The 54,955-nt window shown below is 70.9% G+C and carries 55 protein-coding genes and 1 riboswitch (2 of these 56 only partly in view); of the genes, 12 read left to right on the top strand and 43 right to left on the bottom strand.

Annotated elements, in window-relative coordinates; all coding sequences use genetic code 11:
• On the top strand, window positions 1-1,734 hold the 3' portion of the coding sequence (locus ACFYZZ_RS32045) for an AAA family ATPase (RefSeq protein ID WP_389183363.1). 129 nt of this gene lie to the left of the window's left edge; only the last 1,734 of its 1,863 coding nucleotides appear in the window; the start codon falls outside the window, past its left edge; it ends in the stop codon at window positions 1,732-1,734.
• A 105-nt stretch (window positions 1,735-1,839) separates the two neighbouring features.
• Here ACFYZZ_RS32045 and ACFYZZ_RS32040 read toward each other — a convergent pair whose 3' ends face one another.
• The 9 genes from ACFYZZ_RS32040 to ACFYZZ_RS32000 all read right to left on the bottom strand — a co-directional run bounded on the left by ACFYZZ_RS32040 (window position 1,840) and on the right by ACFYZZ_RS32000 (window position 9,220).
• Entirely contained in the window at window positions 1,840-2,925 is a 1,086-nt protein-coding gene (locus ACFYZZ_RS32040; protein ID WP_389183360.1) for a hemolysin family protein, read from the bottom strand.
• Window positions 2,922-4,256: a hemolysin family protein gene (locus ACFYZZ_RS32035; RefSeq protein WP_389183357.1), complete on the bottom strand. Its 1,335-nt coding sequence runs from the start codon at window positions 4,254-4,256 to the stop codon at window positions 2,922-2,924. The genes ACFYZZ_RS32040 and ACFYZZ_RS32035 overlap by 4 nt, the downstream gene beginning before the upstream one ends.
• Before the next feature lie 178 nt (window positions 4,257-4,434).
• Window positions 4,435-4,887: a PH domain-containing protein gene (locus ACFYZZ_RS32030; protein ID WP_389183354.1), complete on the bottom strand. Its 453-nt coding sequence runs from the start codon at window positions 4,885-4,887 to the stop codon at window positions 4,435-4,437.
• A gap of 15 nt (window positions 4,888-4,902) precedes the next feature.
• Window positions 4,903-5,751 (bottom strand): ATP phosphoribosyltransferase, encoded by an 849-nt coding sequence (hisG, locus tag ACFYZZ_RS32025; protein ID WP_389183351.1) that lies wholly within the window; start codon window positions 5,749-5,751, stop codon window positions 4,903-4,905.
• A gap of 58 nt (window positions 5,752-5,809) precedes the next feature.
• A complete protein-coding gene (locus ACFYZZ_RS32020; RefSeq protein WP_028423093.1) occupies window positions 5,810-6,082 on the bottom strand; it encodes a phosphoribosyl-ATP diphosphatase in 273 nt (90 codons plus the stop codon).
• Between the two features lie 34 nt (window positions 6,083-6,116).
• Window positions 6,117-6,602: a 6,7-dimethyl-8-ribityllumazine synthase gene (gene ribH, locus ACFYZZ_RS32015; protein WP_386574936.1), complete on the bottom strand. Its 486-nt coding sequence runs from the start codon at window positions 6,600-6,602 to the stop codon at window positions 6,117-6,119.
• A 40-nt stretch (window positions 6,603-6,642) separates the two neighbouring features.
• On the bottom strand, window positions 6,643-7,980 hold the full coding sequence (locus ACFYZZ_RS32010; RefSeq protein WP_389183348.1) for a bifunctional 3,4-dihydroxy-2-butanone-4-phosphate synthase/GTP cyclohydrolase II: 1,338 nt from the start codon (window positions 7,978-7,980) through the stop codon (window positions 6,643-6,645).
• Complete coding sequence (locus tag ACFYZZ_RS32005; protein WP_389183345.1) at window positions 7,977-8,618, bottom strand: nicotinamide riboside transporter PnuC; 642 nt, start codon at window positions 8,616-8,618, stop codon at window positions 7,977-7,979. The genes ACFYZZ_RS32010 and ACFYZZ_RS32005 overlap by 4 nt, the downstream gene beginning before the upstream one ends.
• A complete protein-coding gene (locus ACFYZZ_RS32000; RefSeq protein WP_389183343.1) occupies window positions 8,615-9,220 on the bottom strand; it encodes a riboflavin synthase in 606 nt (201 codons plus the stop codon). The genes ACFYZZ_RS32005 and ACFYZZ_RS32000 overlap by 4 nt, the downstream gene beginning before the upstream one ends.
• A 164-nt stretch (window positions 9,221-9,384) precedes the next feature.
• Window positions 9,385-9,515, bottom strand: a riboswitch (FMN riboswitch).
• 258 nt (window positions 9,516-9,773) lie between these two features.
• Between ACFYZZ_RS32000 and ACFYZZ_RS31995 the strand changes: the two genes are divergently transcribed.
• Both ACFYZZ_RS31995 and ACFYZZ_RS31990 read left to right on the top strand, forming a co-directional pair.
• On the top strand, window positions 9,774-10,667 hold the full coding sequence (locus ACFYZZ_RS31995) for an RNA polymerase sigma-70 factor (protein ID WP_389183340.1): 894 nt from the start codon (window positions 9,774-9,776) through the stop codon (window positions 10,665-10,667).
• A gap of 105 nt (window positions 10,668-10,772) precedes the next feature.
• Complete coding sequence (locus tag ACFYZZ_RS31990; RefSeq protein ID WP_389183337.1) at window positions 10,773-11,528, top strand: SDR family oxidoreductase; 756 nt, start codon at window positions 10,773-10,775, stop codon at window positions 11,526-11,528.
• Here ACFYZZ_RS31990 and ACFYZZ_RS31985 read toward each other — a convergent pair.
• A complete protein-coding gene (locus ACFYZZ_RS31985; protein WP_389183334.1) occupies window positions 11,525-11,905 on the bottom strand; it encodes a winged helix-turn-helix transcriptional regulator in 381 nt (126 codons plus the stop codon). The genes ACFYZZ_RS31990 and ACFYZZ_RS31985 overlap by 4 nt on opposite strands.
• A 24-nt stretch (window positions 11,906-11,929) precedes the next feature.
• Here ACFYZZ_RS31985 and ACFYZZ_RS31980 point away from each other — a divergent pair, with 24 nt between their 5' ends.
• A complete protein-coding gene (locus tag ACFYZZ_RS31980; RefSeq protein WP_389183332.1) occupies window positions 11,930-12,352 on the top strand; it encodes a YybH family protein in 423 nt (140 codons plus the stop codon).
• Window positions 12,353-12,380: 28 nt separating this feature from the next.
• Here the strand turns inward: ACFYZZ_RS31980 and ACFYZZ_RS31975 are convergent, their stop codons facing one another.
• Window positions 12,381-13,589: an ROK family transcriptional regulator gene (locus tag ACFYZZ_RS31975; protein WP_389183330.1), complete on the bottom strand. Its 1,209-nt coding sequence runs from the start codon at window positions 13,587-13,589 to the stop codon at window positions 12,381-12,383.
• 120 nt (window positions 13,590-13,709) lie between these two features.
• Here ACFYZZ_RS31975 and ACFYZZ_RS31970 point away from each other — a divergent pair, with 120 nt between their 5' ends.
• The gene (locus ACFYZZ_RS31970; RefSeq protein ID WP_389183327.1) at window positions 13,710-14,990 is read left to right on the top strand and encodes an MFS transporter; all 1,281 of its coding nucleotides are present in this window, start codon (window positions 13,710-13,712) and stop codon (window positions 14,988-14,990) included.
• A 558-nt stretch (window positions 14,991-15,548) separates the two neighbouring features.
• On the opposite strand, the gene ACFYZZ_RS31965 is transcribed toward ACFYZZ_RS31970, so the two are convergent.
• From ACFYZZ_RS31965 to ACFYZZ_RS31820, 30 genes are all read right to left on the bottom strand, one after another.
• Window positions 15,549-16,715, bottom strand: coding sequence for an XdhC family protein (locus ACFYZZ_RS31965; RefSeq protein ID WP_389183324.1), 1,167 nt, complete (start codon window positions 16,713-16,715; stop codon window positions 15,549-15,551).
• On the bottom strand, window positions 16,703-18,154 hold the full coding sequence (locus ACFYZZ_RS31960; protein ID WP_389183321.1) for an IS701 family transposase: 1,452 nt from the start codon (window positions 18,152-18,154) through the stop codon (window positions 16,703-16,705). Before ACFYZZ_RS31960 ends, ACFYZZ_RS31965 begins: the two co-directional genes overlap by 13 nt.
• A gap of 387 nt (window positions 18,155-18,541) precedes the next feature.
• Window positions 18,542-19,255: a TMEM175 family protein gene (locus ACFYZZ_RS31955; RefSeq protein WP_389183319.1), complete on the bottom strand. Its 714-nt coding sequence runs from the start codon at window positions 19,253-19,255 to the stop codon at window positions 18,542-18,544.
• Between the two features lie 133 nt (window positions 19,256-19,388).
• Entirely contained in the window at window positions 19,389-19,730 is a 342-nt protein-coding gene (locus tag ACFYZZ_RS31950; RefSeq protein WP_389183316.1) for a nuclear transport factor 2 family protein, read from the bottom strand.
• Window positions 19,731-19,776: 46 nt separating this feature from the next.
• Complete coding sequence (locus ACFYZZ_RS31945; protein ID WP_389183313.1) at window positions 19,777-21,294, bottom strand: ATP-binding protein; 1,518 nt, start codon at window positions 21,292-21,294, stop codon at window positions 19,777-19,779.
• Window positions 21,291-22,610, bottom strand: coding sequence for an MFS transporter (locus tag ACFYZZ_RS31940; protein ID WP_389183310.1), 1,320 nt, complete (start codon window positions 22,608-22,610; stop codon window positions 21,291-21,293). The genes ACFYZZ_RS31945 and ACFYZZ_RS31940 overlap by 4 nt, the downstream gene beginning before the upstream one ends.
• A gap of 399 nt (window positions 22,611-23,009) precedes the next feature.
• On the bottom strand, window positions 23,010-23,861 hold the full coding sequence (locus ACFYZZ_RS31935) for an FAD binding domain-containing protein (RefSeq protein WP_389183307.1): 852 nt from the start codon (window positions 23,859-23,861) through the stop codon (window positions 23,010-23,012).
• Window positions 23,858-26,296: a xanthine dehydrogenase family protein molybdopterin-binding subunit gene (locus ACFYZZ_RS31930; RefSeq protein ID WP_389183304.1), complete on the bottom strand. Its 2,439-nt coding sequence runs from the start codon at window positions 26,294-26,296 to the stop codon at window positions 23,858-23,860. The genes ACFYZZ_RS31935 and ACFYZZ_RS31930 overlap by 4 nt, the downstream gene beginning before the upstream one ends.
• Before the next feature lie 7 nt (window positions 26,297-26,303).
• Window positions 26,304-26,813 (bottom strand): (2Fe-2S)-binding protein, encoded by a 510-nt coding sequence (locus ACFYZZ_RS31925; protein ID WP_389183301.1) that lies wholly within the window; start codon window positions 26,811-26,813, stop codon window positions 26,304-26,306.
• Window positions 26,814-26,846: 33 nt separating this feature from the next.
• Window positions 26,847-27,470, bottom strand: coding sequence for an NADPH-dependent F420 reductase (locus tag ACFYZZ_RS31920; RefSeq protein WP_389183298.1), 624 nt, complete (start codon window positions 27,468-27,470; stop codon window positions 26,847-26,849).
• A gap of 277 nt (window positions 27,471-27,747) precedes the next feature.
• Window positions 27,748-29,232: an aldehyde dehydrogenase family protein gene (locus tag ACFYZZ_RS31915; RefSeq protein WP_389183295.1), complete on the bottom strand. Its 1,485-nt coding sequence runs from the start codon at window positions 29,230-29,232 to the stop codon at window positions 27,748-27,750.
• Between the two features lie 35 nt (window positions 29,233-29,267).
• Window positions 29,268-30,008 carry a type 1 glutamine amidotransferase domain-containing protein gene (locus ACFYZZ_RS31910; RefSeq protein WP_389183292.1) on the bottom strand — a complete coding sequence of 247 codons (741 nt, stop codon included), beginning with the start codon at window positions 30,006-30,008 and terminating at the stop codon, window positions 29,268-29,270.
• Window positions 30,009-30,120: 112 nt separating this feature from the next.
• Window positions 30,121-31,173, bottom strand: coding sequence for a glycosyltransferase family 4 protein (locus ACFYZZ_RS31905; protein ID WP_389183289.1), 1,053 nt, complete (start codon window positions 31,171-31,173; stop codon window positions 30,121-30,123).
• Between the two features lie 13 nt (window positions 31,174-31,186).
• Complete coding sequence (locus ACFYZZ_RS31900) at window positions 31,187-32,500, bottom strand: sugar phosphate nucleotidyltransferase (RefSeq protein WP_389183287.1); 1,314 nt, start codon at window positions 32,498-32,500, stop codon at window positions 31,187-31,189.
• Between the two features lie 79 nt (window positions 32,501-32,579).
• Window positions 32,580-33,341 carry a MinD/ParA family protein gene (locus ACFYZZ_RS31895; protein ID WP_389183284.1) on the bottom strand — a complete coding sequence of 254 codons (762 nt, stop codon included), beginning with the start codon at window positions 33,339-33,341 and terminating at the stop codon, window positions 32,580-32,582.
• Window positions 33,341-34,594, bottom strand: a complete 1,254-nt coding sequence (locus ACFYZZ_RS31890) for a PP2C family protein-serine/threonine phosphatase (RefSeq protein WP_389183281.1) — start codon at window positions 34,592-34,594, stop codon at window positions 33,341-33,343. Before ACFYZZ_RS31890 ends, ACFYZZ_RS31895 begins: the two co-directional genes overlap by 1 nt.
• A gap of 11 nt (window positions 34,595-34,605) precedes the next feature.
• Complete coding sequence (locus ACFYZZ_RS31885; protein WP_389183279.1) at window positions 34,606-35,109, bottom strand: ATP-binding protein; 504 nt, start codon at window positions 35,107-35,109, stop codon at window positions 34,606-34,608.
• Window positions 35,102-35,413 carry an STAS domain-containing protein gene (locus tag ACFYZZ_RS31880; RefSeq protein WP_389183277.1) on the bottom strand — a complete coding sequence of 104 codons (312 nt, stop codon included), beginning with the start codon at window positions 35,411-35,413 and terminating at the stop codon, window positions 35,102-35,104. The genes ACFYZZ_RS31885 and ACFYZZ_RS31880 overlap by 8 nt, the downstream gene beginning before the upstream one ends.
• Before the next feature lies 1 nt (window position 35,414).
• A complete protein-coding gene (glgX, locus tag ACFYZZ_RS31875; protein WP_389183274.1) occupies window positions 35,415-37,547 on the bottom strand; it encodes a glycogen debranching protein GlgX in 2,133 nt (710 codons plus the stop codon).
• Entirely contained in the window at window positions 37,544-37,888 is a 345-nt protein-coding gene (locus ACFYZZ_RS31870; RefSeq protein WP_389183271.1) for an STAS domain-containing protein, read from the bottom strand. The genes glgX and ACFYZZ_RS31870 overlap by 4 nt, the downstream gene beginning before the upstream one ends.
• The gene (locus tag ACFYZZ_RS31865; RefSeq protein WP_389183268.1) at window positions 37,885-39,720 is read right to left on the bottom strand and encodes an AGE family epimerase/isomerase; all 1,836 of its coding nucleotides are present in this window, start codon (window positions 39,718-39,720) and stop codon (window positions 37,885-37,887) included. Before ACFYZZ_RS31865 ends, ACFYZZ_RS31870 begins: the two co-directional genes overlap by 4 nt.
• Window positions 39,713-40,168: a VOC family protein gene (locus ACFYZZ_RS31860; protein ID WP_389183265.1), complete on the bottom strand. Its 456-nt coding sequence runs from the start codon at window positions 40,166-40,168 to the stop codon at window positions 39,713-39,715. The genes ACFYZZ_RS31865 and ACFYZZ_RS31860 overlap by 8 nt, the downstream gene beginning before the upstream one ends.
• Window positions 40,168-40,362, bottom strand: coding sequence for a hypothetical protein (locus tag ACFYZZ_RS31855; protein ID WP_389183263.1), 195 nt, complete (start codon window positions 40,360-40,362; stop codon window positions 40,168-40,170). Before ACFYZZ_RS31855 ends, ACFYZZ_RS31860 begins: the two co-directional genes overlap by 1 nt.
• Complete coding sequence (locus ACFYZZ_RS31850) at window positions 40,362-40,976, bottom strand: DJ-1/PfpI family protein (protein ID WP_389183260.1); 615 nt, start codon at window positions 40,974-40,976, stop codon at window positions 40,362-40,364. Before ACFYZZ_RS31850 ends, ACFYZZ_RS31855 begins: the two co-directional genes overlap by 1 nt.
• Window positions 40,969-42,570: a GMC family oxidoreductase gene (locus ACFYZZ_RS31845; protein ID WP_389183257.1), complete on the bottom strand. Its 1,602-nt coding sequence runs from the start codon at window positions 42,568-42,570 to the stop codon at window positions 40,969-40,971. The genes ACFYZZ_RS31850 and ACFYZZ_RS31845 overlap by 8 nt, the downstream gene beginning before the upstream one ends.
• Window positions 42,571-42,582: 12 nt before the next feature.
• Window positions 42,583-42,966: a nuclear transport factor 2 family protein gene (locus tag ACFYZZ_RS31840; RefSeq protein WP_389183254.1), complete on the bottom strand. Its 384-nt coding sequence runs from the start codon at window positions 42,964-42,966 to the stop codon at window positions 42,583-42,585.
• 36 nt (window positions 42,967-43,002) lie between these two features.
• Window positions 43,003-43,458 (bottom strand): nuclear transport factor 2 family protein, encoded by a 456-nt coding sequence (locus ACFYZZ_RS31835; RefSeq protein ID WP_389183251.1) that lies wholly within the window; start codon window positions 43,456-43,458, stop codon window positions 43,003-43,005.
• A gap of 19 nt (window positions 43,459-43,477) precedes the next feature.
• Window positions 43,478-43,906, bottom strand: a complete 429-nt coding sequence (locus ACFYZZ_RS31830) for a nuclear transport factor 2 family protein (RefSeq protein WP_389183249.1) — start codon at window positions 43,904-43,906, stop codon at window positions 43,478-43,480.
• Window positions 43,907-43,945: 39 nt separating this feature from the next.
• A complete protein-coding gene (locus ACFYZZ_RS31825; RefSeq protein WP_389183246.1) occupies window positions 43,946-45,592 on the bottom strand; it encodes a thiamine pyrophosphate-binding protein in 1,647 nt (548 codons plus the stop codon).
• A 15-nt stretch (window positions 45,593-45,607) separates the two neighbouring features.
• Window positions 45,608-46,432, bottom strand: coding sequence for a type 1 glutamine amidotransferase domain-containing protein (locus ACFYZZ_RS31820; RefSeq protein ID WP_389183243.1), 825 nt, complete (start codon window positions 46,430-46,432; stop codon window positions 45,608-45,610).
• 308 nt (window positions 46,433-46,740) lie between these two features.
• On the opposite strand from ACFYZZ_RS31820, the gene ACFYZZ_RS31815 reads away from it, so the two are divergent.
• From ACFYZZ_RS31815 to ACFYZZ_RS31785, 7 genes are all read left to right on the top strand, one after another.
• Window positions 46,741-47,007: a UBP-type zinc finger domain-containing protein gene (locus ACFYZZ_RS31815; RefSeq protein ID WP_389183240.1), complete on the top strand. Its 267-nt coding sequence runs from the start codon at window positions 46,741-46,743 to the stop codon at window positions 47,005-47,007.
• On the top strand, window positions 47,004-48,800 hold the full coding sequence (locus ACFYZZ_RS31810) for an FAD-dependent oxidoreductase (RefSeq protein WP_389183238.1): 1,797 nt from the start codon (window positions 47,004-47,006) through the stop codon (window positions 48,798-48,800). Before ACFYZZ_RS31815 ends, ACFYZZ_RS31810 begins: the two co-directional genes overlap by 4 nt.
• 92 nt (window positions 48,801-48,892) lie before the next feature.
• Window positions 48,893-49,516 (top strand): hypothetical protein, encoded by a 624-nt coding sequence (locus ACFYZZ_RS31805; RefSeq protein ID WP_389183234.1) that lies wholly within the window; start codon window positions 48,893-48,895, stop codon window positions 49,514-49,516.
• Window positions 49,517-49,625: 109 nt separating this feature from the next.
• Window positions 49,626-49,961 carry a putative quinol monooxygenase gene (locus ACFYZZ_RS31800; RefSeq protein WP_389183231.1) on the top strand — a complete coding sequence of 112 codons (336 nt, stop codon included), beginning with the start codon at window positions 49,626-49,628 and terminating at the stop codon, window positions 49,959-49,961.
• Window positions 49,958-50,491: a group II truncated hemoglobin gene (locus ACFYZZ_RS31795; RefSeq protein WP_389183228.1), complete on the top strand. Its 534-nt coding sequence runs from the start codon at window positions 49,958-49,960 to the stop codon at window positions 50,489-50,491. Before ACFYZZ_RS31800 ends, ACFYZZ_RS31795 begins: the two co-directional genes overlap by 4 nt.
• 356 nt (window positions 50,492-50,847) lie before the next feature.
• The gene (locus ACFYZZ_RS31790) at window positions 50,848-51,534 is read left to right on the top strand and encodes a DUF5995 family protein (protein WP_389183225.1); all 687 of its coding nucleotides are present in this window, start codon (window positions 50,848-50,850) and stop codon (window positions 51,532-51,534) included.
• A 96-nt stretch (window positions 51,535-51,630) separates the two neighbouring features.
• Window positions 51,631-52,560 carry an LLM class F420-dependent oxidoreductase gene (locus tag ACFYZZ_RS31785; RefSeq protein ID WP_389183222.1) on the top strand — a complete coding sequence of 310 codons (930 nt, stop codon included), beginning with the start codon at window positions 51,631-51,633 and terminating at the stop codon, window positions 52,558-52,560.
• A 41-nt stretch (window positions 52,561-52,601) separates the two neighbouring features.
• Here the strand turns inward: ACFYZZ_RS31785 and ACFYZZ_RS31780 are convergent, their stop codons facing one another.
• On the bottom strand, window positions 52,602-54,299 hold the full coding sequence (locus ACFYZZ_RS31780) for a flavin monoamine oxidase family protein (protein ID WP_389183219.1): 1,698 nt from the start codon (window positions 54,297-54,299) through the stop codon (window positions 52,602-52,604).
• Window positions 54,300-54,352: 53 nt separating this feature from the next.
• A protein-coding gene (locus ACFYZZ_RS31775) for a carbon-nitrogen hydrolase family protein (protein ID WP_389183216.1) crosses the window boundary here: on the bottom strand, window positions 54,353-54,955 show its 3' portion. 186 nt of this gene lie beyond the right edge of the window; the window shows 603 of its 789 coding nt (coding positions 187-789); the start codon falls outside the window, past its right edge — the gene reads right to left on this strand; its stop codon occupies window positions 54,353-54,355.

The raw sequence follows: 54,955 nt of genomic DNA, 5'->3' as shown, positions 1-54,955 counted from the left end.
GGAATGGCGGACGCCTGGCTCGGGCTGCACGCGCTGCGGGTCGACACGACGACAGCGCTGCTCAGAATGTTCCGGCACCGGGACCGCTTCGGGGAGCAGCGCGCCCGGCACCGCCGGACCCTCAACTCCTGGTACTGGCTGGGCTGGTGGGTGCAGCCGGTGCTGGAGAGCCCCCGCGATCTGCTGCTGGCGCACGCCTCGCACTGGCTGGACGGCCGGCACGTCCCGGAGCTGGACCGGGCGCTGGCCGGGCTGCCCCCGGTGGACACCGACCCGCAGGTCCGCTTTCTGCACGCCTGCCGCGCCTATCTCGTCAAGGACTGGGACCAGCTGGTCCGGCACACCGACCCGCTGCTCGACGATCCCCTGCTCGGCATCGAGGCGGGTCTGTTCGGCGGCATGGCCCGGGTCCGGCTGGAGACGTACGGCCAGGCCGAGCCGCTGCTCTCGGCGGCCCTGATGCGCTGCCGCAGCGAGCAGCCGCAGCGCAAGGAGCTGCGGTACTGGCTGGCGCGGGCGCACGAGGGGACCGGGCGCAGCGCCGCGGCCATGCCGTTGTACCGCGCGGTGCACCGGGTGGACCCGGCCTTCATGGACACCTCGGCCCGGCTCGCCGCGATCGCCGAGGGCGACGGGTACGACGATCCGGCCGACCTCGCGGCGATCACCCTGACCGGTGCCGGTGCGGACGCCATGGACGGCCCGGACACGCTCGACCCGCTCTTCGGCACCGAGGGGCGCGATCTGCGCCTGCCGGACCCGGACCTGCCGACCGGGCCGGTGCCGTCGGTCCCCGATCCGGGGGTGCGGGTGAAGAGCGGGATGCCGTCCTCGCCCCTTCCGGCGGGGCCGACCGACGCCGCATTACTCGAGGAGGCGCTCGCCGAGCTGGAGCGCATGGTGGGTCTTGAACCGGTCAAGCGCCAGGTCAAAGCCTTGTCCGCCCAGTTGAACATGGCGCGGCTGCGGGCCGGCCAGGGCCTGCCGGTGCAGCCGCCGAAACGGCACTTCGTGTTCTCGGGTCCCTCGGGGACCGGCAAGACCACGGTCGCCCGGATCCTCGGCCGGGTGTTCTACGCACTCGGTCTGCTCGGCGGGGACCACCTGGTGGAGGCGCAGCGGGCCGATCTCGTCGGGGAGTACCTGGGGCAGACGGCCGTGAAGGCCAACGAACTGATCGACTCCGCGATCGGCGGGGTGCTCTTCGTGGACGAGGCGTACTCGCTGTCCAACTCCGGGTACGGCAAGGGGGACGCGTACGGGGACGAGGCGCTGCAGGTGCTGCTGAAGCGGGCCGAGGACAACCGGGACCACCTGGTGGTGATCCTCGCAGGCTATCCCGAGGGCATGGACCGGCTGCTCGCCGCGAACCCCGGGCTCTCCTCCCGTTTCACCTCCCGGGTGGACTTCCCCTCCTACCGGCCGCTGGAGCTCACCGAGATCGGCAAGGTGCTCGCGGCGGAGAACGGCGATCTGTGGGACGAGGAGGCGCTGGAGGAGCTGCGGTCCATTGCCGGGCATGTGGTCGATCAGGGGTGGATCGACGAGCTGGGCAACGGCCGGTTTCTGCGGACGCTGTACGAGAAGAGCTGCGCGTACCGGGATCTGCGGTTGTCGACGTACCCGGGGGCGCTGTCCCGGGAGGACCTGGCGACGCTGCGACTGCCGGACCTGATGCAGGCGTATGGGGAAGTGCTGTCGGGACGGGGGCCGCACGATCCGTCGGCCATGTAGGTGCGGTGGGCTGCGGCTGGGCTCCCTAGGGGCGCGGGGCTGTGTCGATATGCGGCTCCGCCGCGTGGGCACGACCAGCCCCCGCGCCCTCAGTCGGGAACGGCGCTACGTAGCCAGTGCCTCTTCCGGCTCGCCGCTGGTCCTCGGCTCGGACAGCTTCGGTTCCGGGGTCTCGCGGTGGGCCGGGTCGCGGACCTCGCCCACCAGGAGTTCCAGGGCGTCCTCCAGGGCCACCAGGCCCAGGACCCGGCCGGAGGCGTCCGCGACCTGAGCCAGGTGGGTGGCCGCGCGGCGCATGACCGTCAGGGCGTCGTCCAGGGGGAGTTCCGCACGCAGGGTGGCCATGGGGCGCCACACGTGCTGAGGAACGGCCCGGCCGGAGTCCTCAAGATCCAGGACGTCCTTGACGTGGATGTAGCCCATGAACGCACCCGTCCCGGCCGCCACCGGGAAGCGGGAGTAGCCCGTGCGGGCCGTCAGGTCGACGATCTCCCCCGGCGTGACCGACGGAGTCACCGTCACCAGGGACTCATGCTGCAGCAGGACGTCCGTCACCGGGCGGGAGCCCAGCTCCAGGGCGTCCTCCAGCCGCTCCCGCTCCTCGGGGCCGAGGAGGCCCGCCTGGCCGGAGTCCTCCAGCAGGCGGTTCAGCTGCTCGCTGGTGACGACGGCCTCGACCTCGTCCTTGGGCTCGACGCGGAAGAGCCGCAGGATGGCCTGGGCGCAGGCGCCGAGGGCCACCGTGATCGGCCGGCACACGCGGGCGAAGGCGACCAGACCGGGGCTCAGCCACAGCGCGGCCTTCTCCGGGGCCGCCATCGCGAGGTTCTTCGGCACCATCTCGCCGATCACGAGGTGGAAGAAGACCACGGCGGCGAGGGCGATCACATAGCCCAGCGGGTGGATCACGCCGTGCGGCAGGTGGATCGCCTCGAACAGCGGCTCCAGCAGCTGCGCCACCGTCGGCTCGGCCACCGCGCCGAGCGTCAGGGAACAGACGGTGATGCCGAACTGCGCGGCCGCCATCATCTGCGGCAGCCGCTGCAGGCCGTACAGCACCTGCCGGGCCCGGGCCGTGCCCAGCGGTTCGATCTGGCTGCGGCGCACGGAGACGAGCGCGAACTCGGCGCCGACGAAGAAGCCGTTGGCGAGCACCAGCAGCGCGGCGAAGACCAGTTGGAGGACGCTCATCGGACGGCCTCCATGACATTCACTGCGGGGACCGTCCTGACCAGGCGGACCCGTTCGGCGCGGTAGTGGCCGACCTGGCGCACGGACAGCCGCCAGCCGGGCAGTTCGGCCCGGTCGCCGGGGGCCGGGATCCGGCCGAGCAGGTCGGCGACCAGGCCGGCGACGGTCTCGTACGGCCCCTCGGGCACGTCGAGGCCTATGCGCTGCAGGATGTCGACACGGCAGCTGCCGTCGACGTCCCAGGCGGGCCTGCCGTCCTCCGGCGGGGCGGGGGCCAGATCGGGCGTGTCCTTGGCGTCGTGCTCGTCGCGGACCTCGCCGACGAGTTCCTCGACGATGTCCTCCAGGGTGACCACACCCGCCGTGCCGCCGTACTCGTCCACCACGACCGCGATGGGCTGCTCGCTGCGCAGCCGGGCGAGGAGGGGCTGGACCGGCAGCGTCTCGGGGACGAGGAGCGCCTTGCGGGCGATACGGCCGACCGGCGTGCGCAGCCGGTCGCGCACGGGGACCGCCAGCGCGTCCTTGAGGTGAGCCATGCCCACGATCTCGTCGATCTTCTCGCGGTAGACCGGGAAGCGGGACAGACCGGTGGCGCGGGTCAGGTTGACGACGTCCTCGGCGGTGGCCGTGTCCTGGAGGGCGCTGACCTTCACGCGCGGGGTCATGACGTGCTGCGCGGTCAGGTCACCCAGGGACAGGGTGCGCACGAACAGGTCGGCCGTGTCCTGCTCCAGGGCACCGGCCTGGGCCGAGTGCCGGGCCAGGGACACCAGTTCGCCCGGGGTGCGGGCGGAGGCCAGTTCCTCGGCGGGTTCGACGCCGAGGGCGCGCACCAGCCGGTTGGCGACCGTGTTGAGCACGGCGATCACCGGGCGGAACAGGCGGGAGAAGTGGTGCTGGGGGCCCGCGACGAAGCGCGCGACCTGCAGCGGCCGGGACACCGCCCAGTTCTTGGGCACGAGTTCGCCGATCACCATCTGGACCGCGGAGGCCAGCAGCATGCCGACGACCACGGCGACACCGGAGACGGCGCCCTCGGGGATGCCGATCGCCGTGAACGGGCCGCGCAGCAGCTCGGCCAGGGCCGGTTCGGCGAGCATGCCGACGACGAGGGAGGTGATGGTGATGCCGAGCTGGGTGCCGGAGAGCTGGAAGGACAGTTCCTTCAGCGACTCCACGACCGTACGGGCGCGCTTGTCGCCCTCGGCGGCGGCCTTCTCGGCGTCCGGGCGCTCGACCGTCACCAGGCCGAATTCGGCCGCCACGAAGAAGCCGTTGGCGAGAATCAGCAGGAAAGCCGCTCCGAGGAGCAGCAGGGGGATGGTCATGATGCCGCCGCCTCGGTATGTCGGGAGGGGGCGGCGCAGGTACTACAGGACGATCCGTCCATCGCTGGAGGGAGTCACTCCTCGGGTAGCAGGGGGCCTCTGAAGACCAGGGGGCAACATCAGTGGCGGAGGCGCAACGAAAACGCCTCCGCCAACAGATTAATCAAGACATGGCCGTCTACGGCAGATCCCGCATCGAGCGGGCCTCGGCCAGGGCCCGGAGAGCCTTCGCGTCGGCGATGGCGTGCTGCTTGGCGATGCCCGGCTGGATGCCGAGTGCGGGCAGGCTGGTGCCGTCGCTGAGGTTGAGGAACACCCAGGGGTCGCCCGGACGGAGGTTCACCTGGACGATCTCCGCCCAGTCCAGGTGCCGCTTGCTGGCGATGTTGACGACGGTGACGCCGGTCTCGTCGGCGACTACCTTCACCCGGGCGAACTGGGCCAGCGCCCAGAAGATCAGTGCCCCGGTGATAATGAAGCTGAGCCGCTCTCCCGGCCCGAGGTGCTCCAGCAGCATCGCGATCCCGGAGACCACCAGGAAGATCACGACGCCGGCGGTGAGCAGGACCGCCCGGGTGCGGCCCGGCCGGAAGGTGACGGGGAGGGTGGGCAGGGGGGTCTGGTCGGACATCTCGGTGCGTACCTCTCAGAGGCGGCAGGCGTGGATGGCCGTGGTCAGGATGGCCCGCGCACCGATCTCGTACAGGTCGTCCATGATCCGCTGCGCCTCCTTGGCGGGGACCATGGCGCGGACGGCGACCCAGCCCTCGTTGTGCAGCGGGGAGACGGTCGGCGACTCCAGGCCCGGCGTCAGGGCGACGGCCTTCTCGAGCTGCTCGACGCGGCAGTCGTAGTCCATCATCACGTACGTCCGCGCGACCAGGACGCCCTGGAGGCGGCGCAGGAACTGCTGGACCTTCGGCTCCTCGCCATCGGCGCCGGTGCGGCGGATGACGACGGCCTCGGACTTCATGATCGGCTCGCCGAAGACCGCCAGGCCCGCGTTGCGCAGCGAGGTGCCGGTCTCGACGACGTCGGCGATGACCTCGGCGACGCCCAGCTCGATCGCGGTCTCGACGGCGCCGTCGAGGTGGACGACGGAGGCGTCGATGCCGTGCTCGGTGAGGTGCCCCTCGACGATGCCCTCGTAGGAGGTGGCGACCGTCTTGCCCTTCAGGTCCTCGACCCCGCTCGCGGTGCCCGGCTTGGCGGCGAAGCGGAAGGTGGAGCGGGCGAAGCCGAGCGGCAGGATCTCCTCGGCGTCGGCGCCGGAGTCGACGAGCAGGTCGCGTCCGGTGATGCCGATGTCGAGGCGGCCGGAGGAGACGTAGATCGCGATGTCGCGGGGGCGGAGGTAGAAGAACTCGACCTCGTTCTCCGGGTCCACGATCCGCAGCTCTTTGGAATCCCGGCGCTGCTGGTAGCCGGCCTCATGCAGCATCTCCGCCGCAGGGCCGGACAGAGAACCCTTGTTGGGGACGGCGATGCGCAGCATGAGGTCGGCTTCCTTTGCGTGAAGGGGAGTGTGCTGGGGGCTCTTTACGGCGTGCGGTTTACAGGTGGGCGTAGACGTCGTCGAGGGAGATCCCGCGGGCGACCATCATCACCTGGACGTGGTACAGCAGCTGCGAGATCTCCTCGGCGGCCGCCTCCTTGCCCTCGTACTCGGCGGCCATCCAGACCTCGGCGGCCTCCTCGACGACCTTCTTGCCGATGGCATGGACGCCCTTGCCGACCAGCTCGGCGGTGCGGGAGGAGGCGGGATCGCCGTGGGCGGCCTTGTGCTGGAGCTCGGTGAACAGCTCCTCGAACGTCTTCTTGGACATGGTGAGCCCCACCCTACGCGGTTCGGGGGACTCCCTAGTGCCAGGGTTCAGATACTGAGCGGAGCGTGGCCGCCGTGGCCACCGCGGCCGTCACGGCCTCGTGCCCCTTGTCCTCGTTGGAGCCCTCGATGCCGGCCCGGTCCAGGGCCTGCTCCTCGGTGTCGCAGGTGAGCACGCCGAAGCCGACGGGGACGCCGGTCTCGACGGCCACCTGGGTGAGGCCCTGGGTGACGCCCTGGCACACGTAGTCGAAGTGGGGGGTGCCGCCGCGGATGACGACACCGAGGGCGACCACCGCGTCGTAGCCGCGGCCCGCGAGGACCTTGGCGGCGACCGGCAGCTCGAACGTGCCGGGGACCCGGATCAGGGTCGGCTCGTCGATGCCCAGCTCGCGCAGGGCGCGCAGGGCGCCGTCCACCAGGCCGTCCATCACCTTCTCGTGCCACTGCGCCGCGATGACGGCGACCCTGAGGTCGCTCGCGTTGCGTACGGACAGTTCCGGTGCACCCTTGCCGCTCACGTCTCTCCTTAGTGCTTTCGCTTACTGGTAGTGCTTTCGCTTACTGGTTGGCACAGGTGGCCGCGGATGAGGCCACAGTGGCTGTCGCGGATGAGGCCACAGTGGCTGTCGCGGCAGGCGTGTCCAGCCAGGGCAGGTCGTGCCCCATCCGGTCCCGCTTGGTGCGCAGGTACCGGAGGTTGTGCTCGCCCGCCTGGACGGGCATCGGCTCGCGGCCGGTGACCCTCAGGCCGTGGCGCAGCAGCGCGTCGGTCTTGTCGGGGTTGTTGGTCATCAGGCGGACGCTGCGGACGCCGAGGTCGGCGAGGATCTGCGCCCCGGCGCCGTAGTCGCGGGCGTCGGCGGGCAGGCCGAGTTCGAGGTTGGCGTCCAGGGTGTCGTGGCCCTGCTCCTGAAGCTCGTAGGCGCGCAGCTTGGACAGCAGGCCGATGCCGCGTCCCTCGTGTCCGCGCAGGTAGACGACGACTCCGCGGCCCTCCTCCTGGATGCGGTCCAGGGCGGTGCCCAGCTGGGGGCCGCAGTCGCAGCGCAGGGAGCCGAAGACGTCGCCGGTGAGGCATTCGGAGTGGACGCGGACCAGGACGTCCTCGCCCTCGCCGATCTCGCCGTGCACGAGGGCGACATGCTCGACGCCGTCGAGGGTGGACCGGTATCCGTAGGCGGTGAAGGTGCCGTGCGCGGTGGGCAGGCGGGTCTCGGCCTCGCGGCGGACGGTGGGCTCGCTGCCTCGGCGGTAGGCGATCAGGTCCTCGATGGAGATGATCGTCAGGCCGTGCTTGCGGGCGAACGGGATCAGCTCGGGCAGCCGCAGCATCCGGCCGTCCTCGCCGGCGATCTCCACGATGGCGCCGGCCGGGCGCAGGCCCGCGAGCCTGGCCAGGTCGACGGCGGCCTCGGTGTGGCCGTTGCGGACCAGGACGCCGCCCTCCCGGGCGCGCAGCGGGAAGATGTGGCCGGGGCGGACGAAGTCGGTGGGCTCGGCAGTGCCGTCGGCCAGCAGCCGGAGCGTGGTGGCACGGTCGGCGGCCGAGATGCCGGTGGTGACACCGTGCGCGGCGGATGCGTCGACGGAGACGGTGAACGCCGTCTTCATCGACTCGGTGTTGTCCGCGACCATCTGCGGCAGCTGCAGCCGGTCGAGTTCGCCGGCCTCCATGGGCGCGCAGATCAGGCCCCGGCACTCGCTCATCATGAAGGCGACGATCTCGGGGGTCACCTTCTCGGCGGCGACGACGAGGTCGCCCTCGTTCTCCCGGTCCTCGTCGTCGACGACCACGATCGGGCGGCCGGCGGCGATGTCGGCGATGGCCTGCTCGACCGGGTCGAGCGTGAAGTCCTCGATGTCGTCCGCGCTGTAGAGGACGGGTGCCGTAGTCATGCCGGTGCTCCTTCCAGGACCGGCTGCGCGGCCCGGCGGGAGCGCAGCCACCAGTCGCGCATGCCCCACAGGACGAGCGCGCCGTAGATGACGTAGACGAAACCGGAGAAGGCGTAGCCGTTGGCGAAGTTGAGGGGCACGCCGACGAGGTCGACGAGCAGCCAGGCGAACCAGAACTCGACCATGCCCTTGGCCTGGGCGTACATGGCGACGATGGTGCCGACGAAGATGTAGGCGTCCGGCCAGGGGTCCCAGGACAGCTTCGGGTAGGCCGTGAACAGCAGGGCGACCGCGACGGTGCCTGCGACGGCCGCGGCGAGCATCGCCGCGCGCTCGCGCCAGGTGGCGAACCGGGGGGCGATGTGCCCGTCCCCGGCCGTGCCCTTGCTGCGCTGCCACTGCCACCAGCCGTACAGGGCGACGGCCATGACGACGGCCTGCTTGCCGGCGCTGCCGGTCAGGTGGCCGTAGAAGGCGGCGAAGAGGACGAGGCCGGACAGGAACTGCACCGGCCAGGTCCACAGGGAGCGGCGCCAGCCGAGGGCGAGGGTGATGAGGCCGAGGATGTTGCCGACCATGTCGGACCAGATGATGTGCTGGCCGAACATGGTGAACGCCTCGGAGTTCAGCCAGCTCACCGGCCGGCCCCCTGACCGGCCGCGAGCAGCCGCTCCACGTACTTGGCGACGACGTCCACCTCGAGGTTGACCGGGTCGCCGGGCTGCTTGTGGCCGAGCGTGGTCAGGTCGAGGGTGGTCGGGATGAGGCTGACGGTGAAGTAGTCCGGGCCCGCCTCGACGACGGTGAGGCTGATGCCGTCGACGGTGATGGAGCCCTTCTCGACGACGTAGCGGGCGAGTTCCGCGGGCAGCGAGATCCTGACGATCTCCCAGTTCTCGGAGGGCGTGCGGGCCAGCACCTGCCCGGTGCCGTCCACGTGGCCCTGCACGATGTGCCCGCCGAGGCGCGCGCCCACGGCGGTGGGGCGTTCGAGGTTGACCCGGGAGCCGACGGTGAGCACGCCCAGGCTGGAACGCTTCAGGGTCTCGGCCATGACGTCGGCCGTGAACTCGTCACCCTCGTGCTCCACGACGGTGAGACAGACGCCGTTCACGGCGATGGAGTCGCCGTGCTGCGCGCCCTCGGTCACGACGGGGCCGCGGAGCCGGAAACGGGAGGCGTCGCCGAGATTCTCGACGGCGGTGACCTCACCCAGCTCTTCGACGATTCCGGTGAACACTTCCCGGGTCCTCCTGCCTCGCTCGGGCACGGACTCCGGGGCCTGTCGATGACGACAGAATGTACGGGTGAGCAAGACCGTGAGCTGAGCCGACGCCGAAAAGGGACCCGTCCGCACGCGGACGAGCCCAGATACGGCGGCGCGCACACGAACATGCCCGCCCGCCGCGCACTGCCTCCCATCCGGACTTTAACCGTCGGTCCAGGAATTTCACCTGGTCAACCGGCCGCTGGAAGCGACCGGGTCGCGGACTGTAACCGCCGGTTCGGACTTTCACCGACCCCGGAGTGCGCTGCTTCTGGTACACGGCCAGTGTGCCATGCCGGGTCGCCTTACAGACAGGCGGAGGGTGTGGGCTCCCTCACAGCGTGTGTCGCTGGACTTGCGCACTGGAACCGGCCTGGTCAACTGCCCCGCGGAGAGCGAGGGTTGACCTTGGTCCGGACCCATTGACCGCACTGGTCTAGTCCTTTTAGGGTGCGGGCGGGCCCGGTGGCGGTGACGACGGCCCTTGCCCGCCGCCGGGTCGCCATGCCTCTGACAAAGTGGGTCCATGACGACGCCACCCCTGCTCGCCGACGAGTTCGAGACCCACCGCTCCCGGCTGTTCGGCCTGGCCTACCGCCTGCTCGGCTCCGCGCAGGAGGCGGAGGACGCGGTGCAGGACGCGTATCTGCGGCTCAGCGGCGCCGACCGGGCGGGCATCGAGCACCTGGGGGCCTGGCTCGCCCGGACCGTCACCAACCTGTGCCTGAACCGGCTGACCTCGGCCCGGGCGCGCCGCGAGGAGTACGTCGGTCAGTGGCTGCCGGAGCCGGTGGTCACGTCCGACGGGACGCTCGGGCCGCTGGAGTCGGCGGAGGCGCGCGAGCAGGTCTCGATGGCGATGCTGGTGCTGCTGGAGCGGCTGACGCCCACCGAGCGCGCGGTGTACGTGCTGCGCGAGGCGTTCGGGTACGGCCACCGGGAGATCGCGGACGTCCTGGACCTGAGCGAGGCCAACTGCCGTCAGCTGTACCGGCGGGCGGTGGGCCGGGTGGCCGCGCCGGAGCCCCGGTTCGACCCCGCTCCCGAGCGGCGGGAGGAGCTGGTCACGTCGTTCCTCACGGCGGCCCGGGAGGGTGACCTCACCGGCCTGGAGAAGCTGCTCGCGGCGGACGTGACCTGGTGGAGCGACGGCGGCGGCAAGGTCACGTCGGCCCTGCGTCCGATCGAGGGCCGGGAGAAGGTCGCCCGCTTCGTGGCGGGCGTCTCGCAGCGCTTCGCCGTGGGTCTGGAGTACACGGCGGTGGAGGTCAACGGCGCGATCGGGGTGGCGTCGTGGGTGGGCGACACACTGTTCGGGGTCGTCGCGTTCGAGCTGGTGGACGGGTTGGTCGCGGGCGTGTGGGCGGTGATGAACCCGGACAAGCTGGAGCATGTACGGCGACAGCTGACCCGCCCGTAGCCGGGGCCCGCCGGGGCTTGTCACATTTCACGCGGCTGCGCGGTCTCAGCTGGCGAAGGGCGCTCCGACCGGGGGCGTCCTGGAGTCCGGAGGGACGGAAACAGCATGACCACGATCCTGGTGACCGGCGGAACCGGCACGCTCGGACGGCTCGTCACCGAGCGGCTGCGGGCGGACGGGCACGAGGTGCGGGTGCTCAGCCGGCACACCCAGCCCTACGCCGTCGACCTGCGCGAGGGCGGGCCCGGCCTGGACGCGGCCCTGGACGGCGTGGAGACGGTCGTGCACTGCGCGAGTTCTCCGCGCGGCGACGAGCAGGCGGCGGACCATCTGATCGCGGCGGCGCGGCGGGCCGGGGTGGGCCATCTGGTGTACATCTCCATCGTCGGCGTCGACCGGGTGCCGTTCGGCTACTACCGGTCCAAGCTCGCGGTGGAGCGGCGGATCGAGGAGTCGGGGCTCCGCTGGACCGTGCTGCGGGCGACGCAGTTCCACGACCTGGTGGTGACGATGCTCCAGAAACTGGCCAAGCCGCCCGTCGTGCTGGTTCCGGCCGGGGTGTCGGACCAGCCGGTGGAGGTGGCCGAAGTGGCCGACCGCCTGGCCGAGTTGGCGCTCGCGGAACCGGCGGGGCGGGTGCCGGACATGGGCGGGCCGCAGGTGCGGACGTTCGACTCGCTGGCCCGCGCCTATCTCCGGGCGACGGGACGGCGCCGGCGTGTGCTCGGCATGCCCCTGTTCGGGAAGACGTACCGCGCCTTCCGCGCGGGCGGCCATCTGGCTCCGGAGCAGGCGGTGGGCAAGGGGACGTTCGAGGAGTACCTGGGGCGACGGTTCGGGCAGGGCGGCGGGCGGGGCTAGGGATGCCGGGTCAGCCGGGTGCCTGTGCGGTACAGCTCCACGAGTAGTGGGCGCAGGGCCTGGCCTGACGAGGTGAGGGTGTAGCGGGTACGGGCGGGGAAGCCGGGCAGCCGCTCCTGGGCGACGAGACCGCGCTCGCGCAGGGCGTGCAGGCGCTCGGTGAGCACCTTGGGGCTGATCTCCGGAAGCCTGTCGCGCAACGTGCCGAAGGAGTGCGGCCCGTGCATGAGTTCGCGCAGCACCAGCGTGGTCCAGCGGCCCGCGACCGCGGCCAGGGCGACCTCCACCGGACAGTCCGGCTCCGGCCGGCTGGTACGCCCGGCCGCGGTCGGCACCAACTCGCCGTCCCACACGTGGCTTTCCGTTTGGTGAGCCACGTCGTGACCGGATTGGCTGCCGTCATGAGCATCCATCCGAACTCTGCCTTCGACCATGCCCCCACTGTCGCCCTGACCGCCGACGCCGCACAACATCCGCATGTCTTCGCCGCCGCGTTCAACTCCCTGCGTCCCGAGGCGCTCGCCCAGGTCTACAGCGAGGACGCGGTGTTCGTGCCGCGTCCTGGTGACCGGGTCACCGGAGCGGAACTCGTCGCCGCCAACGCCGAGTTCCAGTCGCTCGGCCTGCCGATCCGGGTCAGCCCGCGGCATACCTACGTCAGCGGTGACACAGCCCTGCTCATCGTCGACTGGGTGATCGACGGCCGCCGGCCCGACGGCGAGCACGTGCACCTGGAGGGGACGGCCACCGATGTCGCCCGCCGTGGGCCGGACGGGCTGTGGCGGTATGTCATCGACAACCCCTTCGGCACCGCACCGGCCTGAGCCGGACTCCTGATGCGGACTGGATCCGTCAGCGCTCCGGGGGCGCGAACAACTCGTCCTGGGCTCGGTCCCGGGCCGTGAGCAGCGCTCCGCGCAGTACGGCGCCCCCGCCGAGCCCGCTCGCCCGCACCTCGGTGAGCAGGGGCGACATACGGCGCAGCCGTTCTTCCACCAGGCCGACGAGGACCTCGCCCCCGGCCTGCCCGACCTCTCCGCCCAGGACCACGCAGCCCGGGTCGAGGATGGAGGCGACGGAGGCGGCCCCGATGGCGACCCGGTGGGCGAGGGCGTCGAGGAAGCGGCCGGCGGGGCCGGAACCCCCGCCGGGCGGGCCGGTCACCTCCGCGACCGCCTCGCGCACCACCACCGCGACGCCGGGCCCGTCCATCGGCTCCGCCCTCGGCAGGCCGTAGTCCCGGGCCAGTGCGCCGACCGCCGCCGCTCCGGCCAGCGAGTGGAAGCCGCCGTCGCAGTCCGTCGCCGAGGGCAGTACGGTCGTCCCCGGGACCGGCAGGAAGCCGATCTCGCCCGTGCCGCCGGAGGCGCCGCGGCGCAGGGTGCCGTCCAGGACGACCGCGGCGCCGACGCCATGGCCCAGCCAGAGCAGGACGAAGGTGTCCCGGTCGCGGGCGGCGCCCTCGCGCTGCTCGGCCACGGCCGCCAGATTGGTCTCGTTCTCCACGGTGACCCGGGCCTCGGGCAGCCGTTCCTGCAGGGCCGCGGCCAGGCGCCGGTGCCAGGCGGGCAGGCCGCCGGAGTCGCGCAGGTCGCCGGTGGCGGGGTCGACGAGGCCGGGCGCCCCGATGCCGACGGTGTGCAGCCGGTCGGCGCCGGCCTCCTTCGCGGCGCGCTCCACCGCCGCGACCACCTGCTCCACGGCGGGCCCGGTGCCGGTGTCCCCGCCGATCGGCACGGCCGCCTCGGCCAGCACCCGCCCGACGAGGTCGGAGACCAGCACGAAGGCACCCCCGGTGCGGACGTCGAGCGCGGCCAGGTGGGCGCGGTCGGCGACGATGCCGTAGAGCCGGGCGTTGGGGCCCCGGCGCTGCTCGCCGGACTCGCCGACCACCGTGATCAGGCCGGAGGCGGTGAGCCGTTCGACGAGGTCGGCGACCGTCGGCCGGGACAGTCCGGTCAGCTGCTTCAACTGCCCTGCCGTCAGCGGGCCTTCCTGCTGCAACAGGCGCAGGGCGAGCCGGTCGTTGATGGCCCGGGCGGTGCTGGGCGATGCGGGCATGACCGGAATCCTCCCAGACGCGGGCGGCCGTAATACTCACTATCTATCAGGCAGGGTCCCTGATAGTTTACGGCGGCGCCGCGACGGAGCGGTGGGGAACTCCCGGGGAGGGGCTGGAACATGAGTGACGTGGGGTACACGCGTGACGAGGTCAGGCGCGCCCGGTATGCCGTGGCAGCCGTGTTCGCCGTGCACGGTGCCGTGACCGGCTCGTTCGCGACCCGCGTGCCGTGGATCCAGGACCACGCACACGTGAGTGCGGGCCAGCTCGGCATCGCCCTGGCGTTCCCGGCCCTCGGCGCGTCCGTGGCGATGCCGCTCGCGGGCCGGATCAGCCACCGCTTCGGCGCCCGCACGGCGCTGCGCGGGCTGATCTCGCTCTGGACGCTGTCCCTGGTCCTGCCGTCCCTCTCCCCCAGCCTGCCCACCCTGTGCGCGGCGCTCTTCACGTACGGCGCCTCGGCCGGCATGGCGGACGTCGCGATGAACGCGCTCGGCGTGGAGGTGGAGAACCGTCTCGGCAGGTCGATCATGTCCGGGTTGCACGGCCTGTGGAGCGCCGGCGCCCTGATCGGCTCAGCGGCGGGCACGCTCGCCGCCCACCTCGGCTCGGACGCCCGGCTGCACCACGCCCTGGCCGCCGCGGTGCTGACCGTGCTGGGTCTCGTCGCCTGCACCTGGGTCCTGGACCTGCAGGCCGCCGAGGACGAGGAACCGCCGCCCCGGTTCGCGCTGCCGCCCAGGTCGGCGCTGCTCATCGGCGCGGTCGGCTTCTGCGCGGTGTTCGCCGAGGGTGCGAGCCTGGACTGGTCGGCGGTCTATCTGCGCGACCGGCTGGACAGTTCCGCCGGTCTGGCCGCCGCCTGCACCACCGGTTTCACGCTCACCATGGCGCTGGCGCGGATCGCGGGCGACAAGGTGGTCGACCGCTACGGGGCGGTGCGCACCGTACGGGTGAGCGGCGTCCTCGCCACGCTCGGCGGGCTGCTCATCGTCGTCGCGGACCATCCGGCCCTCGCCATGGGCGGCTTCGCGCTGATGGGTCTGGGCATCGCGGTCGTGGTCCCACTGTGCTTCGCGGCGGCGGGCCGCAGCGGCCCCAACCCGAGCCAGGCCATCGCGGGCGTCGCCACCATCACCTACACCTCCGGCCTGGTCGCACCGGGCGCCATCGGCACGCTGGCCCAGGCCACGAGCCTGGTGGTCTCGTTCGGCCTGGTGACCGTGCTGGCGTGCGGGCTCGCGGGGTTCGCGGGCGTCCTCCGGGCGGGCGACCGCGGCCGCCCGCAGGGTGCGACGGCCGCCGGTGCCGCACCCTCGGGGCGTGTACCGGCGGCGGAGGAGCCGTACTGTTCCCTGCCCGAAGCTCAGCGCCCGGGACCGGACCGCCGAAGCGACTGAGGTGCCGTGTCCACCGGTGCGGATCGGCACCCTGGCGCTGATGCCCGGCCCGGGCGGCTCGGCCGCGGGACAAGCCCGACCAGCCGGGGGATTGGTGGCCGGGGCGGTTCATGGGGCGGGCATGCGGCGAGCATGGTCACGGGTGCGTGCGTGTCGACCACCGAGTGCTCGTCGGTGCCCATCCGGCAGGTGCTCGCCGTCGAGCGGCGGCTGGACGACCCGTCGTCCGTGCCGACCGGGCTCCCTGCGCCTTTCTGCGAGGTCTCGACAAGCTGCACGGGGCCGAGCTGTGCAAACTCCTCACCGCAGCACGACCCCAGGACATCGACCAGGCCCGCTGCAAGAACCCGCACCTCGGGTACGGCCGGGGCGGAGCGTGTCCTGATCCGGCGGCGCGCCACGGCCCTGAGGCCCCGTCGAGTACCGCCGGGCGCCCCGATGCCGACGGCGGGCGGCGGTCCTGGGCGACGTCGAGCGGTCACGCCCACGATGTGCCCCGGGCCGGAGGCGGTGACGGCGCGGTCCGCCCGCGCGGCGTGGGAGTCCCGGACCTCGCCCTCAGACCGGTCTCGCGCTCGCCGTCACCGGCTCCGGGGCCGGTGGGCGGTGGATGGCCACGGCTGTCCGGGAGAGGGGGACGCCCGTTCCGCCGTGGCGGGACGCCACGATTTCCGCCGCGATGGACAGGGCCGTCTCCTCAGGGGTGCGGGCGGCCAGGTCGAGGCCGATCGGGGAGCGCAGGCGGGCGATGGCCTCGTCGGGGACGCCCGCTTCGCGCAGGCGCGCCAGGCGGTCCCGGTGGGTGCGGCGGGAGCCCATGGCGCCGATGTAGCCGACCGGGAGCCGCAGGGCCAGTTCCAGGAGGGGTACGTCGAACTTCGGGTCGTGGGTCAGGACGCACAGGGCCGTGCGCGCGTCGAGACGGCCGGCCCGGGCCTCGCCCTCGAGGTAGCGGTGCGGCCAGTCCGTGACGACCTCGTGCGCGCCCGGGAAGCGTTCCGTCGTGGTGAACACGGGGCGGGCGTCGCACACCGTGACGTGGCAGCCCAGGAACCGGCCGGCCCGCACCAGTGCGGCGGCGAAGTCGATCGCCCCGAAGACCAGCAGCCGGGGCGGCGCGGCCGCCGACTCGACGAACAGCGTGACCGGCTCGCCGCACACCCCGCCCTCGGTGCCGATATGCACGGCGGCCGTGCGCCCCTGCGCGAGCAGCGCCGCCGCCTCGGCCGCCGCGGTGGCGTCGAGGGCGGGACTGCCGCACAGGGTGCCGTCGTACGTCCCGTCGGGGCGGACCGCCAGGGCGCCGCGGCCGATCAGCTCGCCGGGCCCGTCGGCTACCCGGGCGAGCGCGGCGGGACGCCCGTCGGCCACGGCGTCCAGGGCGGCGGCGAGAGCGGGGCGCACCGGGTGCCCGCGCCGCACCGGCATGACCAGGACATCGAGCACGCCACCGCAGGTGAGCCCCACGGCGAAGGCGTCGTCGTCGCTGTAGCCGAATCGGCGCCGGACCGGCACGCCCGTCTCCATGGCCTCCAGGCACAGTTCGTACACCGCTCCCTCGACACAGCCGCCCGAGACGCTGCCCAGGGCTGCGCCCGCCTCGTCCACGGCCAAGGCCGCGCCGGGGAGCCGGGGGGCGCTGCCCGTCACCGAGACCACGGTGGCGAGCGCGAAGTCCCGCTCCCCCAGGCACCATTCACGCAACTCGGGCGCTATGTCCAGCATGGCTTGACCTGACCTCCGGGTGGCATCGGCTTCGGCTGTGGAGAGGGCGGAGGTGACAGGGAGTGAACTCGCGCTGCCGGGGACGCGTGCGGGAAGGCCGTCTGCCCCATCAGGGTCAGGGGGCCCGCCCGCTCCACCCGGCTCGGCGGCTGCTCCCGTGCCACCGGGTGGCCTTCCTCCACCGCGTCCTGAGCGACGGCGCCCGCCACACGTGTGCCGGCCCGGGCCGGACGGCGGGATCCGCCTGAGGTGTCCGCCCGGGCCGGTGTCTCCGCGAACTTCTGACCCCTTAACGCCAGCAGCGTGGCCGCATGGGCCACGCTGGCGAGAGTCATGTGGTGGTGCCAGCCCCGGAAGGACCGGCCCTCGAAGTCCCGGATGCCCACCGCCTCACACACGTCGTCGAAGTCGAGCGCGACACGGTCCCTGAGCGTCGCCAGCAGAAACAACTGCGCGAGCGGCAGGTCCTGGATGTTGGTGGCCCAGAACTCCGACGGCATCAGACTGCCCACTTCCGCCCACGCACCGAAGAGGGTCAGCGGCACGGGCGCGGTCGTCGCCCCCTCCTCGCCCGGCGGCGCGTGCACGACCGCCGCGACGAGTGGAGTGACGGCGCCGTCGGCCCTGCCATGTCGCATCCACTCGACCAGCCGGCGCTGCGAGCGCAGGGAGTCGATCAGCTCGCGCGCGGACGTCGTGTGCACGCTCTGCTTGTGACGTCCTGTCGTGGCGAGGGTGACGGGCAGCGAGCCGTCGACCTTCAGCACGCAGGGGATGCCGTACAGCGTGAACGTGTCGATCGTCTCCGCGAGATCGGCGTTGGAGACCTCCATGAGGACGGGGCGCCGCTGGAGCTGCCAGGTGTCCGCCATCCGCAGCACCATGTGCACGGCGTCCTGCGCCGGGGTGCGCGAGCGCGCGGTGTCCGGGATGCCGGCGCTTCGCCGGCGCAGCTCGGTCGTCCACGGCCCGGGCAGGGTCAGGGTCCACTCGACGGGGAACCCCGCCTCACCGGAGACCAGCCAGACCCCTGCCGCCTGCTGGCAGTTGGCCATGCGGCCCAGCTGCGGAACGAACTGCCGGCCCACGCCGACCGAGCGGTCCCCGGCCTTCTCGATGACCACCGGCTGCACCACCCAGGCGAGCGGGCGCTGCACGCTGCGCTCGATGTGCTGCGCCAGCGAGCGGCGCACGGGCGTCCAGTCCCATGGGGACTTGCTGATGAACTGTTGCAGGCTCTGTTCCACGGAGCCGGCGTCCGCCCCGGCGATGTTCCGGATGGTCTTCTTCCCGGAGGTTGACATGAGACCGTTCAAATAAACCCGGGCCCACTTTCTCTGATCCCGCCTGGGCAGTGACTCGAAGCACAGGGAAATCACCTCGTCCAGGAGCGCGGAGACTTCTCTTTCAGAGTTTATTCGGAGCGTATCGCTCGACATCTACGCCTCCCCCGCCGACCGCTTGACGTGTGACCCTACTTGACCGAAAGCCGCAGCCGTAGGGCGCCGGACAGACTTCCTGAGGTCACACACCTGTCCGGTTTGTCGCCCCAAAGAAAGTAAAAAAGACTCGCCCACAGGCCGGGACGGCGGATGACGCGGGAACCCCTTTCCGATCTTGTCGAACACGGCTGGCCTGGCCTGATGGCGATGCCGGGGCCACACCCCCATGGCCGGAATCGCAAGGGCGATGGGTGCGCACGTCCAGGTCTATCCGTTGCATGCGATCTGCTATGACCGAGGCGTATCACCCGAACGTGTCCGAAGACATTCGGCGCGATGACCGAAAACCGGCGCGGCACACGGCGGCCGGAAACCTGGCGGAAATCAGGAGGAGGCCGTGGACGCGGCGGTCCGGCCCGGAGCCTCACCCTCGGCACCGGCGGTCCCGTTCGCCCCTTCTCCCCCGACGGAACCGGTGTCCCCGTCCTCCCCGTCGTTGGTCACCGGAATGGGGATCTGGTTCGCCGCGTAGTACAGGGCGATGACACCGTGCGCCACCAGGGCGAGCGGAGCCGAGAAGAAGGAGATCAGCAGGGCGACGGGGTAGGCGATGCTGCCCAGCCCGAAACGCAGCCGGGTGGCCCGGGCCCCGTCACGGTCGACGCGGTCGTGGAAGAGGTGCCCGACGTGCGTGATGTACCACCAGAAGCTCAGGAAGGCCACGGCGTACACCACGGTCCAGGCGCTGTAGAGGATGGCCGCGACCTCGGCCGACTCGGAGTCCTCCAGATGCTCGGCGAGCACCGCGGTGGTCCACGGGATCACCGAGACCACCATCAACACCACGAGATTCAGGAAGAGCAGCGGCCGGTTCACCTTTTTCAGATGACCGAAAATGGTGTGGTGGTTCACCCACATGACGCCGATCACAAGAAAGCTCACGACGTACGCCGCATAATGCGGCCACTGTTTCGCGAGCCCTTCCCAAAGATGCGATCCCTTGTCGTCCGGAACCTTGATCTCCAGGACGAGAATAGTGATGACGATCGCGAAAACACCGTCACTGAACGCCTCGACCCGACCGGTTTCCTGTTCCACGCTCTTCCCCCCGGGTTTCCAACGGATTCACCTGCATACGCGGAGAGGCCCGGCCGGCCTCTCCGCGCACGATACCGGAGAACCGGCGGTTCGCCCGCCGGACCCGGCCAGCCGTCAGGCCCGGTTAATCGAGTCAGCTACCGAATCCGGCCGTCTGCCGCCAGATTCGGCCATCCTTTACGACGAGGGTGCCGAAGGCGTGCTCCGGCTCACCGTTCAGGTTCATGATCGCGCGGTAGAAGATCGTGTCGCCGGTCTCGACGTACTCCTGGAGTTCCACCAGGGTCGGCTTGAGGGTGAGATATCCGGTGAAGGTCTCCCGCACCGCGTCGATGCCCTCCGACACGCCTTCGAAGCGCAGCAGGACGGCGTCATCGGTGTAGTTCTTCATGACCGCGTCGATGTCCAGCGCGGCCAGCGCCTCCATCTGCCGCTGGAAGACCGGGTGCAGTGTGGAGATGTCGTACTTGGCCATGTGCAACTCCCTCTTCGGTGGGTGGTGTTCGGTTGGGGGGCGTTGGTCAGGCTCCCGGGACCGCGCAGACGGCGCCGTCCACGGTGCCGCCCAGCGGAAGCCGGACGGTCATGCGGGTGTCGCCCGGCACAGAACGGGCGCTGAGCGAGCCGCGATGGCGCTGGGTGACGATCCGGTAGCTGAGGTGGAGGCCGAGTCCCGTGCCCTTGCCGACGTCCTTGGTGGTGTAGAAGGGCTCGAAGATGCGGGGGAGGGTCTCCTCGGGGATGCCGTGGCCGGTGTCCGCCACCTCGACGACCAGACAGCCTCCCTCGACCCGGGCGTGCAGGCTGAGCGTGCCCTCGCCGCCCATGGCGTCCACGGCGTTGTCGACGAGGTTCGTCCACACCTGGTTCAGCTCGCTCGGGTAGCCCGTCAGGCGCGGCAGGCCGGGGGCGTAGTCGCGGACGACCTTCACCCGGGCGAGCTTGGCGCGCAGCATGGTCAGCGTGTTGTCGATGCCCTCGGTGACGGAGAACTGCTGCTCGGGGGCCCGGTCGAGGTTGGCGTAGTCGCGGGTGGCCGCGACGAGCTGGGAGATGCGGGGTCCGGCCGCGCGCAGCTCGGCGGTGAGCGCGCGGGTCTCCAGGACGGCCGCCAGATGGTCCAGTGCGGCCGGCAGGGCATCCTCGCCGACCTGGACCAGTTGGGCGCGCAGCCAGTCGAGGTCGAGACCCAGGTCGGAGACGCCGGAGGCGAGCACCTCGGGACGGTTCGCACCCGCGTCCACGGCCCAGTCCTCGATGTCGTCGAGGTCGTCGGCCTGGTCGATGGCGTCGCCGTCGGCGGGCGGTGCTGCCTTTTCCAGTGCCGCGACGAGCCGGTCGAACGCGGCGCGTTCCTCGGCTCCCGCCGCGGCGCCCCACGCCTGCGCGGTGGCGGTGAGCAGGTCGACGGCCGTGCCGAGGTCCTCGGCGGCGCGGGCCACGGCCGCCGCGGGGTTGTTGAGCTCGTGCGCGAGGCCCGCGGCCAGCGTGCCGAGCGCCTCCACGGTGGCTCGGTTGCGGGCCTGCACCTCGGAGGACTTGATGCGCCAGGCGAGCACCGGCAGCAGTACGGCGGCGACGCCCTGACAGCGGGCGAGCATCTCCAGGAACACCGCCTTGGGGTAGGCCAGGACGGTGGTCGTGCCGCTTGCGGCGACCGTGGCCACGTACCCGCCCTCGGTGAGCAGGGGCAGTTCGCCGGTGAAACGGTGGGCGGCGGAGGGCTTGTTGTCGTGCTGCTCACCCGTCACCTCGTGGGCGTAGTGCCGGGTGAGCACCTCCTCGCGGCCGTCGACGACCTTGGTGACGACAAGGCCGCCGTCCAGCAGGACGTAGAAGTGCGTCGCCTCGTCCCCGTCGCGGAAGAGGACCTCGCCGTCCTCGCAGACGGCCGGGTGCGACACGGAGGTGAGCCAGTCCAGCTGGTCCTCGGTGAGCCGGGCGAAGATCTCCAGGGAGCGGAGCGTCTCGCGCAGGTCCGTGAGGTCCGGGGAAATCGGGCCGGCCGGCTGCCTGGTGCCGGGTTCGGCGTCCGTCACGGGGCGCTCCTTTCCGTCGCTTCCCGGGTGGGTACCGCGGCCGTGGTCGAGGGGGTGCCGATCGTGGCGGTGCCGGCCACCGGGGTGCCGGATGCCGGGCGGCGGGACAGCAGGGCCGTCGCCCCCAGCGCGAGCGCGCACACCGCGGCCACGGCGACCATGAAGCCGACGGAGGTGGAGCGCAGGCCGAAGCGGTTGCTGAACAGGCCCGCGAGGACGGCGGGCACGCTCATCGCGAGGTAACCGAACACGAAGACGGCGGCGGTGAGTTCGCCACGGCCCTGCGGATCGGCCAGCCCCATGAGCGCCCGGAAGGCGCCCAGGAAGGCGGCGCCCCAGCCACTGCCGAGGACGGCCGTGGCGAGGAGGAACAGCACCGCCGATTCTGTGCCCAGGGAGAGCAGCACCAGGCCGAGGCCCGCGATCATCACGATCAGTCCGAGCATCGCGGCGCGCAGCGGCCGCATCCCGCCGAGCAGCAGCTGGGTGACGGTGGCCACGCCCGCGAGCAGACCCACGGTGGCCCCGCCCACCAGGTAGTTGGTGCTGCCCAGCAGGACCAGGACGAGTTTGGGGCCGAGCGCGAGGTAGAAGCCGCCGACGGACCACACGGCGACGATGGTGAGCGCGAGGATGAGGAACCGGCGCCGCACGGCGGCCGGCACCCGTACCCGGTGCGGGGTGAACCGGACCGGGCCGCCCGCACCGGGGGCGGTCTCCGGCAGCCGCGGCAGACAGACCAGCGCGGCCGTGAAGGCGCCGGCCAGGACCAGGTAGGTGAGCGCGGTCGGAGCGGGCGCGAACTCCACCAGCAGGCCGGCGCCGACCGCGCCCAGGCCGATGCCGACCGGCGGGCCCGCACTGTTGACCAGGGCGCCGAGGCCGGGCCGGGCCGCCGGGGCGAGTTCGAGCAGCGCTGCGCCGGTCGCGCCGGTGGCGAGGCCGACCGCCAGGCCCTGGACGGCACGGGCGGCCAGCAGCCAGGCGAGGCCCTGAGCGGAGGCGAACAGCGCCATGGAGAGGATGACCAGCACCAGGGACGCCATGAGGACGGGCCGTCGGCCGAGGGTGTCGGACAGTGCCCCGAACAGCAGCAGCGCGGCCAGTACGGTGACGGCGTACACGCCGTAGACCACCGTGATCATGCCCGCCGACAGGTTCCATTTTTCCTGGTAGAGCACGTAGAGCGCGGAGGGTGCGGACGACGAGAACATCAGCAGCACCAGCACGGTGCCGACCAGCAGGAAACCCCCGCCGCCGACGTTCCTCGCCGGATCCCGGCCGGCCGTGCGGGCGGTTCGAAGCGGTGGGATCACCGGAGTAACTCCTCGGTACGCGGTGTTGCCCGAGGGCCCGCCACCGGCGGACCGCCCGGACGGGCGACACGAACGGCGAACCCCGAGCGGGGATGGGAACGGCACGCGGGGTACCGGTGTGCCGGGTGGGCCGAGGTGACCCCGGCACCGGTGTCGCCCACGAAGCCCCGTACGACCCCGGCACCAGCCACCACATCCTGCGCTGCCCAGGCGCCGGCCGAGCGGGGGCCGGTGGGTCTCGTCAGGGTGTCGGCCGGCCCGGTGGGCCGGGTGATGGAGGGACTGTGGGTGGTGCCGGGTGTGCGGTTCGGCACGGGTGTGCTCCCCCGTTCGTCTCGGCGACGGTGTAGCGCCGCATGAGGGCGAAGAACGCCGCGTACACAGTCGACGCCGTTGCGGTCAGATGGCCGTCGCTCTGCTCAGCGCTCGGGCGGTGAGGACGCCGGCCAGGTGGCGCAGGTACTCGGCCGAGGTGCCGCGGCCGGGCGTGAAGAACTCCTCGGGCTGGGCGCGGAAGGCCGCCAGGACCTCCTCGGTGTCCGGTGCCCGGCCCGCCAGCAGCCGCTCGACGCCGGTCAGCCGCGTGACGCGCGCCGTCGCGCCGGTGACCGCGATCCGCAGGCCGGTCAGACCGTCGTCCGGGCGCGTGGTGTCGCGCGTGACGCGCACCGCCACCGCGCAGACCGGGTAGCGGGAGGCGCGGTCGGCCGTCTTCTCGAAGGCGCTGCGCTCGCCGGGAGCGGGCGCGGGCAGCTCGATCGCGGTGATCACGCTGCCCTCCGGCAGGCCGTCGCGCGCGTAGTCGTCGGCCCGCACGGTGCCCTGGCCGCGGTGCCGGCCGACGTGCAGCGTCGCGCCGGCGGCGAGCACGGCGGGCGGCAGGTCCGTGGGGCGCTCGGTGGCGGCCAGATTGCCGCCGACGGTGCCGAGGTTGCGTACCTGAGGGTCGCCGTTGGCCCGGGCGGCCTCCGCGAGGGCCGGGGCGTGAGCGCGCACCGCCGGGTCCGCGACGAGTTCCGCGAGCGTGGTGAGGGCACCGATGCGCAGGCCGCCCCCGTCGGTACGGCGGATGCCGCGCAGGGCGGTGACACCGCGCAGGTCGACGAGCCGACTCGCGGTGCCCTCGCCGGTCTTGAGGTCGACCAGCAGGGACTGCCCGCCCGCGAGGACACGGCTGCCGGGTGCCGCGAGCAGCGCGGTGGCCTCGCCCAGTGTCGAGGGCCGGACGTACTCGAAGTCGGTGAGAATCACTGCTGCGCCTCCGCATCCCTGTTCAGCGCCCGCCACACCTTCTCCGGCGTGAGCGGCATGTCGATGTGGCTGACGCCGAGGTCCGACAGGGCGTCGACGACGGCGTTGGTGACCGCAGCCGCCGGCGGGACCGTGGCGATCTCGCCCGCGCCCTTGGCGCCCAGCGGGTTGTGCGGGCTCGGCGTGACCGTCTTGTCGAGCGCGAAGAACGGCGCGTCGGTCGCACGCGGCAGGGGGTAGGTGCGCAGGTCCTTGGTGATCAGACGGCCGTCCTCGCCGTACTCGGCAGCCTCCATCAGGGCCTGGCCCAGGCCGTGCACGATGCTGCCCTCGATCTGGCCCCGCACGATCGTGGGGTTGCCGATGTTGCCGGCGTCGTCCACGGCCGTGTAGCTCACGACCTCGGTGTCACCGGTGAGTTCGTCGATCTCCACGACTGCGACATGCGTGCCGAACGGGTAGTTGAAGTCCGGCGGGTCGAAGTGGGTCGTCTCGTCGAGGGCGGGTTCGATCCCGGGCGGCAGGTTCCAGCCGTACCACAGGGCCATGGCCATGTCGGCGAACGTCTTGCCGTTCTCCTCGTCGCCCTCGACGAACACCTTGCCGTTCGCGTAGACGACCTTGTCCTCGGAGACCTGGAACATGGCCGCCGCCGCCCGGCGCATCTTGTCCTTGACCTTCTGCGCGGTCAGCGCGATCGCGGGACCGGCCATGCTGTAGGAGCGGCTGCCGTACGTCCCCTGCCCGTAGGGGGCCTTGAGGGTGTCCGCCTCCAGCACCTGTACCGTGGCCGGGTCGATGCCGAGCTGGTCGGCGGCAACCTGCGCGAAGACGGTCTGGTGGCTCTGCCCGGTGGAGGCGGAGCCCACCGTGACGGTGACCTCGCCTGTCGGGTGGACCCGGATGTTGGCGCTCTCCCAGGTGCCGCCGAGCATGCCCTCCTGAGACATGCGGGTCGACGGGCCGACGCCGCAGACGGCGACGTAGGTGGCGATGCCCACGCCGAGCCGCTTGCCCCGCCGGGCGGCCTCCGACCGGCGCGCCTGAATGCCGTCGTATCCGGCGAGCCGGAGGGCCTTGTCGAAGTTCTCCGGGTAGTTGCCGGAGTCGTACGTCCAGCCGAGGCCGTTGTCGTACGGGAACGCGTCGGCCGGTACGAGGTTCTGCCGGCGTACGGCGGCCGGGTCCATGCCGATCTCGCGGGCGTAGCGGTCGACCAGCCGCTCCATGAGGAACGCGGCCTCGGCGCGCCCGCTGCCGCGCTGGGCGCCCAGCGGGACGGTGTTGGTGAACGCCGCGTAGACCTCGCAGAACGCCGCGGGGATCGCGTACATGCCGGTGATGCTGCGGCCCATCAGGGCGGTGGCGACACCGGGTCCGATGGTCGACGGGTAGGCGCCGAGGTTGGCGTAGCTGGTGCAGCGCACGGCGGTGATACGGCCGTCCCGGGTGCCGGCGATCACCGCGTGCTGGCGGTGGTCGCGGCCCTGCACGGTGGAGTTCATCAGCCCTGTGCGGGTGTCGACCCACTTCACGGGCCGGCCCAGCCGCTGGGACATCAGCAGCACGAGCGCCATGTCGGGGTAGAGGTAGCCCTTGGTGCCAAAGCTGCCGCCGACCGTCGGTGCGACCACGCGCAACTTGTTGAAGGGGATGCCGAGGACCAGCGCGGCCAGCAGGAAGCGGTGGTTGTGCGGGCCCTGCGTGGAGGCGTAGAGGGTGTACTCGCCGGTGGTGACGTCGTAGTGGCCGACGGCGCCGCGCGGCTCCATCGGGCTGTTGATGGTGCGCTGGTTGACCAGGTCGAGCTCGACGACGACCTCCGCCTCGGCGATGGCCTGGTCGGTGCTCTCCTTGTCGCCGCACGTCCAGTACGCGTTGAGGTTCTTCGGCACGGCCTCGTGCAGCTGCGGGGCGCCGTCCTCAAGGGCCTCGTCGGCGCGCAGCACGACCGGCAGCGGCTCGTAGTCGACGACGAGGGCCTTGACGGCCTGGGCCGCCTGCTTGGCGGTCTCGGCCACGACGACGGCGATCGCGTCGCCGACGTGCCGCACGACGTCCCCGGACAGCACCGGGCGGGCGCCCGGCAGGCCGTACGGGTGGGGCGGGAAGTGGCTCTCCACGCCGCCCGGGATCCAGATGCACGGCAGCGGCATGACGTCGGCGAAGTCGGCGGCGGTGGCGACGGCCAGGACGCCGGGCATGGCCTCGGCGGCCGAGGAGTCGATGCCGCGGATCCGGGCATGCGCGTGCTCGCTGCCGAGGATCGCCATGTGGGCGGTGCCGGGCAGCCGTACGTCCGCGATGAAGGTGGCCTCGCCGCGCAGCAGGTGCTCGTCCTCGCGGATGTCGAGCGGGGTGCCGAGCAGGCCGCTGCCGCCGGTGGCGCCCGGGGCGGTGGCGGACGTGGTGGAACGTTCCTCCGCTGTGGTCATGGCGTACTCACTCCTTCACCGCGTGGCCGACGGGTTCGCCTTGCGCTGCGTCGGTCCGGGCGGCGGCGCAGGCCCGCTGCACACCGCGGACCACCCCGTGGTAGCCGGTGCAGCGGCACAGGTTGCCGGTGAGCCACTCCCGGATCTCCGCCTCCGTGGGCTCGGTCTCGGCACCGTCGACCAGTTCGCCCAGAGCCATGACCATGCCCGGGGTGCAGAAGCCGCACTGGGTGCCGTGCTCGGCCCGGAGCGCCTCCTGCAGGCCGGTCAGCTCACGGCCCGCCCCCACGCCCTCGATCGTGGTGACCTCGGAGCCGGCCGCCTGGGCGGTGAGCACCAGGCAGCTCTTGACGGACCTTCCGTCGAGTTGGACGACGCACGTGCCGCACTGGCCCGTGTCGCAGCCGACCTTGGTGCCGGTCAGGCCCAGACCGTCCCTGAGCCGCTCCACGAGAAGCTCGCCGGGCTCGGCATCGACTTCCTGCGGCGCCCCGTTCACAGTGAGGGATACCTTCATGACCACGCCCTTTTCCGACCTTCGAGGGGTCTTTCAGAATCCGAGGACAGCACGAGACTGACGTTCGGTGAGCGGTTTGTTGAACAGCGGTCCGCCGGGCTGCTGAAGTAGTCCGCCGGTGCGCAGGGAACCGGTGGCGACCGGCGCGAACCCCAATTCGTAAATCAGGTCGGCGACCGTCTTGTTGGCGCCCGGATCATCGCCCGCGACATAGTGCGCCAGCCGCTCGGCGGGCTCCACGTCGGTGCGCCCGGCGGTGCCGAGCGTCTTGAAATACATGGTGTTGAGCGACTTCACCAGACGTGCCGACGGGTACCACTCGGCGACCAGCTCGCTGGACCCGCGTTCGCCGAGGTCCAGCGGCACGCCGCCTTCGGCGAACGCGTTCATGGCGTCGACCAGCACTTTTCCGCTCACGGAGGTCGGCGGGAGCAGCGTACGGGCGCTGCCGAAGGGGACCATCAGGACCACCAGGTCCGCCTCCCGGGCGACCTTCTCGGCGGACCCGGCAGACGCGGCTGGGCCGAGTTCGGCCACCAGCGCGGCCAGCCGCTCGCCACCGCTCGCGTTCGCGATCCGCACCTCGTGGCCGGCCACGGCCAGCAGCCGTGCCAGCGTGGTGCCGATACGGCCGGCACCGATGACGCCCGTCTTCATCCGTACAGCACCTCGTTCATTTTACCTGTTATCGGAGAATTCACTGACGGCCGAAGCCGGCCGAAGACGCCTGAGAACTACGGGCACTTGCCGCACATTCCCTTGGCCAACACATCGTGGCCGAAGATTTGCGGTACGAGCGAGGGGGCCGGAGGATTCCGGCCGCACTTGGTCATGTCTGAAATTACTTGGTGAAGTCCGGGTCCGCAGACATGCGTCGGTCCCCCGCCGCGCGTCAGGCGGCGGGGGCCTCGATGTGCCGGGGGGACGTCTCCCGTCAGTCCATGCCGATCCAGACCGACTTGGTCTGGGTGTAGCTCTCCAGGGACTCCGGGCCGCACTCGCGGCCGAAGCCGGAGGCCAGGTATCCGCCGTACGGGACGGCGGGGTCGTACAGGTTGTAACAGTTGACCCAGACCGTGCCCGCTTTGATCCGGGCGGCCACCCGGTGCGCCCGGCGCAGGTCGTTGGTGTGGACGCCGGCCGCCAGGCCGTAGGCGCTGTCGTTGGCGATCCGCACGGCCTCCTCCTCGGTGTCGAAGGGGATGACGCTGAGCACCGGCCCGAAGATCTCCTCCTGGGCGATGCGCATGCCGTTGTCGACACCGGTGAAGATCGTCGGCAGGAAGTACAGGCCCGCGCCGCTCGCCCCCTCGGGGGTGAACGGCCCGCCGCCGACCCGCAGTTCGGCGCCCTCCTTCTGGCCGAGTTCGACGTACGAGGAGACCTTCTCGAACTGGCCACGGTGGGCGAGCGGTCCGAAGAGGGTGTCCTCCTCCCGCGGGTCCCCGGGCTTGAGGGCCGCGGCGCGGGTGACGAGCCGGTCCACCATCCCGTCGTGGATGCTCCGGTGCAGCAGCAGACGGGAACCGGCCGTGCAGATCTCGCCCTTGTTGTAGAAGATGCCGAAGAACGCCAGTTCCTCGGCGGCGTCCAGGTCGGCGTCCTCGAAGACGATGTTCGCGGACTTGCCGCCCAGCTCCATCGTCACCCGCTTCAGGGTCCCCGCGGCCTTGCGGATGATGCCCTGGCCCACGGTGGTGGAGCCGGTGAAGGCGATCTTGTCGATTCCGGGGTGCTCGACGAGCGCCTCGCCGAGGGCGACGCCCGGACCGGTGATGACGTTGAGCACTCCGTCGGGGACGCCGGCCTCCTCGAACAGCTCCGCGATCTTCAGCGCGGTGAGCGGGGTGGCCGGGGAGGGCTTGTGGACGACCGTGTTGCCGGCCGCGAGAGCCGGGCCGATCTTGGTCATGGACAGCAGCAGCGGGAAGTTGAAGGGGGTGATCGCGGCGACGACGCCCAGCGGTTCCCGCCGGGTGTAGGCGAGTTGACCCCCGGCCGGGGCACGGGTGGCACCGTCCACCTGGGTGCACAGGCCGGCGTAGTAGTGCATCAGCCGGGCGGCCATCGGCACGTCGACCGTGCTGGAGAAGGCGAACGGCTTGCCCATGTCCACCGTCTCCAGCAGGGCGATCTCGTCGTTGTCGCGCTCGATCAGCTCCCCTACCCGGGTGAGCAGCCGGGCCCGTTCGTGATCGGGTAACCGCCCCCAGGGACCTTCCTCGTACGCCGTGCGCGCGGCCTTCACCGCGGCCTCGACGTCCTCGGCGCCGGCCTGGGCGACGGGCACGATCTCCCGTCCGTCCACGGGGGAGACATTCGGTTCGGTCTCTCCATCACGGGCCGGTGTCCACGTCCCGTCGATGAAGAGCGTGCCGGGATGGGCCAAGGGGCGGTCGGGCAGAACGCGCTTGGTCATGGTTGCCTCCGGTGGGGCGGACGGAGCGGACGGTTTCACTCTGCGCCGAGTTGCTCCAGGAACGTCTCGGCGAGCGCCTTGGACGAGTACGGGTTCTGACCAGTCGTCAGGTTTCGGTCGACCACGACATGGGAGTCCCAGATCACGTCGGCCTTCTCGTACTTGGCGCCGAGCCGGGACAGCTCGACCTCGAGGATGAGCGGCAGGCGTCCGGCCATGTTGGTGACCAGTTCCTCGGAGTGCGAGAAGGCGGTCATGCGGTAGCCCTCGAAGGGCCAGCGGCCCTCGCCGTCCCGCAGAGCGAGGAGGGAGGTGTGGCCGTGGCAGACGGTCGCCAGCGGCTTGCCGCTCGCGATCCACCAGCGGATGATCTGCGCCAGCTCGTCCGACTTGGGCAGGTCGCCGATGGCGCCGTGACCGCCGCTGACGTACAGGCCGTCGTAGCCGGCGATGTCCTGCTCGGTGAGGTTCTCCAGGGCGAGCGGCTTCTGCAGCTGCGGCACGCTCTCGATGATCCGGACGTACTCGGCCGCGTTGGCCGCGTCGTTGTCCGGGGAGCCCTGCGGGCGGACGTACTGCAGGAACTGCGGGTCGATGCTGGTCTGGTCGACGGTCGGGGTCTTGCCGCCGATGGTGGCGACGTCCACGACGTGCCTGGCGCCGGTGAAGATCTGGTACGGGACGACGAACTCCTCGGCCCAGAAGCCGGAGGGGTGCTGCTCACCGTCCAGGAGGTGGAGCGTGGCCTTGGCCGTCATGACGACGAGGATCCTCATGGCTGATCTCTCCTTCGTGTGGTGCGTTGACGTTGCCGGGCTCCGGCGTTCTCGATGCGACCACGCCGCCCGGCGTATTTCGAGAGGAATTGCTCAGTCACTCGATACTTCGTTAGGTACGGATTGGTTCAGTTTTCATACGCTGTGCCTTCACCTTGTTTTCACTGACGGCTTCGTAGACGGCGTAGAGACGTTCCGCGGCCGCCTCGAAGGTGAATTCCCGCTCGGTCCGGGCGAGGCCGGTCTCGCCCATCCAGGCGGCTTTTTGGGGGTCGGCGAGAAGGGAGTTGATCCCGTCGGCCAGGTCCTTCGCGTAGATCTCGGGGTGGGCTGCCGGGGGCGGGACGAGCAGGCCCGTGACCCCGTCGTGGACGACCTCGGTCAGGCATCCGGCCTTCGTCGCCACCACCGGTGTCCCGCACGCCATCGCCGCCAGGGCGGCCGGCTCCGGGGCATCGTGCCCTGCCGGGCAGACGGACACGTCGGCGAAGGTGAGCAGCTGACGCACCGCACGCGGGGACGGCGTCCGGCGTACCCACACCAGGTCGCAGCCCTCGGCGCGCAGGGCGGCCGCCAGTTCGCCGTGGGCGCGTTCGGCCTCGGGGCCCGGGGCGCAGATCACCACCTGGGTGCCGGGCAGCAGCCGGGGCGCGGCCCGCAGCAGATTCAGCAGGGCGGCCTCGGGCAGGTCGCGGCCCACGCAGGCCACGGTGTGCCGGACGGCGGCGGGGTCGGTACGCACCCCCAGCGCGGCCAGTGCGCCGGTGCCCCCGTCGGGGTGGTAGGCCTGGGTGTCGAAGCCGCCGTGCACGACGGTCACCCGTCGCGGGGCGAGCTCCCGGTGGCGGCGCATCAGCTCGGCGCGCATCTGGAACGACCCGACGACGATCCGGTCCGCGACGAGCAGCGCCCCGCGCCGGACCCGCGCGGGCGGCTCGAGGCCGGGCGGGGTGAGCACGTGCGGCACCCCGTGCTGGAACTTGGCGAGATGACCGGCCAGGCCGGTGTCCCAGGTGTGGCTGTGGACGACGTCCACCCCCGCCAGGTCCCGCGTGGGGGCCGTGCCGGCGCGGAGCACGTCGACATCGGCGTACCGCCGCAGATGGCGCGCCAGCGCTGCGGTGCGCAGGTCGTCGCGGTTCTCCGTGAGCAGGGCTACGCGCATGGGTGTGGCCTCCTCACAGGCACCGCAGCAGATCACGAACACCGGACAGGCTGGCCCCCTGCGGGATGCCCCCGCCGATCTCCAGCCGGGGGAAGACGCTCACCCCGCGCAGCCGCGTCCCCTCCCGCACCCGCACCTCGTCGCCCAGGGCGCAGTAGTCGTCCAGGACGACCGGCGCGGTGAGGGTGGAGCGCACGTCGACCATGGAACCGAGGAACACGTCGGTCAGGCGGGCGCCCGGGCCGATGATGCTGTGGTCGCCGCACGCCACCCCGCGCAGGGTGCTGTGCTCGCCGATGTCCACCCCGTCGCCGATGTCGGACTCGGCCAGCGTCACACCGGGCCCGATCTCCACGTCCCGCCCGATGCGCACCCCGGGGCCGATCCGCACGCTGCCGTCCTCGATCTTCTCCGCCAGGGTGCGGCCGCTGACCTGGTCCTTCATCTCCAGGCTGGACGGGTGGACGCGGTGGTCGCCGGGCCCCGCCGGGGCGCCCAGCGCCTCGCTGAGCCCCGGATAGCGGTCCAGTAGCAGGTCCTTGACGGTGTCCAGGTAGTCCCGCGGGCTGCCCAGGTCGCCGAAGCGCGCGATCGGATGGGCCAGCACCCGGTGCCCCCGCCGCACCAGGTACGGCAGCAGATCGCCGCCCCAGTCGAGCTGCCGCCGGGCCAGCGCGGCGAGCTCCGGTTCACGGGCGGCCATGCGCAGCCGGTCGCAGTCGATCAGATACATCCCCGCGTTGGTGTGCACCGGGCCGTTGCCGCGCCCGGCGGTCAAAGCCCGCGCGACGGCGAGGTCCGGCTTCTCCAGGAAGCCGTCGGCCGTCCCGTCCGCCCGCAGCCGGAGCACCCCGTACTTGCCGGCGGCCTGGGAGGCGGAGCGCGGCACGGTGGCCACGGTGACGTCGGCCCGGGCCGCGCGGTGGGCGCGCACCATGGCGCCGAGATCGAAGTCGAACAGGGAGTCGGTGGGGAAGACCAGGGCGAGGCCGCTCAGGTCCCAGTAGTCGAGGCAGCGCAGGGTGGCCTCGCCGCTGCCGGTGTTGGCGCGGTCGAACCGGGTTCTGGAGTAGCGGGCGGTGACGCCGAGCCGCTCACCGTGGCCCAGGACGGCCTTCGTCTGGGCGCGGTTCTCCCGTCCGTTGGCGACGACGTAGTACTGGTGCACCCCCTGGCTCCTGAGCGCGGTGACCGCCCATTCGATCAGGGGCTGCCCGGCCACCTGCATGGCCGCCTTGCTTCTGAGGTAGTCGGCGGAGTTGAGGGTGATCGGACGTGCCCGCACGCCCCGGCCTCCTGCCAGGGCTATTGCCGGTATGGATTCCATCTGCGTCCCTGCTTGTCGGCGCGTTTCCCGCACTTGGTGGGATCTCCTGTCATTCCTCGCGCTTATCTCTCGTTCGGCTTCAGGGTTCCGCACGGGCCGCCGGAATCGTCCGGGCCGACGGCGCGAGCACGGAGATGATCCGCCGTAGTTCGGCCACCAGGGGGTGGCCGGGGAGTGCCGTGGCGAATATCCGGTCACCGCCGAGGGCCGCGAGTTCCGCGACGTACGGCAGGACTCCGGCCGTGGCCGCGCCGTACGCGTCCTCGGCCCGCTCCCGTACGACGGGGGCCTCGACGCCCTCGGGCGCCATGCTGATCACCAGGGCTCGCCGGCAGGCGAGGCTCCCGGCGAGCGGGGCGAGTTCGTCGGCGCCCGCCAGGTCGATGCGGTCGGCCCGCGCCACGATGACCAGCAGATCGGCGCTGGCCATCGCGGTGACCGTCTCGTTGTTGAGGCCCGCGTGCGTGTCCAGCAGCAGTACGTCCAGGTCGTAGGAGGTCACGAGTCGACCGAAGGCCTCCGGCAGCAGGCCCACGTCGTAGCCGGTCGCCATGATCTCGGCGAGCGAGCCGGGTTCCGTGCGGGCGGGCACCACATACAGCCCCTCGGGCTCCACCCGGTGCACCGTGTCCTCGATCTCGCAGCGCCCCAGCAGGTAGTCGGTGAGCGAGCACCCGCCGGACGGCAGCCCGAACAGGACATCCAGGGTCGGCGACTGGATGTCGGTGTCGACGAGGGCGACACGCCGCCCCCCGCGGGCGATGAGGTAGGCCATGTTGGCGAGCAGCGTCGACTTGCCGGTGCCGCCCCGGTGGGAGTACATCACCACGGTGCGCGCCATCACGCCACCGCCACGGCCGCCGTCGGCCGCCCGCTGCTGCGTGGCCGGTGCAGGGCGAGCATGGTGACGTCGTCATGCTGCTCACCGTCCCCGGTGTGCGCGCGGACGGCGGTGTCGAGCCGCTCCACCAGGTCCTTGCCCCGCAGGGCGGGGCCGGACAGCAGCCTGAGCATCCGCTCCTCGCCGAGGAACCCGCCGTGCGGGCAGCGCGCCTCGGGCACCCCGTCGGTGTAGGCGAACAGTGTGTCGCCCGGGTCGAGTTGGGCGTAACCGAGGCTGAAGGAGGAGTCCGGCAGGACGCCCACGGCGGGGCCGGTGACCTCCAGCGGGATCGGCGCGCCACCGTCCGCGTCCAGCAGCAGCGGCGGATTGTGACCGCCGTTGATGTAGACGAGACTGCCGGTGGCGGGGTCCAGGACGCTGAAGAACAGGGTGGCGAAGTAGCCCTGGCTGAGATGGTTGCGGGTCAGGTAGCCGTTGGTGGCGCTGACCGCGGTCAGCAGCGGGGTGGCGCCGACGATCCGGATGCCGGAGCGGTCCGCGGCCAGCGAGGAGCCCGCGGCGACCAGGTGCTGCAGGCCGCTGTTCTCGGCGGTGTGCCGCAGCAGACTGCGGATCAGCGCCATGAACAGCGCTGAGCCCACGCCCTTGTCGCACACGTCGGCCACCACGATGGCCAGCCGCCTGCGGTGCACGAGTTCGAACACGTCGTAGAAGTCGCCGGCGACCTGCCGCGCCGGGCGGAACCGTACGTCGATCTCCCATCCCTCGGGCACCGGCAGATCCTCGGGCAGGAAGCCGGCCTGGATCTCCCGGCCGATCTCCAGCTCGCGCTCGTAGCGGATCAGTTCGGTGCGCGCGTCGGTCTCCTGGACCGTGCGGCCCAGGACGGCGCGCTCCGAGCAGCTGGTCAGCCGGGCGCCCACCAGGGCGGGCAGGAAGGGCGGGACCAGGTAATCGTGGCCGGCGCGCACATGCGGCTCCAGGGCCTCGAAGCCGTGCTCCGTGTACACCACGACGACGGGATCCGCCCCTCGTCCGGTCAGGCGCCGGACCACGTTGCGTACCGCCTCGGGCCCGCACTGGGCCGGGGCCAGCAGCACGTCCGCCGCGGGCAGCGCGGCGGACGGATCGTTTCGGAGCCGGCCGAGCGTCCGGCGGATCACCGAGGACGCCACCTGGTCCAGGGCGTCCAGCAGAGCCGACGGAACGGGCGGGTCGTCGTCCACGACGAGCACCGTCGTGTTGGGCATGAAGCGTCTCCTCAAGGCCGTACCGGCCCGGTGCGGATCGCCAGCGTGCTGACGTTGCGGCCGCCGAGCCGGTCGTAGGCGAACTCGTCCACGCTGGTCAGTGCCAGATGGACGCCGAGCCCGCCGACGCGACGCCGCTCCAGCGGTAGGTCCGTGGTCGGTGCGCGGCAACCGTCGCGCGGGTCGAAGGGCGGCGCGGTGTCCTCGATGCGCACCCACACCCGTTCGGCGTCGAAGCCGCCGGTCACCAGAATCTCGCCGCCCGAACCGCTCGCGTCGGCCGAGGTGGGCGAGGTGGCGGTGTCGGTCGGGGCGCCCGCCACGCCGTAGCCGTGGGTCACGACGTTGGTGGCGAGCTCGTCCACGGCGAGCCGCAGCCGGTAGGCGGCGGACTTGTCGAGGCGGCCCCGCCGCGCCAGGGCCATGACGAACCCGGCGATGTCGCTGAGCGCGGCGAGCGTGGCGGGCACCCGTAACCCGGGTGCCCGCTGCGCCAATCGGGTCCCCTCACTCATCGGCCAGCAGGATGGTGCGGTCCAGGCCGGCCGTGCGGATCGTCCGGGCGACCGGCTCGCTGGCGCCGACGACCCGGATGCTGACGTCGTCGGCCACCTTCTGCTGGGCGAACACCAGCGAACGCAGCCCGGCGCTGGCCATGTAGCCGACCCGGTGCATCCGGATCTCGACGGTGGCCGTGCCGTGCGCCGCGGCCTTCTCGATGGTCTGGTGGAAGTCGGGCGCCGTGTGCGCGTCCAGCTCGCCGGTCAGCTCGATCACCGCGACGTCGCCGTCGACGGACAGGGATACGGAAAGCGGCATGTCAGGCTCCTTCGGTCGAGGGCGTCCGCCCGACGAGGACCACGACGGAACGCGGCCCGATCAGGTAGCTGCCGGGGTTGTCGAGGGCGGATTCCTCACCCAGCGGGTGCAGATCGTTCGGCGCCGCAGCCCCGGTGTCGGCGAAGAGGTGCCAGGTGCGTCCGCCGGGCAGGTGGGGCAGCTGGAGGTCGTGCGCCTCCCAGTGGGCGTTCATCGCGATGTAGAGGACGTCCTGGTCGCCGGCCCCGCTGCGCATCACGGCCAGCAGCCGGCTCTCGCTCGACCAGTCCGGTTCCCAGGCCGTGACCCCGTGCCAGCTGATGTCCGGCAACCCGGTGTCGGGCACCGGCATGCCGGTGGTGTGCCGGTGCGTGCGCAGCTCCGGGTGCGCGGCCCGGAAGGCGATCATCGCCTGGGTGAAGCGCAGCAGTTCGGAATTGGTTTCCGCCAGCTCCCAGTTCACCCAGGACAGGTCGTTGTCCTGGCAGTAGGTGTTGTTGTTGCCCTGCTGGGTGCGGCCGAACTCGTCACCGGCCAGGATCATGGGCACGCCCTGGCTGGTGAGCAGGATCGCCATGGCGTTCTTCATCTGCCGCATCCGCAGCGCGTTGATCTCCGGGTCGTCGGTGGGACCCTCGGCGCCGTGGTTCCAGCTGTTGTTGTCGTTGGCGCCGTCTCGGTTGCCCTCGCCGTTGGCCTCATTGTGCTTGTCGTTGTAGGAGACCAGGTCGGCGAGCGTGAAACCGTCGTGCGCCGTGAGGAAGTTGACCGACGCGCTGGTGCCGCGGCCGGCGTACATGTCCGGGGAGCCCGCGATGCGCGTCGCGAGGTCGCCGACCACACCGGAGTCGCCCTTGATGAAGCGGCGCACGGTGTCCCGGTACTTCCCGTTCCACTCCGCCCAGCGCCCGTACGCCGGGAAGCTGCCGACCTCGTACAGTCCGCCCGCGTCCCAGGCTTCGGCGATCAGCTTGGTGTGCCGCAGCACGGGGTCGTGGGCGAGGCTCTCCAGCAGCGGCGGGTTGGGCAGCGGGGTGCCGTCCAGGGCCCGGCCGAGGATGGCCGCGAGGTCGAACCGGAAGCCGTCCACGTGGTAGTCGGCGACCCAGTGGCGCAGACAGTCCAGGACGAACTGCCGTACGACGGGATGGTTGCAGTTGACGGTGTTGCCGGTGCCGCTGAAGTTGAAGTAGTACCCCTCGGGCGTGAGCATGTAGTAGGTGGCGTTGTCGAGCCCCTTGAAGGAGATCGTCGGCCCGTGCTCGTTGCCCTCGGCGGTGTGGTTGAAGACGACGTCGAGGATGACCTCGATGCCCGCCGCGTGCAGGTCCTTGACCAGCGTGCGGAACTCGTCGCCCTGCATCCCGTAGCGGCCCGTCGCCGCGTAGCCGGCCTTCGGCGCGAAGAAGGAGACGGTGTTGTAGCCCCAGTAGTCGTACAGCCGCTCCCCGGTGGCGGGGTCGGTGCGGGGGTTGTCCGTCTCGTCGAACTCGAACACGGGCAGCAGCTCGATGCAGTTGATGCCCAGTTCCCTGAGGTACGGGATCTTCTCGCGCAGGCCCGCGAAGGTGCCCGGTGCCGCCACCTCGGACGAGGGGTGCCGGGTCACACCGCGCACATGGGCCTCGTAGATGACGAGGTCCTCGGCACGGATGCCGAGCGGACGGTCGTCGCCCCAGTCGAAGTCCTGCAGGCAGACCCGGGACCGGTAGGGGTAGACGTTGTTCCAGTCCGGCTCGACGCCCCACACGTCCCGGCCGGAGACCAGCCGGGCGTAAGGGTCGCTGAGGATCTGCCGGCGGTCGAAGCGGTGTCCCGCGGCCGGGTCGAAGGGACCGTCGGCCCGGAAGCCGAACTCGATGTCCTCGTGGTCCAGGCCGAAGACGGTCATCGCGAAGACGCTGCCGGTCCGGAACTCCGGCGGGAACTCCAGCTCCGCCATCGGCTCGGGCTCGCCCCGCTTGAACAGGACCAGGGACATCGTCGTCGCCTGGTCCGAGTAGACCGCGAAGCTGACGCCCCCCGGCACGACGTACGCCCCGAAGGGGTAGGGCTTGGCGGCGCGTACCCCGTAGCCCCCCACACGGTGCGTCGGGTAGGCGTCGATGCGCTGCAGCTCCAGGTACTCCGTCATGTCGCGACCTGTCCCGCCGGCGCGGCCTGGCCGCCGTCCCCGGCATCGAAGAAGCCCAGGAAGCCGGTCGCCGACATCACGAACCGGACCTCCTCGCCGACCCCGCTCAGCGTCACCCGGGCGCCCGAGTGCTGGGCCTCCCGGTAGACGACGAGCAGGGTGCGCAGCCCGGCGCTGGAGATGTAGGAGACGTGCTTCAGGTCGATGCGGAGGGTGCCCCCCGAGCGCACCAGCGGGCGCAGCTGCTCCAGCAGGGTGCCGGAGGTCTCACTGTTGATCTCACCGGTCAGTGTGACGACGGTGCCGGCCTTGGTGCGCCGCTCTTTGAGAGCGAGAGTCATCGGTTGTCCTTCCCCGTGGACACCGGACGCAGCCTCACCTTGACCCTGACCCGCTCGGACACGTCGGGAAGCTTCACGGTGAGGTCGTCGGCGTCGAAGTTGTCGTACTCCTGCCCGTCGATCTCGACGGACGCGATGGTGACGGACCCGGCCGGGAGCAGGTCGGGAGCGACCCGCAGGATCCGGTCGGGCAGGTCGGACGGGTCGGGCTTGAAGTGGAAGTCCATCTCCCGTCCGTTGATGAGGAGGTTGTTGTAGACCGCGGCCAGGTAGCACAGCTCGGCCGAGTGGTACATGGACATCGAGTGGCTGCCCTTGAGCCGCTCGGTGCCGAGCAGGTACGGCGTGCCGCTGGCCAGGACGTTGAAGTACACCGCACCCTCGTCGTGGTCGAGGAAGAAGGTGTTGTAGAACGCCTCCGCCAGGCGCGCCTCGCGCCGGAAGTCCTCGCCGCCGACGGTGCCGTGCAGGATCAGGTAGGCGAGGATCGCCTGCTCCTGCTGCCACCAGGCCTTGCGGTCGTGCCAGGCGAAACGGTACTGCTCCTCGCCCTCGCCCCTGAGCCGCTCGACCACGTCGTACCAGCCGCCGCGCTGCCGGTCGCTGCCCACCTCGGGCATCAGCTGGCCGATCTGACGGGCGAGTTCCTCGTACGCCGGCTTGGCCTTCAGCGAGTTCATCCGCATCAGGTTCCAGGCGATCTTCAGGTTGTGGCCGACGACAGCACGGTTCTGCTGCCAGCTGTGCGTGATGTCGTGCGACCAGTCCCGGTTGAAGCGCTCCTGGACGAACGGGCTGTTCTTGTAGTCCGGGAACTTGTCCGCGATGGTGTCGAAGGTGTACTCGAGGAAGTCGGCGTAGCGCTGCTCGCCCGTGGCCAGGTACAGGTTGATCAGGTACGCGGGCGCGTGGTCGCCGACCGAGTTCCAGTTCTTGCGGTTGCGGTTCTCACCCAGCGACTCGTGGTCGGGGCTGAACAGGATCGGGTCGATGTGCGAGAAGTAGCCGCCCTGCTCCTGGTCCAGGAAGAACTTGTCGAACAGCCGGATCGTGGCGTCCGCGTCGTTCTTGATGCGGATGTCGCCGGTGACGCGGTAGGTCTGGATCGGCCCGGCGAGCGCGTAGATCTGCTCGTACATCGGGATGGCGTCGTAGTCGTCGCTGAACTCCGAGGTGAACAGCTTGCGTTCGGAGTCACCGTCGACCTTGATGCCGTGGTACCAGTAGACGACGTCCTCCTCGGCGTCGACCACCCGCATGTGCTTGCGCAGGTACTCGGTGCCGCGCTCGGCGACCTCCAGGTACTCGTCCCTGCCGGTGAGCAGGTACGCCGACGCCATGCCGTAGACCAGCCGGGAGATGGTGTCCGTCTCCTGGACGTGGCTGGCGGTCTTGTCGCCGCCGAGGCGGATCTGGGTGCGGTACTCGTTGAAGTCGACCGGCCCGTCACCGAACTGCGCCTTGCGGTAGAAGGCGGCGAGGGACTCGATCTGCTTGATCCACCAGCTGCCCTCCTCGAACCGGTAGTCCTCGGCGCCGCGGCCCAGGAACACCAGGCGCTTCGCCTCGAAGACGCCGCCGTTGTCGGGGTAGTGGACGCCGTACGCGAACAGGAACCGGCCGGGCGAGAGCATCTCGTCGACGTGGCCGGAGGCGTCGATGTACGGCTCGTCGAGGTTGCGCACGAGCTCCGCGCTGGGGCCGCCGTTCAGCGAGACCTCGAAGCCGCGGTCGTCGGCCGTGTGCAGCTTCAGCAGCCGGGTCTCGGAGTCGAAGTGGTCGACGTATCCGGCGATCGTGTCGGAGAAGGAGAAGGTCACGGCCTCAGCCATGTCGGGCACCGTCCTTTGAGTCCGTTGCGTCCGTGTCGTCCGTGTCGTGCGTGTCGTCGGTGAATCCTTGGCTGACCTCGACGATCACGCCGTCCGGATCGCGCACCCAGACCGTGCGCCAGCCGCAGATGAAGTCGTCGAAGTCCAGCGGGCCCAGGGTGATGTCGGCCTCGTCGCCCAGCTCGGCCAGGAAGGCGTCGACGCTGTCGGTCTGGAAGGCCAGGTGGCGCATGGCACCGGCCCGGTCGGGACCGTCGCCATGCGCGGTGGTCGCCGGCCCGGTCGCGGCCTCGAACAGCTCCAGATAGGCGTCACCCTTGCGCAGGAAGACGATCTCGGAGTCCCCCAGCTCGACCACCCGGGCCCGGGTGAACCCGAACCAGCGGGTGTAGAACTCCTCGGTGGTCTTCTGGTCCTGGCAGTTGAGCCCCACGTGCGACCAGCGCATCAGTCCTCACCGCCCCGGTGAGCACGCGCCGCGAGGAGCCCGGTGCCACCGCCGCGGAAGACCGGACGCCGTATGGCCTCGGGCCGGCCGGGACCGTCACCGCCCGCCGCTCCGGGCGCGGCCGGGAACCCTGCGGCACCACGCGTCATCGGCGCCGCGGTCTGCCGGGCGGGCCGCGCGTTCGTCCTGCGCATCACGCACCCCCGCCCCGTCCCGCGCGTGCCGCGACGAGCTCGATGATGCGGCGCGCGAAGAGGTGGTGGTGCTGGCCGGTGCGGCCGGTGACCAGGTCGCCGTCGACCACCACGTCCTCGTCGACGTACTCGGCGCCCATGTTGCGGACGTCACCGACCAGGTTGTTGTGGCAGACGACCTTGCGGCCGCGGACCTTCTCGGGGATCGAGGAGGCCAGCCACATGCCGTGGCAGATGATGCCCTTGAGCACAGTGGGCTCGTCGAAGGCGCGGCGCAGGAACTCGGTCGCGGGGGCGAGCCGGTCGACGTCCTCGGTGTAGCGCAGCCGGTCGGAGACCATGCCGGAGGGCACGATCACGGCCGCGTAGCCGCGCAGCTGGTCGTCGGTGAGCCCCTCGAAGGTCTTGTCCGCGGTGAACGGGGCGCGGTACTCGTGCCCCTGGAAGGTGATGGAGTCGTTGCCCCACAGCCGGGTCAGGAAGTCGACCTCGGCGCCCTCCTCCGCGAACCGGCGCTGGTAGTAGGCGATCTCCGGCTCGAAGAAGTCGCTCTCGATCAGCACGGCGAGCCTCAGCCCGCTCAGCAGTCCGTCGCGCAGCACCACGTCAGACACGGGACTCTCCCTTGATGAGGTCAAAAGCCCGCTCGGCGATCATCACGATCGCGGTGTGGCAGTTGCCCGACGGCACGGCGGGCATGACGCTCGCGTCCACCACACGCAGGTTGCGCACACCGTGCACCCGCAGTTCGGGGTCGACAACCGCCAGGTCGTCCACGCCCATCCGACAGGAGCCGGCCTGGTGGTGGTAGCTCTCCGACTTCTGCTTCACGAACGTCCGCAGTTCGTCGTCGGAGACCGTGCCCGGGCCCGGCTGGAGCTCCTGCTTGTACCAGGGCTTGAAAGCGGAGGTGCCGAAGATCTCGCGGGCGATCTTCACGCCCTGCACCATGCGCTCCAGGTCCCAGCGGTCACCCAGGTAGTTGGGGTTGATCGCCGGCGCGGCCAGCGGATCGCGGTCGGCCAACCGGATCCAGCCGCGCGAGACGGGCCGTACGACACCGGGCAGGATGCTCACCGTGTTGGGGTGGCTCTGACCCACGATCACGTCGAACGGCACGTGCACGAAGGCGATCTGCAGGTCGGGCGCGGGCAGCCCCGGCTGCGAGGACAGGAACAGGGCGGACTCCGACAGGTTCTGCTCGGGCGGCGGCAGCTCCTGGGAGACCTCGGCCATCAGTCCGGTCAGCACGTGGTTGTGGAAGTTCTCGCCCACGCCGGGCACGGCGGCCGTCACCGGGATGCCGAACTCCCGCAGGTGGTCGGGGTCTCCGATGCCGGACAGCAGCAGCAGCTTCGGCGACTCGATCGCACCGCCGGCCACGATCACCTCGCGCCGGGCCCGGACGGTGTGGGTGCCCGGCTCGACGTTCTCGCTGGGCACGGTCCGGCCGGGGATGTCGGCGCTCGGGGCGCTCTGCACGTACTCCGCGCCGACGCAGGCGTCCCCGTCGAACAGCAGCCGGGTGGTCTGCGCGCTGGTGCGCAGGGTGAGGTTGGGTCGCTTGAGCGCCGGCTCCAGGTAGGCGGCCAGGGTGCCCTGCCGCCTGCCGTCGGCGACGTCGATGTGGTGCCAGCCGGTGCCGAACAGACCTCGCCGGGGGCCGTCGGTGTTGAAGTCGGCGATCTCCTGGTGGCCGAGTTCGACACAGGCGTCGATGAAGACCCTCGACACCGGGTTGGCCTTGTGGCCGCCCGCGTTGGTGACGCGCTGCGGGCCCTTGGTGCCGGTGGTGGCCGCGGTGACGTCCTCCTGCGCCTCCAGCAGCGCGAAGTACGGCAGCACGTCCTCGTACGCCCAGCCCGCGGCGCCCTGGTAGGCCCAGTTGTCGAAGTCCGAGGCGTGGCCCCGGATGTGCATCATGATGTACAGGTTGCTGCTGCCGCCGGGTGCCTTGCCCCGCGGCTCGTACACGCTGCGCCCGTCGAGCCCGGGCTGCGGAACGCCGGTGTAGGCCCAGTCGATGGGGCCGCCGAGCAGCTTGTACCAGGACGACGGGTCGTCCACCTCCGGCGGGATGCGGTCGCCGCCCGCCTCCAGCACCAGCACCGTGGTGTCCGGGTCCTCCGAGAGCCGGTTGGCCAGGACGCTGCCCGCCGCTCCGGCACCGATGACGATGTAGTCGTAGGACTCTTCGCGCTCGGTCATTGGGGTGCCCCCTCAGGCGGCCTGCGACAGGACCTGGAACGGGACCGTGTCGTGGAAGTTCGCCATGTACGCGATCTTTCCGTCGACGATCCGGAAGAAGTTCATGACCTCGGCCTCGATGGCCTTGCCGGAGGCCTTGGCCACGGCGCTGATGTGGGAGACCACCGCGGCCTTCACACCGTCGGCGTCCACGATGAGGTGCAGCGGCCGGTTCTCGAACTTCTCGTACATGTCCCCCATGCCGGTCATCATCGAGCGCAGCTTGGTCAGCCCCTCGATGTGTCCGGCGAGCTGTTCGTCCATGACCTGGTCCTCGGCGAACAGGTCGCACCAGCGCTGCCAGTCACCGGCGTTGGCGTACTCGTAGTACCTGGTGAGCACCTCATGGGCGTCCATGCTGTGTCCCCTCCTCGCTGTGTCGTGCCGCGGTGGTCAGTCGGCGGTGCGGATTCCGCCGGGGCCGAACGGTGCCCAGAACTGGCTGAAGGCCGTGGCGTCGTCGCCGAACAGGCCGTCGTGGCCCTCGACGATGCGGCCGTCGCGCCAGCGCATGAAGTGGAAGACCTGGTAGTCCATGCGCTCGTACGGGGACAGGCTGTCCTCGGGTGCCCCGGCGCGCAGACCGGCGTTGCGGCACACGTCGGCGGAACAGTCCTCGCCGACGAGGATCACCTCGCGGTCCATCCGGAACGTGCCGCCGGTGAGCTTGCCGGTGCGGCCCATCAGGTCGAGGAACGCGTCCAGCGACTCGTACCAGCCGGCCAGCGGGTGGTTGCCGGGGACCAGCCAGCGCAGGTCCTCCGAGTAGTGCTCCAGGATCCGGGCCCGGTCACCGGAGCCGAGGGCCTGGTAGGCGGCCTCGACCTGTTCCCGTGTCACCATCGCCATCGTCGTCGCCTCCCCGGCCTCAGAGATCGGCCGAACCCGGCATCGGGTTCAGGGCGTTGACGACGTACGTCTTGATCTGCGGGCCGGTGTCACCGGCCACGACGGTCCACGTCTGGTCGGCGTCGAAGCCCAGCCACTGGCTCTTGGCGGCCGGCGGGTCCCAGATCTTCGCCTGCCAGTTGACGAGGACCTGCACGATCGCCCGGTCGCCCTCGATGACGGGCTCGACCTTGGTGACCGTGTGGACCTCGTCGAAGAAGCGGTGGGTCACGGCGTCGTACCAGCGGCCGAATCCCTCGTGCCCGACGAACGTGTCCTCGGGGACCTTGAGCTCCATGTCCTCCGTGATGTACGGCAGCACCTCGGCGATGGGGATGTGCTCGTCCAGCGCCACGTACCAGCTGGTGGCGAACGTGCGGATCGCGTCCTCGGTCAGCTGCTGCGGCATGCGCGCAGACCTCCTTACGGATCAGATGTCGTGGATGGGTCAGATCTGCAGGTCGACCAGGAACGGACCCGAGTGCTCGAGCATCCGCCGCACCGCGTCGGCCGCCTGTCCGGGCTTCTCCACCCGGACGCCGTCGGCGCCGAGGGAGCGGGCCAGGCCGGCGAAGTCGATCTCCGGGTGGGCGAGGTCGAAGGAGCGCGGGAAGTCGTGCTGCGGGATGTCCCGCTCCCTCCAGTACTGCGCGATGTTGTCGTCCAGCAGCCGGTACTTGTGGTTGTTGCAGACCACGAACTTCGCGTCGACGCCGTACCGGGCGGCCGTCCACAGCCCCTGGTAGGTGTACATGGAGCCGCCGTCGCCGGTGAACCCGACGACCGTGCGGTCCGGATGCGCCAGCTTGGCGCCGATCGCACCGGGGATGCCCACGCCGAGCGAACCGCCACGGGTCACGTGGTAGTCGCCGGGGCGGTCCGGCGGCAGGTAGGCGGTCACCAGCGGCGAGCTGGTCAGGGCCTCGTCGAAGACGATCAGGTCGCCCCCGGTCTGCTCGGCGAGCGCAGCCAGGAACGCCTCGATCGGGGTGCCGTCGTGGCTGCCGGCCGCGAACTCGGCCCGCGCGCGGTCACGTTCGGCACTGCGGGCGGCCATCCGCTCGGCTGCTGCGCCGCGCCGGTCGGGGCCGAGCTGCCCTGCGAGCGAGGCCGCGAGGGAGCGCAGGGCGGCCTTGGGGTCGGCGACGATGCCGAGGTCCACCGGGTGGTTCTTGGCGATCTCGTACGCGTTGAGATCGATGTGGACGATCTTCGCGCCGTCCGCGAAGGGGCTGTCCAGCTCCGGGAACACCTCCGGGAAGACATAGGTGCCCACGATCAGGACCGCGTCCGCGTCCCGGACCAGCTCCTTGCTGTGCTCGCCGAACATGTGGCCGGTGGCGCCGCGGTGCAGCGGGTGCGAGGCCGCCATGGTGACCTCGGAGAAGTCGACGTCCCACACGTCGGCACCCAGCAGCTCGGCGACCGCGGTGAGTTCGGCCTGCGCGCCGGCGAGGCTGACCCCGTCACCGGCCAGGATCAGCGGACGGCGGGCGCCTGCGAGCAGCGCGGCCGCCTCCCCGACGGCCGCCTCGGCGGGAGCGGCGTCGGTGCGCGGGACGGCCGTGGGCAGGACGGGCTCGTGGTTCGGCGCGTCCAGCACGTCCATCGGCAGGGCGACGAAGACGGGGCCGCGTGGCGGGGTCAGCGCGATCTTCACGGCCCGGCGGATCGTGCGCAGTACCGACGCGGGGTCGGTGACCCGGGTGGCGTACTTGGTGACCGGGCGCGCCATCGCGACCAGGTCGGAGGCCATCTGGGCGTCCATCACGTCGTACTTCACGCCGGCGTCACCGGCGACCACGACCAGCGGCGTGTGCCCGCGCATCGACTGGTAGAGCATGCCGATGCCGTTACCGAGTCCGACCCCGGAGTGCAGCTGGAGCAGCGCGGCACCGCCCGTGGCCCGCGCGTATCCGTCGGCGATTCCCGCGGCCACCGTCTCCTGCAGCGCGAGGATGTACGTGAAGTCCCGGGCGTTGTCGACCGCGTCCAGGAATCCCTGCTCCACGGTGCCGGGATTTCCGAACATAAATTTCAGGCCATCCGCCTTGAACTGCTCGATGATTTTTGTCTTGCCCGGCTGAACGGTCATGCAATTTCCTCCGGATTACCAGCCGTAGCGGGTGAGACCGTTTTCCAGTACCTCCACGATCTTCTGTCCGGTGAGGTAGGAATCAGGGGTCGAACGGCCCGTGACGAACGGGTAGTCGACGATGACGGAAAGCGGGTGCCCAAAATTGCCGTGATAGGCGCCGTCGGGGCCGGTGGCGTCGCGCAGGATGTATTCCAGCGGGTACGGCGGCGGGCCCATGTTGAAGTCGGTGCCGAGGAACCCGGTACCGTCCTTGTAGTCGTACTCCTTGCAGTGCCCGGTGACGTGCTTGCCCCGGATGATCGACTCGCGGTCGCCCCAGTCGCGGGCGAAGGCGAGGCAGGCCACGCCGTAGCACTCGGCGGCGACCACCTTGCCGGCCTGCTTGAAGGCCAGGATCAGCGCGTGCACCCGCTCGTTGTTGGCGAGGTCCGCGATGGGCCCGCTGCCTCCGACGATGAGGATCGCGTCGTACTCCTGGATGTCCTCGGCGAGGCGGTCGAGGTCGCGGTGGTACTGCTCCAGCTTGCGCAGATAGCCCTCGTCGCTCGTGTAGGGGCGCTCCGGCACCCAGCCGGAGATGTCGACGGCCTTGTCGAGCCGCGGGCCCTCGTCGAACTCGCGGCCCAGCCGGGCGTTCTCGGCAGTGGTGACGCTGCGGCCGAGCGGCGGGTCCACGTAGTTCTCGTCGAGGCTCGGCGGAAGGGCGCGCGCCCGCTTTCCGGTGGGGGTCGCGAAAACGACCTCATATCCCTGCTCATCGAACTTGGATACCGGGCCGATGAGTTCCTCGGCCCAATAGCCGTGTTCGGAGACGATGACCAGAATCTTCCTGCTCATGGATCCCCTCCCTGGCTGTCCTGGTTGGCTCGTTCCACCCTGCGGGAGCACGGTCTCTGGTCCAAGACAGGCGTCTCGACTTCTTGAGGTATCGCCTTCAACTCGGCCGGAACGTCAGGGAGTCGTGTGCGGACCTCAGGAAGTAGGAACCCGACCTCAGGAAGTAGCGGCGGGATTTCATGACTTCGCGCGCGTGCGCAACGGGAGCGGGGCAGCGTTGATGTTGTCGCGCCCGTCCCTTCCGCAAACGAATCCCCGCGTTCCCGATCGTCGTCCCCCCACCTCATCCCCCGATCAGAAGGACTCCGATGACCACCAGGTGCACGCATCTCGACCACCTGCGCCCCGTGACGGCCCGTACCGAGGGCTGCGAGGAGTGCCTGGCGCTGGGCGACGTCTGGGTCCACCTGAGGATGTGCCTCGATTGCGGACACGTCGGCTGCTGCGACTCCTCCAAGAACCGCCATGCCACGAAGCACTTCCGAGCCTCAGGGCATCCGATCGCCGCCTCGCACGAGCCCGGCGAATCGTGGGCCTGGTGCTATGTGGACCGAGTCATGATGGAGCTGGCATGAACTGGGGAAAAAACGGCAGGACGGGCCACGGCCCCGGGGCGACCATGACCGCCGAGGCCCACGAGTCCCGTTCCGCCAGGGTCCGGCGCCCCGCGCCGGACCCTTCCGACAAGAGCCGAAGCGCCGCCGACGACAGCCGCAAGCCGGTGATCCTCGCCGTCGACGACGATCCGCAGGTGTTACGCGCCGTGCGCCGCGACCTGCGCGCCGCCTACGGTGACCGCTACCGGGTCCTTGGCGCCTCGTCCGCCGTGGATGCCCTGAAGATCCTCGACTCGCTGGACCAACGGGGTCACGACCCGGCCCTGTTCCTCGTGGACCAGCGGATGCCGGAGATCACCGGGGTGGAGTTTCTGCTGGAGGCGGTCAGCCGCTTCCCGGACGCGCGCCGGGTGCTGCTCACGGCGTACGCGGAAACCGAGGCGGCGATCACCGCGATCAACCAGGTGCGCCTCGACTACTACCTGATGAAGCCCTGGGATCCGCCGCACGAGCGGCTCTTCCCGGTGCTGGACGACCTGCTGTCGGACTGGCTGGCCGCCTACCGTCCGGCCTACGACGGCATCCTGGTCGCCGGTCACCTGGTTTCGCCCGCCACCCACGCGGTGCGGGACTTCTTCACCCGCAACGGGCAGCCCTTCAAGTTCCTGAACGTCGAGCGCGACGCGGAGGCACTCGGTGTGCTGGCGGAGCGGCCGGGTGCCGCGCTGCCGCTGGTCCGCTTCCCGGACGGGGCGCTGCTGTCGGGGCCGAGCGACGCCGAGCTCGCCGAGCATCTGGGGCTGACGACCACCGCCTCCCGGCCGCACTACGAGTGCGTCATCGTGGGCGCCGGGCCGGCCGGGCTCGCCGCCGGGGTGTACGCCGCGTCCGAGGGCCTGAGCACGCTGCTGGTGGACTCGCGGGCGCCCGGCGGGCAGGCCGGCACGTCCTCGCTGATCGAGAACTACCTCGGGTTCCCGTCCGGCCTGTCCGGCGGCGACCTCACCCGGCGGGCGACCATCCAGGCCCAGCGGTTCGGCGCGGAACTGCTGCACCCCGTCGAGGTGGTGAAGCTGACCCGGGACGACCCTGCGAAGATCCTCACGCTGACCGACGGCACGGAGATCAGCGCCGAGTCGGTCCTGCTGTCCACCGGCGTCTCCTACAACCGGCTGCAGGCGCCGGGCGCGGAGAAGTTCGAGGGCGCCGGGCTGTACTACGGCGCCGCCACCACCGAGAGCTCGGCGTGCATCTCGCAGCACGTGTTCATCGTGGGCGGCGCCAACTCGGCGGGGCAGGCGGCCGTGCACTTCGCGAAGTACGCGGCGCAGGTGACGATCCTGGTGCGCGCGGACTCGCTGTCCGCGGCCATGTCGCAGTACCTGATCGACGAGATCGCCAAGACCCCCAACATCGAGGTCCGGGCGCGGGCCACGGTGAAGGAGCTCATGGGCGACGAGCGCCTGGAGCGGATCGTGCTGCACGACGCCGGCACCGGCGAGGACACTGAGGTGCCCTGCCGGTTCATGTTCACGTTCATCGGCGCCCGGCCGCACACCGACTGGCTGGAGGACGTCGTCGAACGCGACGACCACGGCTTCGTCCTGACCGGCTCCGACCTGGTCACCAACGGCGGCGAACTGCCGACGGAGTGGCCCCTGGAGCGTCCGCCGTATCCGCTGGAGACCAGCGTCCCCGGGGTCTTCGCCGCGGGTGATGTGCGGGCGCACTCGGTGAAGCGGGTCGCTTCCGGAGTCGGGGAGGGCGCGATGGCGATCTCGCTGATCCACCGGTACCGGTCGATGGGCTGACGGGCCGGCGCAACCTGGAAGTCTGCTGGGTTTCGCCCCGCACTGCCGTTGTCCGCTGGGCTTGGCCGACGTATGGGAGTAACGTCGATTACATGATTACAGCGGAACAGCGAGAAAGGCTCCGCGGCTGGTTCGCCGGCCGACTGCCGGAGGACCTCTTCGAGAGCCTGGTGGAGGTGACGGTGGACCGTGAGGAGATCACCGTCATCGGCCGCATCCCGGCACCGCGGCTCGCCGACTCCGCGTCGGCCGCCGAGCGGGACGCGGCCGTCCAGGGGCGGGTCCAGGAGTTCCGGCAGCGCACCCGCGAGGAACGGATGGCCTTGGCTCGCGAGGCCGAGCACCAGTTCCGGAAGAAGGTCTCCTGGGGCGTGGAGTGCGACGGGAAGCGGGCGTTGTTCACCACTGTCGCGGCGCCCGTGATGACGCGGCTGCGGCAGAACGAGCGTCAGGTGCTGGACACCCTCATCGCGGGCGGCGTGGCCCGCAGCCGCAGTGACGCGCTCGCCTGGTGCGTGCGGCTCGTCCAGCGCCACACGGACGATTGGCTGACCGAGTTGCGCGACTCGCTGGAGCAGGTGCGGCGCGTGCGGGCCCGGGGGCCGGACGCCGCCGCGGACGAGGACCACGGACCGGACGGCGGGCCCGAGGACCCAGAAGGCACCGACGGCACCGAAAGCCCAGGGAACACGGCGCCCTCGGAGCCGGGCGGCTGACGGCTTCTTGCCAGCCGGTCTCCGGACAACTGCCCCGGTCCGCCTGACAGGCAACGACAAACCGGGCAGGCTTGCTTTTCGACGACCCGACGACAAGGAGATTCACAGCATGGCCACGACCGTCGAGTACATCCGTTACCGGATCGCCTTAGACGACCAGAAGGCCTTCGAAGGCGCGTACACCCAGGCCGCCCAGGCGCTGGCAGCGGCACCGGAGTGCATCGACTACGAACTGTCACACTGCCAGGAGGAGGCCGAGCGGTACATCCTGCGGATCCGCTGGACGTCCGTCGAGGACCACCTCCAGGGCTTCCGCAAGGGGGAGCACTTCCCCGCGTTCTTCAGCGCGATCCGGCCGTTCGTGTCATCGATCGAGGAGATGCAGCACTACGTCACCACCGATGTCGTCGGCACGGGCAAGGCGGCCGGACAGGAGCGGCAGTGAGCGAACAGCCCGTTGAGCAGGCCGTCGCGCAACCGGTGGTGGACGCGAAGCACGCCCCGGACAAGCCGGGTACGCCCACGATCTACGAGTGGATGGGCGGCGGCGAAGCGCTGAACCGTCTGACCAAGGTCTTCTACGGTCATGTCCTCGAGGACCCCGTCCTCGCACCGGTCTTCGCCGGCATGGACGAGAAGCATCCGCAGCATGTCGCGAAGTGGCTCGGAGAGGTCTTCGGCGGCCCCAAGGACTACACCGCCGACCGCGGCGGCCACCCGCACATGGCCACCCAGCACCTGGGCCGCGGCATCACCGAGGAACAGCGCCGCCGCTGGGTGAGCCTCCTGCAGGACACGGCCGACGAGGTCGGCCTGTCGGCCGACCCCGAGTTCCGTGCCGTGTTCCTCTACTACATCGAGTGGGGCACACGCATGGCCGTCATGTACTCGGGCGAGAACCCGCCCCCGGTGGACGCGGCAGAGGTACCGGTCTGGAAATGGGGCCAGACCCCGCCGTGGCAGCCCAATGGCTGAGTGACGGGGCGCCCGTCCGACGGCTGAGCCCGGTGGCTCGAGCAGTGGATGCCCAAGCCAACGGGCTCGGTCCGTCCGCCAGGACGCCGCTCAGCCCGGCCGTACTTCACCTCGACCTGCTCGTCGTGGATCAACCAGGTCGAGCGGTGGTTCGCCGAGCTGGAACGAGCAGGCCCGGCCCTTCAAGTGGACCAAACTGCAGACCAGATCTGCGCCCACATCTGCCGCTACCGCACTGACACGGTCTCGCTTTCCCTCCCCGCATGCGATGCCGCTCCCGCCCCGCATTCCCCCGTTCCGGCGAAGCGTCGGGGCGGGTGGTGCGTGGGGTGGGGTGGGGCTGGGACCCTTCCCCCATGGCGCAGTCGGAACACCTCAGCACCTCTGTCGACGGCGTGATCGCGCGGATGCGTGTCCTCGACGCGGAGTTGCCCGAGCGGGACGGGGTCGGCGTGTTCAACCGCGTCTACCTCGCCGTCACCGAGGAGGTCGACCGGCGCCTGGACGCCGGGGAGTTCGCGGACCGGCGGGCGGCGTCCGCGCTGGACGTGCGGTTCGCCGAGCGGTATCTGGCGGCGGTCGACGCGGTGCAGCGGGACCGCCGTCCGCCCGCCTGCTGGCGGCCTCTGTTCCAGTTCCGCCGCCATCCCGGGGTACGCCCGCTGCAGTTCGCGCTCGCGGGCATCAACGCGCACATCGGGCACGATCTGGCGCTCGCCGTGGTGGACACCTGCCGTACGCTCCGCTGCGAACCGGCCGATCTGGAGGACGAGTTCGAGCGCGTGGGCGACCTCCTCGTCTCGCTGGAGGAGCGCATCCGCGAGGATCTGATGCCGGGTCCCGACGTGCTGCAGATCGCCGACCCGATCACCCATCTGCTGGGCTCCTGGAGCCTGGAGCGGGCGCGGGACGCGACCTGGGCGGCGGCCCGGGCCCTGTGGGCACTGCGCCGCTGCGAGGACGTCGTCGAGGAGTTCACCGAGCGGCTCGACGCGGCGGTCGGCTTCGCGGGCCGCATGCTGCTCACCCCGCTGGCCGACTGATCTGGCCGGATCCGGCCCGTGGGCGAGCCTCCTGGGGAACTGGCCCGTCATCGCCCTACGTTGACGGTTCAACACCCAGCGCAGAGGAGCAGCGGTATGGCGATCCGGCTCGGTCTGAGTCTTCCCCAGATGCGGCAGTACTCCCTCGGCAAGGACGTGCCCGACGTGGCGCGCGCCGCCGAGGAGATCGGTTACGACAGCCTGTGGGTCTTCGAGCGGGCCCTCTTCCCGGAGCCCGCCACCCAGGGCCTGTACGGCATCGAGGGCCTGCCCTGGCCCGACCAGTACCGGAACGTGGCGGACCCGCTGGTCACCCTCACCCTGGCGGCCGCGGCCACCGAGCGGGCCCGGCTCGGCTCCAGCGTGCTGGTCGCTCCGCTGCACATCCCGTTCCAGCTCGCCAAGGCCCTCGCCTCGCTGGACGCGGCGAGCGGCGGCCGGGTGATCGCGGGCTTCGGCACCGGCTGGTCGCTGGACGAGTACGCTGCCGCCGGCGTCCGGCCGATCGCGGAGCGCGGCAAGGTGCTCGACGAGGTCATCGAGGTGTGCCGGGCGGTGTGGGGTCCCGACCCGGTGCGCTACGACGGCCGCATCACCAAGATCGAGTCCGCCGTGGTCGGGCCCAAGCCCGCGCGGCCGATCCCCATCCTGCTGGCGGCCAGTAACAAGAAGGCGCTGACCCGGCTCGTGGACCACGCCGACGGCTGGCTTCCGGTGGGCATGGGCGTGGAGCAGATCACCGAGCAGTGGCAGCGGTTGCAGGACCTGGCGGCCGAGCGCGGCAGGAAGGAGCCGATCCAGACGGTCCTGCGGGTGAACTGCGTCCGCCTGCCCAAGGCGTACGAGGGTGCGGACCGCCCTCCCTTCCAGGGCGACGTCGACCAGATCGTCGAGGACCTGGTGGCGCACGCGCAGATCGGCCTGGAGGAGATCCTCGTCGACCTCCAGGGCACCGCGCGGGACGCGCAGGAGCTCAAGGACGTCGCCGCCGAGGTGTTTGAAAAGGCGCGGACGGCCGGAGTCTGAGTCCGGCCGCCCGCGCCTTGGTCCAGGGGACGTGATCCCGGTCAGTCCTCGGGCAGTTCCACCGGGGCGATCTCGTCGTAGACGTCACCCGGGCCGGGGTTGGTCGGGTCGGTGGCACCGCCGAGCTGGTGCATGACGCCCCAGACCGCGTTCAGCGCGGTCGTGACGGCGCCCTCGGCCCAGCCGGCCGTCCAGGAGATGTCGTCACCGGCGAGGAAGATGCCGCGCTTGTCCTCGGGCAGGCGGTCCTGCATGAAGTGGGTGTACAGACGCCGCTGGTAGCGGTAGTGGCCGGGCAGGTTGGCCTTGAACGCGCCCATGAAGTAGGGCTCGTTCTCCCAGGAGACGGTCGCCGGGTTGCCGATGATGTGCTTGCGGATGTCGACCTTCGGATAGATCTCCGACAGCGACTTCAGCATGACCTCCATGCGCTCGTTCGGGGACAGCGGCAGCCACTTCAGGCTGTCGTCGCACCAGGTGTACGACAGGCAGATCACGGCGGGCTTGTCCGGACCGTTGTCCAGGAGGTAGGTCCCGCGGGTCATGCGGTCGGTGAGCGTCATCGACATGACGTCACGGCCGGTCTCCTCGTCCTTGTCCAGCCAGAACGGGCGGTCGACCGGAACGAAGAGCTTGGAGGACTCCATGTAGTGGGTGCGCTCGACGGCCGTCCAGTGGTCGGCCGGGAACAGCGACTCGTCGCACTCGATCTTGGAGAGCAGCATCCAGGACTGGGCGGTGAAGATCGCCGCCTTGTACGTGCGGATGTCGCCGTTCGCGTCCGTCACCGTGATCCGGTTGCCGGCGGTGCGGTGCAGCCGGGTCACGGCGGGGCGGGGCTCGCCGTCGACGTGCAGGGTCTTCAGGGATGTACCGAGCGGCCAGTGGACGATCTTCGCCGGCTCGTGCTCCCACAGGCGCAGCGGAAGCGCCTGCGCGCCCTCCGCGATGCCGCGGTGGTGGTCGTCGGCCTCGGTGTAGACGACCCGCAGGATCTCCAGGATCGAGTTCGGGAAGTCGGTGTCCCAGCCGCCGGTGCCGAAGCCGACCTGGCCGAAGATCTCGCGGTGCCGGAAGGACTTGAAGGCCTCGGACTCGCACAGGAAGCCGTAGAAGGTCTGGTTGTCGAGCTTCTCGACCAGCTTCGCCCAGATCTCGCGGATGCGCGGGACGTCGCGCTCACGCATGGCGCGGTTCATGTCGGAGAAGTCGGCGCCCTCGTCCAGGCACTTGTTCCAGGCGTCGGCGACGTCACGGTAGACCTGGGGCAGGTCGTCGATCGTCTCGGCGTAGTGCGACTCGCCCTTGAGGTCCACGACGGTGGACGGGGTGGCCTCGGCGAGCGGGTTGGGGAACGGCTTGGTCGTCAGGCCGACCAGGTCGATGTAGTGCTGGAGGGCGGTCGAGGACGGCGGGAACCGCATCGCGCCGAACTCGCAGTTCAGTTCGGGGTCGCAGCCCTCGAAGCCGACCGTGCGCAGTCGGCCGCCGAGCTGGTCGGCCTCGTACACGACGGGCTTGAGACCCATCTTCATCAGCTCGTACGCGGCCACCAGACCGGACAGGCCGCCACCGATGATCGCGACCTCGGCTCCGTGCTCGGTCGCCGGGATCTGGCCGAGCCCCGCCGGGTGGGCGAGGAAGTCGTCGTAGGCGTAGGGGAAGTCCGGGCCGAACATGGTGATGGGCGGCTGCTGCTCGTCGGCGTGCTCGACGGCGTTGGGCACCGTGGACGTCATGGGGTACGGACTCCTTGCGCGGGGGTGATACGGGGAGGGGAGGGCTCGGGGGGTCAGACCAGGGACCCGTACAGGCCCGGGCGGCGGTCCTGCAGGTACGGGTTGGTCTCGCGGGAGGCGGCCAGGAAGCCGGGGTCGGCGTCGGCGAACACCAGCTCTTCGCCGCGGCCGGCGCGGGTGCGGGCGATGCCGTCGGGGCCGGCGAGGACGGACAGTCCGACGAACTCGAACTCGCCCTCGGGGCCGACCCGGTTGACGTACGCGACGTACATCTGGTTCTCCCAGGCCCGCACCGGCACGAGGGACTCGGCGACGAACTGGAAGGGGTGCATCTGCGCGGTCGGCACGATCAGCAGGTCGGTGCCGGCCAGCGCGTGGGCTCGGACGTTCTCCGGGAACTCGACGTCGTAGCAGATCATCATGCCGACGGTCAGGCCGTTCAGCTCGGCCTGGACGACCGGCCGCTCGCCCGGCGTGAAGTGGTCGCGCTCGAAGCAGCCGAAGAGGTGGGTCTTGCGGTAGTTCGCGAGCCGGGTGCCGTCGGCGGAGATCAGCTGGGCGGAGTTGTAGACGGTCTCGCCGTCGCGCTCCGGGTAGCCGTAGGCGACGGCCAGGCCGTGCCGGGTGGCGATCTCGGCGATCGCGTCGGCGGAGTC

The organism is Streptomyces sp. NPDC001816 (genome assembly GCF_042892235.1).
Lineage (GTDB): Bacteria > Actinomycetota > Actinomycetes > Streptomycetales > Streptomycetaceae > Streptomyces.
This window is presented reverse-complemented; position numbering and strand designations above follow the sequence as displayed.

What these genes read in the sequence shown, in the direction of transcription:
- ACFYZZ_RS32040 (WP_389183360.1), bottom strand. Translation starts at nt 2,925, where the DNA reads ATGAGCGTCCTCCAACTGGTCTTCGCCGCGCTGCTGGTGCTCGCCAAC.
- ACFYZZ_RS32035 (WP_389183357.1), bottom strand. Translation starts at nt 4,256, where the DNA reads ATGACCATCCCCCTGCTGCTCCTCGGAGCGGCTTTCCTGCTGATTCTC.
- ACFYZZ_RS32030 (WP_389183354.1), bottom strand. Translation starts at nt 4,887, where the DNA reads ATGTCCGACCAGACCCCCCTGCCCACCCTCCCCGTCACCTTCCGGCCG.
- hisG (WP_389183351.1), bottom strand. Translation starts at nt 5,751, where the DNA reads ATGCTGCGCATCGCCGTCCCCAACAAGGGTTCTCTGTCCGGCCCTGCG.
- ACFYZZ_RS32020 (WP_028423093.1), bottom strand. Translation starts at nt 6,082, where the DNA reads ATGTCCAAGAAGACGTTCGAGGAGCTGTTCACCGAGCTCCAGCACAAG.
- ACFYZZ_RS32010 (WP_389183348.1), bottom strand. Translation starts at nt 7,980, where the DNA reads ATGACTACGGCACCCGTCCTCTACAGCGCGGACGACATCGAGGACTTC.
- ACFYZZ_RS31995 (WP_389183340.1), top strand. Translation starts at nt 9,774, where the DNA reads ATGACGACGCCACCCCTGCTCGCCGACGAGTTCGAGACCCACCGCTCC.
- ACFYZZ_RS31990 (WP_389183337.1), top strand. Translation starts at nt 10,773, where the DNA reads ATGACCACGATCCTGGTGACCGGCGGAACCGGCACGCTCGGACGGCTC.
- ACFYZZ_RS31980 (WP_389183332.1), top strand. Translation starts at nt 11,930, where the DNA reads ATGAGCATCCATCCGAACTCTGCCTTCGACCATGCCCCCACTGTCGCC.
- ACFYZZ_RS31975 (WP_389183330.1), bottom strand. Translation starts at nt 13,589, where the DNA reads ATGCCCGCATCGCCCAGCACCGCCCGGGCCATCAACGACCGGCTCGCC.
- ACFYZZ_RS31970 (WP_389183327.1), top strand. Translation starts at nt 13,710, where the DNA reads ATGAGTGACGTGGGGTACACGCGTGACGAGGTCAGGCGCGCCCGGTAT.
- ACFYZZ_RS31965 (WP_389183324.1), bottom strand. Translation starts at nt 16,715, where the DNA reads ATGCTGGACATAGCGCCCGAGTTGCGTGAATGGTGCCTGGGGGAGCGG.
- ACFYZZ_RS31960 (WP_389183321.1), bottom strand. Translation starts at nt 18,154, where the DNA reads ATGTCGAGCGATACGCTCCGAATAAACTCTGAAAGAGAAGTCTCCGCG.
- ACFYZZ_RS31950 (WP_389183316.1), bottom strand. Translation starts at nt 19,730, where the DNA reads ATGGCCAAGTACGACATCTCCACACTGCACCCGGTCTTCCAGCGGCAG.
- ACFYZZ_RS31930 (WP_389183304.1), bottom strand. Translation starts at nt 26,296, where the DNA reads ATGACCACAGCGGAGGAACGTTCCACCACGTCCGCCACCGCCCCGGGC.
- ACFYZZ_RS31925 (WP_389183301.1), bottom strand. Translation starts at nt 26,813, where the DNA reads ATGAAGGTATCCCTCACTGTGAACGGGGCGCCGCAGGAAGTCGATGCC.
- ACFYZZ_RS31920 (WP_389183298.1), bottom strand. Translation starts at nt 27,470, where the DNA reads ATGAAGACGGGCGTCATCGGTGCCGGCCGTATCGGCACCACGCTGGCA.
- ACFYZZ_RS31915 (WP_389183295.1), bottom strand. Translation starts at nt 29,232, where the DNA reads ATGACCAAGCGCGTTCTGCCCGACCGCCCCTTGGCCCATCCCGGCACG.
- ACFYZZ_RS31910 (WP_389183292.1), bottom strand. Translation starts at nt 30,008, where the DNA reads ATGAGGATCCTCGTCGTCATGACGGCCAAGGCCACGCTCCACCTCCTG.
- ACFYZZ_RS31905 (WP_389183289.1), bottom strand. Translation starts at nt 31,173, where the DNA reads ATGCGCGTAGCCCTGCTCACGGAGAACCGCGACGACCTGCGCACCGCA.
- ACFYZZ_RS31900 (WP_389183287.1), bottom strand. Translation starts at nt 32,500, where the DNA reads ATGGAATCCATACCGGCAATAGCCCTGGCAGGAGGCCGGGGCGTGCGG.
- ACFYZZ_RS31895 (WP_389183284.1), bottom strand. Translation starts at nt 33,341, where the DNA reads ATGGCGCGCACCGTGGTGATGTACTCCCACCGGGGCGGCACCGGCAAG.
- ACFYZZ_RS31890 (WP_389183281.1), bottom strand. Translation starts at nt 34,594, where the DNA reads ATGCCCAACACGACGGTGCTCGTCGTGGACGACGACCCGCCCGTTCCG.
- ACFYZZ_RS31885 (WP_389183279.1), bottom strand. Translation starts at nt 35,109, where the DNA reads ATGAGTGAGGGGACCCGATTGGCGCAGCGGGCACCCGGGTTACGGGTG.
- ACFYZZ_RS31880 (WP_389183277.1), bottom strand. Translation starts at nt 35,413, where the DNA reads ATGCCGCTTTCCGTATCCCTGTCCGTCGACGGCGACGTCGCGGTGATC.
- glgX (WP_389183274.1), bottom strand. Translation starts at nt 37,547, where the DNA reads ATGACGGAGTACCTGGAGCTGCAGCGCATCGACGCCTACCCGACGCAC.
- ACFYZZ_RS31870 (WP_389183271.1), bottom strand. Translation starts at nt 37,888, where the DNA reads ATGACTCTCGCTCTCAAAGAGCGGCGCACCAAGGCCGGCACCGTCGTC.
- ACFYZZ_RS31865 (WP_389183268.1), bottom strand. Translation starts at nt 39,720, where the DNA reads ATGGCTGAGGCCGTGACCTTCTCCTTCTCCGACACGATCGCCGGATAC.
- ACFYZZ_RS31860 (WP_389183265.1), bottom strand. Translation starts at nt 40,168, where the DNA reads ATGCGCTGGTCGCACGTGGGGCTCAACTGCCAGGACCAGAAGACCACC.
- ACFYZZ_RS31855 (WP_389183263.1), bottom strand. Translation starts at nt 40,362, where the DNA reads ATGCGCAGGACGAACGCGCGGCCCGCCCGGCAGACCGCGGCGCCGATG.
- ACFYZZ_RS31845 (WP_389183257.1), bottom strand. Translation starts at nt 42,570, where the DNA reads ATGACCGAGCGCGAAGAGTCCTACGACTACATCGTCATCGGTGCCGGA.
- ACFYZZ_RS31840 (WP_389183254.1), bottom strand. Translation starts at nt 42,966, where the DNA reads ATGGACGCCCATGAGGTGCTCACCAGGTACTACGAGTACGCCAACGCC.
- ACFYZZ_RS31835 (WP_389183251.1), bottom strand. Translation starts at nt 43,458, where the DNA reads ATGGCGATGGTGACACGGGAACAGGTCGAGGCCGCCTACCAGGCCCTC.
- ACFYZZ_RS31830 (WP_389183249.1), bottom strand. Translation starts at nt 43,906, where the DNA reads ATGCCGCAGCAGCTGACCGAGGACGCGATCCGCACGTTCGCCACCAGC.
- ACFYZZ_RS31825 (WP_389183246.1), bottom strand. Translation starts at nt 45,592, where the DNA reads ATGACCGTTCAGCCGGGCAAGACAAAAATCATCGAGCAGTTCAAGGCG.
- ACFYZZ_RS31820 (WP_389183243.1), bottom strand. Translation starts at nt 46,432, where the DNA reads ATGAGCAGGAAGATTCTGGTCATCGTCTCCGAACACGGCTATTGGGCC.
- ACFYZZ_RS31815 (WP_389183240.1), top strand. Translation starts at nt 46,741, where the DNA reads ATGACCACCAGGTGCACGCATCTCGACCACCTGCGCCCCGTGACGGCC.
- ACFYZZ_RS31810 (WP_389183238.1), top strand. Translation starts at nt 47,004, where the DNA reads ATGAACTGGGGAAAAAACGGCAGGACGGGCCACGGCCCCGGGGCGACC.
- ACFYZZ_RS31805 (WP_389183234.1), top strand. Translation starts at nt 48,893, where the DNA reads ATGATTACAGCGGAACAGCGAGAAAGGCTCCGCGGCTGGTTCGCCGGC.
- ACFYZZ_RS31800 (WP_389183231.1), top strand. Translation starts at nt 49,626, where the DNA reads ATGGCCACGACCGTCGAGTACATCCGTTACCGGATCGCCTTAGACGAC.
- ACFYZZ_RS31790 (WP_389183225.1), top strand. Translation starts at nt 50,848, where the DNA reads ATGGCGCAGTCGGAACACCTCAGCACCTCTGTCGACGGCGTGATCGCG.
- ACFYZZ_RS31785 (WP_389183222.1), top strand. Translation starts at nt 51,631, where the DNA reads ATGGCGATCCGGCTCGGTCTGAGTCTTCCCCAGATGCGGCAGTACTCC.
- ACFYZZ_RS31780 (WP_389183219.1), bottom strand. Translation starts at nt 54,299, where the DNA reads ATGACGTCCACGGTGCCCAACGCCGTCGAGCACGCCGACGAGCAGCAG.